Origin of the sequence: Ensifer oleiphilus (assembly GCF_013371465.1) — a bacterium.
GTDB lineage: Bacteria > Pseudomonadota > Alphaproteobacteria > Rhizobiales > Rhizobiaceae > Ensifer > Ensifer oleiphilus.
Genome location: NZ_JABWDU010000003.1, coordinates 574,708 through 632,378, shown reverse-complemented (window position 1 = coordinate 632,378; position 57,671 = coordinate 574,708). Strand labels below are relative to the sequence as shown.

Annotated in this window: 47 protein-coding genes and 3 riboswitches (1 of these 50 running past the window's edge); of the genes, 19 read left to right on the top strand and 28 right to left on the bottom strand. The window is 62.9% G+C overall.

Annotation, left to right across the window (positions count from 1 at the left end; translation table 11 throughout):
- Positions 1–64 precede the first annotated feature (64 nt).
- Positions 65–649: a recombination regulator RecX gene (gene recX, locus HT585_RS15470; protein WP_343213993.1), complete on the top strand. Its 585-nt coding sequence runs from the start codon at positions 65–67 to the stop codon at positions 647–649.
- Between the two features lie 216 nt (positions 650–865).
- Positions 866–1,600, top strand: a complete 735-nt coding sequence (locus HT585_RS15465; RefSeq protein ID WP_176353766.1) for a L,D-transpeptidase family protein — start codon at positions 866–868, stop codon at positions 1,598–1,600.
- A 54-nt stretch (positions 1,601–1,654) separates the two neighbouring features.
- Here the strand turns inward: HT585_RS15465 and HT585_RS15460 are convergent, their stop codons facing one another.
- The 10 genes from HT585_RS15460 to HT585_RS15415 form a co-directional block, all read right to left on the bottom strand.
- On the bottom strand, positions 1,655–2,452 hold the full coding sequence (locus tag HT585_RS15460) for a L,D-transpeptidase (RefSeq protein ID WP_176353765.1): 798 nt from the start codon (positions 2,450–2,452) through the stop codon (positions 1,655–1,657).
- Positions 2,453–2,530: 78 nt separating this feature from the next.
- The gene (locus HT585_RS15455; protein WP_425513760.1) at positions 2,531–3,538 is read right to left on the bottom strand and encodes a L,D-transpeptidase family protein; all 1,008 of its coding nucleotides are present in this window, start codon (positions 3,536–3,538) and stop codon (positions 2,531–2,533) included.
- Between the two features lie 265 nt (positions 3,539–3,803).
- Positions 3,804–4,451 (bottom strand): dihydroxyacetone kinase subunit DhaL, encoded by a 648-nt coding sequence (gene dhaL / locus HT585_RS15450; protein WP_176353764.1) that lies wholly within the window; start codon positions 4,449–4,451, stop codon positions 3,804–3,806.
- A gap of 57 nt (positions 4,452–4,508) precedes the next feature.
- Positions 4,509–6,596, bottom strand: coding sequence for a bifunctional sugar-binding transcriptional regulator/dihydroxyacetone kinase subunit DhaK (locus HT585_RS15445; protein ID WP_176353763.1), 2,088 nt, complete (start codon positions 6,594–6,596; stop codon positions 4,509–4,511).
- A gap of 283 nt (positions 6,597–6,879) precedes the next feature.
- Positions 6,880–7,521 carry a dihydroxyacetone kinase subunit DhaL gene (dhaL, locus tag HT585_RS15440; protein ID WP_176353762.1) on the bottom strand — a complete coding sequence of 214 codons (642 nt, stop codon included), beginning with the start codon at positions 7,519–7,521 and terminating at the stop codon, positions 6,880–6,882.
- Between the two features lie 15 nt (positions 7,522–7,536).
- Positions 7,537–8,529: a dihydroxyacetone kinase subunit DhaK gene (locus tag HT585_RS15435; RefSeq protein WP_176353761.1), complete on the bottom strand. Its 993-nt coding sequence runs from the start codon at positions 8,527–8,529 to the stop codon at positions 7,537–7,539.
- Positions 8,530–8,559: 30 nt separating this feature from the next.
- Positions 8,560–9,333: an SDR family oxidoreductase gene (locus HT585_RS15430; RefSeq protein ID WP_176353760.1), complete on the bottom strand. Its 774-nt coding sequence runs from the start codon at positions 9,331–9,333 to the stop codon at positions 8,560–8,562.
- Between the two features lie 60 nt (positions 9,334–9,393).
- The gene (locus HT585_RS15425) at positions 9,394–10,380 is read right to left on the bottom strand and encodes a substrate-binding domain-containing protein (RefSeq protein ID WP_025429352.1); all 987 of its coding nucleotides are present in this window, start codon (positions 10,378–10,380) and stop codon (positions 9,394–9,396) included.
- Between the two features lie 87 nt (positions 10,381–10,467).
- Positions 10,468–11,472 carry an ABC transporter permease subunit gene (locus HT585_RS15420; protein ID WP_176353759.1) on the bottom strand — a complete coding sequence of 335 codons (1,005 nt, stop codon included), beginning with the start codon at positions 11,470–11,472 and terminating at the stop codon, positions 10,468–10,470.
- A 58-nt stretch (positions 11,473–11,530) separates the two neighbouring features.
- Positions 11,531–13,009, bottom strand: coding sequence for a sugar ABC transporter ATP-binding protein (locus HT585_RS15415; RefSeq protein ID WP_176353758.1), 1,479 nt, complete (start codon positions 13,007–13,009; stop codon positions 11,531–11,533).
- 297 nt (positions 13,010–13,306) lie between these two features.
- On the opposite strand from HT585_RS15415, the gene HT585_RS15410 reads away from it, so the two are divergent.
- The 11 genes from HT585_RS15410 to HT585_RS15360 all read left to right on the top strand — a co-directional run bounded on the left by HT585_RS15410 (position 13,307) and on the right by HT585_RS15360 (position 28,230).
- Complete coding sequence (locus tag HT585_RS15410) at positions 13,307–14,377, top strand: HlyD family secretion protein (protein ID WP_176353757.1); 1,071 nt, start codon at positions 13,307–13,309, stop codon at positions 14,375–14,377.
- Entirely contained in the window at positions 14,377–17,163 is a 2,787-nt protein-coding gene (rbbA, locus tag HT585_RS15405; RefSeq protein WP_176353756.1) for a ribosome-associated ATPase/putative transporter RbbA, read from the top strand. Before HT585_RS15410 ends, rbbA begins: the two co-directional genes overlap by 1 nt.
- A 2-nt stretch (positions 17,164–17,165) precedes the next feature.
- A complete protein-coding gene (locus HT585_RS15400) occupies positions 17,166–18,278 on the top strand; it encodes an ABC transporter permease (RefSeq protein WP_176353755.1) in 1,113 nt (370 codons plus the stop codon).
- A gap of 66 nt (positions 18,279–18,344) precedes the next feature.
- Positions 18,345–18,554: a hypothetical protein gene (locus HT585_RS15395; RefSeq protein ID WP_176353754.1), complete on the top strand. Its 210-nt coding sequence runs from the start codon at positions 18,345–18,347 to the stop codon at positions 18,552–18,554.
- Between the two features lie 382 nt (positions 18,555–18,936).
- The gene (locus HT585_RS15390) at positions 18,937–21,336 is read left to right on the top strand and encodes a phosphoketolase family protein (protein WP_176353753.1); all 2,400 of its coding nucleotides are present in this window, start codon (positions 18,937–18,939) and stop codon (positions 21,334–21,336) included.
- Between the two features lie 113 nt (positions 21,337–21,449).
- Positions 21,450–21,658: riboswitch (cobalamin riboswitch) on the top strand.
- Positions 21,659–21,834: 176 nt separating this feature from the next.
- Entirely contained in the window at positions 21,835–23,748 is a 1,914-nt protein-coding gene (locus HT585_RS15385) for a TonB-dependent receptor plug domain-containing protein (protein ID WP_176353752.1), read from the top strand.
- Positions 23,749–23,786: 38 nt separating this feature from the next.
- The gene (locus HT585_RS15380) at positions 23,787–24,599 is read left to right on the top strand and encodes an ABC transporter substrate-binding protein (protein WP_343213989.1); all 813 of its coding nucleotides are present in this window, start codon (positions 23,787–23,789) and stop codon (positions 24,597–24,599) included.
- The gene (locus HT585_RS15375) at positions 24,599–25,600 is read left to right on the top strand and encodes a FecCD family ABC transporter permease (protein WP_176353750.1); all 1,002 of its coding nucleotides are present in this window, start codon (positions 24,599–24,601) and stop codon (positions 25,598–25,600) included. Before HT585_RS15380 ends, HT585_RS15375 begins: the two co-directional genes overlap by 1 nt.
- The gene (locus HT585_RS15370) at positions 25,597–26,409 is read left to right on the top strand and encodes an ABC transporter ATP-binding protein (RefSeq protein WP_176353749.1); all 813 of its coding nucleotides are present in this window, start codon (positions 25,597–25,599) and stop codon (positions 26,407–26,409) included. Before HT585_RS15375 ends, HT585_RS15370 begins: the two co-directional genes overlap by 4 nt.
- On the top strand, positions 26,406–27,440 hold the full coding sequence (locus HT585_RS15365; protein WP_176353748.1) for a DUF6925 family protein: 1,035 nt from the start codon (positions 26,406–26,408) through the stop codon (positions 27,438–27,440). The genes HT585_RS15370 and HT585_RS15365 overlap by 4 nt, the downstream gene beginning before the upstream one ends.
- Before the next feature lie 82 nt (positions 27,441–27,522).
- A complete protein-coding gene (locus tag HT585_RS15360) occupies positions 27,523–28,230 on the top strand; it encodes a pentapeptide repeat-containing protein (RefSeq protein ID WP_210270425.1) in 708 nt (235 codons plus the stop codon).
- 30 nt (positions 28,231–28,260) lie between these two features.
- Here the strand turns inward: HT585_RS15360 and HT585_RS31745 are convergent, their stop codons facing one another.
- Complete coding sequence (locus HT585_RS31745) at positions 28,261–28,515, bottom strand: hypothetical protein (protein ID WP_343214025.1); 255 nt, start codon at positions 28,513–28,515, stop codon at positions 28,261–28,263.
- A gap of 602 nt (positions 28,516–29,117) precedes the next feature.
- Here HT585_RS31745 and HT585_RS15355 point away from each other — a divergent pair.
- Positions 29,118–34,775, top strand: coding sequence for an alkaline phosphatase D family protein (locus HT585_RS15355; RefSeq protein ID WP_176353747.1), 5,658 nt, complete (start codon positions 29,118–29,120; stop codon positions 34,773–34,775).
- 36 nt (positions 34,776–34,811) lie between these two features.
- Here HT585_RS15355 and HT585_RS15350 read toward each other — a convergent pair whose 3' ends face one another.
- Complete coding sequence (locus tag HT585_RS15350) at positions 34,812–35,720, bottom strand: SDR family oxidoreductase (RefSeq protein ID WP_176353746.1); 909 nt, start codon at positions 35,718–35,720, stop codon at positions 34,812–34,814.
- Positions 35,721–35,809: 89 nt separating this feature from the next.
- On the opposite strand from HT585_RS15350, the gene HT585_RS15345 reads away from it, so the two are divergent.
- Entirely contained in the window at positions 35,810–36,394 is a 585-nt protein-coding gene (locus tag HT585_RS15345; RefSeq protein WP_176353745.1) for a TetR/AcrR family transcriptional regulator, read from the top strand.
- Between the two features lie 109 nt (positions 36,395–36,503).
- A complete protein-coding gene (locus HT585_RS15340; RefSeq protein WP_176353744.1) occupies positions 36,504–37,526 on the top strand; it encodes a serine hydrolase domain-containing protein in 1,023 nt (340 codons plus the stop codon).
- Positions 37,527–37,545: 19 nt separating this feature from the next.
- Here the strand turns inward: HT585_RS15340 and HT585_RS15335 are convergent, their stop codons facing one another.
- The 3 genes from HT585_RS15335 to HT585_RS15325 are packed head-to-tail and all read right to left on the bottom strand — an operon-like array spanning position 37,546 to position 39,065.
- Complete coding sequence (locus tag HT585_RS15335; RefSeq protein ID WP_210270424.1) at positions 37,546–37,950, bottom strand: cupin domain-containing protein; 405 nt, start codon at positions 37,948–37,950, stop codon at positions 37,546–37,548.
- A 58-nt stretch (positions 37,951–38,008) separates the two neighbouring features.
- Positions 38,009–38,680: an SDR family oxidoreductase gene (locus tag HT585_RS15330; RefSeq protein WP_176353743.1), complete on the bottom strand. Its 672-nt coding sequence runs from the start codon at positions 38,678–38,680 to the stop codon at positions 38,009–38,011.
- Positions 38,667–39,065 (bottom strand): VOC family protein, encoded by a 399-nt coding sequence (locus HT585_RS15325; protein WP_176353742.1) that lies wholly within the window; start codon positions 39,063–39,065, stop codon positions 38,667–38,669. Before HT585_RS15325 ends, HT585_RS15330 begins: the two co-directional genes overlap by 14 nt.
- A 91-nt stretch (positions 39,066–39,156) precedes the next feature.
- Between HT585_RS15325 and HT585_RS15320 the strand changes: the two genes are divergently transcribed.
- On the top strand, positions 39,157–40,068 hold the full coding sequence (locus HT585_RS15320; RefSeq protein ID WP_176353741.1) for a LysR family transcriptional regulator: 912 nt from the start codon (positions 39,157–39,159) through the stop codon (positions 40,066–40,068).
- Here the strand turns inward: HT585_RS15320 and HT585_RS15315 are convergent.
- The 6 genes from HT585_RS15315 to HT585_RS15290 all read right to left on the bottom strand — a co-directional run bounded on the left by HT585_RS15315 (position 40,065) and on the right by HT585_RS15290 (position 46,988).
- Entirely contained in the window at positions 40,065–41,081 is a 1,017-nt protein-coding gene (locus HT585_RS15315; RefSeq protein ID WP_176354191.1) for a LacI family DNA-binding transcriptional regulator, read from the bottom strand. The two genes, HT585_RS15320 and HT585_RS15315, sit on opposite strands and share 4 nt — an antisense overlap.
- A gap of 123 nt (positions 41,082–41,204) precedes the next feature.
- The gene (locus HT585_RS15310) at positions 41,205–42,485 is read right to left on the bottom strand and encodes a D-tagatose-bisphosphate aldolase, class II, non-catalytic subunit (protein ID WP_176353740.1); all 1,281 of its coding nucleotides are present in this window, start codon (positions 42,483–42,485) and stop codon (positions 41,205–41,207) included.
- Positions 42,486–42,490: 5 nt separating this feature from the next.
- Positions 42,491–43,432, bottom strand: a complete 942-nt coding sequence (locus HT585_RS15305) for a tagatose kinase (RefSeq protein WP_176353739.1) — start codon at positions 43,430–43,432, stop codon at positions 42,491–42,493.
- 19 nt (positions 43,433–43,451) lie between these two features.
- Entirely contained in the window at positions 43,452–44,414 is a 963-nt protein-coding gene (locus HT585_RS15300) for an ABC transporter permease (protein ID WP_176353738.1), read from the bottom strand.
- Positions 44,411–45,922 (bottom strand): sugar ABC transporter ATP-binding protein, encoded by a 1,512-nt coding sequence (locus HT585_RS15295; RefSeq protein ID WP_176353737.1) that lies wholly within the window; start codon positions 45,920–45,922, stop codon positions 44,411–44,413. The genes HT585_RS15300 and HT585_RS15295 overlap by 4 nt, the downstream gene beginning before the upstream one ends.
- A gap of 175 nt (positions 45,923–46,097) precedes the next feature.
- Positions 46,098–46,988 (bottom strand): substrate-binding domain-containing protein, encoded by an 891-nt coding sequence (locus tag HT585_RS15290; RefSeq protein WP_176353736.1) that lies wholly within the window; start codon positions 46,986–46,988, stop codon positions 46,098–46,100.
- A 255-nt stretch (positions 46,989–47,243) separates the two neighbouring features.
- Here HT585_RS15290 and HT585_RS15285 point away from each other — a divergent pair, with 255 nt between their 5' ends.
- Together HT585_RS15285 and HT585_RS15280 are read left to right on the top strand one after the other, a co-directional pair.
- The gene (locus HT585_RS15285; protein WP_246707693.1) at positions 47,244–47,453 is read left to right on the top strand and encodes a cupredoxin domain-containing protein; all 210 of its coding nucleotides are present in this window, start codon (positions 47,244–47,246) and stop codon (positions 47,451–47,453) included.
- A gap of 210 nt (positions 47,454–47,663) precedes the next feature.
- Positions 47,664–47,948, top strand: a complete 285-nt coding sequence (locus tag HT585_RS15280) for an acylphosphatase (RefSeq protein ID WP_176353734.1) — start codon at positions 47,664–47,666, stop codon at positions 47,946–47,948.
- A 268-nt stretch (positions 47,949–48,216) separates the two neighbouring features.
- Here the strand turns inward: HT585_RS15280 and HT585_RS15275 are convergent, their stop codons facing one another.
- The 7 genes from HT585_RS15275 to metE form a co-directional block, all read right to left on the bottom strand.
- Positions 48,217–49,659 carry an RtcB family protein gene (locus tag HT585_RS15275; RefSeq protein WP_176353733.1) on the bottom strand — a complete coding sequence of 481 codons (1,443 nt, stop codon included), beginning with the start codon at positions 49,657–49,659 and terminating at the stop codon, positions 48,217–48,219.
- 143 nt (positions 49,660–49,802) lie between these two features.
- Positions 49,803–50,792: a class 1b ribonucleoside-diphosphate reductase subunit beta gene (gene nrdF, locus HT585_RS15270; RefSeq protein ID WP_176353732.1), complete on the bottom strand. Its 990-nt coding sequence runs from the start codon at positions 50,790–50,792 to the stop codon at positions 49,803–49,805.
- Between the two features lie 16 nt (positions 50,793–50,808).
- Positions 50,809–52,962 carry a class 1b ribonucleoside-diphosphate reductase subunit alpha gene (nrdE, locus tag HT585_RS15265; RefSeq protein WP_281410683.1) on the bottom strand — a complete coding sequence of 718 codons (2,154 nt, stop codon included), beginning with the start codon at positions 52,960–52,962 and terminating at the stop codon, positions 50,809–50,811.
- Complete coding sequence (gene nrdI / locus HT585_RS15260) at positions 52,932–53,348, bottom strand: class Ib ribonucleoside-diphosphate reductase assembly flavoprotein NrdI (RefSeq protein ID WP_176353731.1); 417 nt, start codon at positions 53,346–53,348, stop codon at positions 52,932–52,934. The genes nrdE and nrdI overlap by 31 nt, the downstream gene beginning before the upstream one ends.
- 17 nt (positions 53,349–53,365) lie before the next feature.
- The gene (nrdH, locus tag HT585_RS15255) at positions 53,366–53,587 is read right to left on the bottom strand and encodes a glutaredoxin-like protein NrdH (protein ID WP_077501226.1); all 222 of its coding nucleotides are present in this window, start codon (positions 53,585–53,587) and stop codon (positions 53,366–53,368) included.
- Between the two features lie 302 nt (positions 53,588–53,889).
- A riboswitch (cobalamin riboswitch) is annotated at positions 53,890–54,114 on the bottom strand.
- Positions 54,115–54,270: 156 nt separating this feature from the next.
- On the bottom strand, positions 54,271–55,071 hold the full coding sequence (locus tag HT585_RS15250; protein ID WP_176353730.1) for an acyl-CoA thioesterase: 801 nt from the start codon (positions 55,069–55,071) through the stop codon (positions 54,271–54,273).
- Positions 55,068–57,422 carry a 5-methyltetrahydropteroyltriglutamate--homocysteine S-methyltransferase gene (gene metE / locus HT585_RS15245; RefSeq protein ID WP_176353729.1) on the bottom strand — a complete coding sequence of 785 codons (2,355 nt, stop codon included), beginning with the start codon at positions 57,420–57,422 and terminating at the stop codon, positions 55,068–55,070. Before metE ends, HT585_RS15250 begins: the two co-directional genes overlap by 4 nt.
- 98 nt (positions 57,423–57,520) lie before the next feature.
- Positions 57,521–57,671, bottom strand: a riboswitch (cobalamin riboswitch); it runs 68 nt beyond the window's last position.

The window sequence follows — 57,671 nt, the reverse complement described above, 5'->3', positions numbered from 1 at the left end:
AGCGGTTATGCCAACGCGCGACTCTTCAGCCAACAGGCGCATTGCAAACGAGCCCTCCTGCCCCGTGACATCAATCGACCCGCAAGACGACAATCCCTCTTCCGATACGCCGCCTTCTGACACGCCAACGGCGCGCATGCTGTCCTGGGCGCGCAACTCGGCGGTCTATCGCCTCGAGCGCCAGATGATGACCGAGAAGCAATTGTTCGACGCCATCACCCGGAAGGCGCGACAGAAGTTCGAGGATATCAGCCAGGAGCAGTTGAAGGCCGTGGCCGACTTCGCGGTTAAGTTCGCCTATGATCTGAACGCCCTGAACGATGCCGACTATGCGCAGGTCAGCACCCAATCGGCGGTGCGCAGTGGAAAATCCAAACGCGCGATTGCCCAGAAACTCTCGGTAAAAGGCATAGACCGGGAAACGGCAGCCGTCGCTCTCGAGGCGACCGACGATCTCTATGCGGCCGTCGTCTTTGCCCGCAAGCGCGGTTTCGGTCCTTTCCGTCGCGGCGTCCTCGACGACAAGCGAAAAGCCAAGGAGCAATCAGCGTTTGCCCGCAACGGCTTCAGTTTCGAGATCGGCAGAAAAGTGTTCGAGATGAGCTCGGGAGAAGCAGAAAGCGTGCTGCGGAAAGACGCAGCCACCTAACGCGCCTGTCTAACGCACCTTGCGATGGCTGCGCCCGCGCGGTCAGTAAGGTTGGCCGCACGCGCCCCGACCGAGTGAATTTTGCAACACTGCTGTGGCTGTGAACCACAGGCGAGGACCATCCACCAAAGAGATCGGATTTGACCACATTTCGGTCACGAATGGGACCAACAGCACACCTCTCTCCGCGCATGTCCCCAACCCCGGAATAAAACAGTGTCTTTTCAAATATCCCGCCGATCGCTGCTCGCAGTGGTCGCAAGCTCCATTTTGAGCGCCTGCACCCAGGTCCCGAAGCCCGGTCTCGAGGCAAATGCCGCCGACAAGGCCAACAAGAACGTCATCACCCCGCCGGAGAAGGCTCCGATCGAGCCTGAGCGCAAAGACGAACCTGCGCCGAAGCTCGACTACGCCAAGATCTACGGTCCGGTTAAGGACGAGAGCTATGATGTTCCGGCGGTTGAATACGGTGCGATCAAGCCGGAATTCCTGCGGCAGGAGGTTGCCTACGCGACCGACGAGCCGGCCTATTCGATCGTCGTCGACACGCAGAAGATGTTCCTCTACTGGGTGCTGCCCGGCGGCAAGGCGATCCGCTACGGCGTCGGCCTCGGCGCACAGGGACGCGCCTGGAAGGGCAGGGCGGTTGTGCACTGGAAGCGCAAGTGGCCGCGTTGGACGGTGCCGGACGATATGGTCGCGCGCCAGCCGCACCTGAAAAAATACGGCATCGAGGCCGGCGGCATGGATCCGGGCCTCAGCAATCCTCTGGGTGCGCGGGCGATGTATATCTTCCAGGACGGCCAGGATACGCTCTATCGCATCCACGGTTCGCCGCAGTGGCGCTCGATCGGCAAGAACGCGTCTGCCGGCTGCGTCCGCATGCTGCAGCAGGATGCGATCGATCTCTACAACCGCGTCCGCGGAAAGACGCCGCTGCTGGTCATCTGAAGTCAGTTCTCGACAGTGGGAGCGCGTACTGCTCCCACGTCGGCATGGGCCGCCTTAATAGATCGGCGCGGGTGCGCCGGGGATGCCGCCTTCGCCGGGCAGGAGATTGTTCTGCGGCAGCGGCTCCACCTGTTGCGCCGCCATGCCGCCGGCCGACAGATCCGTCACCACGATCGGCGTGCCGTTCGGCACGCGGTCATAGAGATCGACGACGTCCTGGTTGATCATCCGCACGCAGCCTGACGATACCGACTGGCCGATGGTCCACCATTCCGGAGAGCCGTGGATGCGGTAAAGCGTGTCCTCGCCATTCTGGAAGATGTACATGGCGCGGGCGCCGAGCGGATTTTTCAACCCCGGCTCCATGCCGCCGGCCTCGATGCTGTACTGTTGCAGCTCCGGCTGGCGGGCGACCATTTCGTTCGGCGGCTTCCAGCGCGGCCATGGCCGCTTGTACTGGATGACACCGCGACCGGCCCAGGCGAAGCCGGCCCGGCCCAAGCCGACGCCGTAGCGCATCGCCTGGCCGTTCTCGTAGACACGGTAAAGGAAATGGTTGCCGACATCGACGACAAGGGTGCCCGGCCGCTCGCCGGTCGGATCGGGAACCATCTGCCTGTAATAGCGAGGGTTGATCTTCTCGTAGGGGATCGCGGGAAGGGGATAGAGTTCCGCCGGCCGTTCGCCGTACATCTCGGCAAGAAACGTATTGGCGGCCGGCACCGGTTGCGGCTCGGGAGCGTATTGCTGCGAAACCCGCTCGCGCGTCGAGCCGCACCCCGCCAATCCGAGCGCCGCCATGCCGGCAGAAAGCTTGAGGAAGGATCGGCGACAGACGTCACTTTGGCGCATGGGAAACCTCAATTACCTGTGTTCGATGACCACCGGGCGAATGACGTATTGCTGTCGTTCATCTCCCGCCGCCACTGATCACAGGCCGGCATAGGGATCTGCCAGCGCCGCATCCGGTCGGCTGATAGGGTATTTAGTCGCCGAGATCTTCGTGGCCAGCTTCTCGGCGCCGTTTTTCTCGAGAAGCGCACGGAAGCTCGGGTGCATGCCGCCGTCGACATAGGCGTTCAGCGGGGCGGGCGTCTGATTGGCAACCAATCCTGCGATCTTGGCGTCTTCCGTCTGCAGCCTTGCCATTAGCCCGGCATCCGGCGTTGCGGTGGCCGCTGGGCAGGCGGCAAGCGGGTCGGTCGGTTCGCCATCGGCAAACTCGGTATTGAAAACGTAGCGGCCGCCGCAGACCGAAACCTTCGGCTGGCGTTTCGTCGCCTCGAAGATGTCGTAGCCCTGTTTGATGTTTTTCCAGAATGTGAAGTTCGGGTCGCTGCTGTGCTTGGCCATGTTCGCAGCCGTCATACGGAACGGGTAGGCCTGGACCTGGAACTGCCCCTGGCCGCCGGCCAACGCGCGCTGGACGACGGCGTAGATCTCGCCGACCCCCTGGTCCGTCAGCGCGTAGCAGCCGGATGAGGAGCAGGCGCCATGCACCATCAGCGCCTCGCCGGTATAGCCGAGCGCAGACTCGAGCCGGTTGGGGTAGCCGAGATTGAACGACAGGTAGAATTGCGACTTCGGGTTCAGCATGCGGGCGGACACATGGTAAAACCCTTCCGGCGCCTGGCGGTCGCCCGCCTTGGTCTTCGGTCCGAGCTTTCCCGACCAGCGGCACATCGGATAGGTCTTCAACAGCGCATACTGGCCGGACTTGTTCTGTTTCCAGATCTCTAGCTCGCTTTCCTGCTTGAAGATGCGAACGAGCACCGGGCTTTCCGGCTTGCTGCCGTTCTTGGCCATGGCGCCGATCAGCTTCGCCGGGATGGGCGGCGGCGCGCGAACGTCGTCAAAGGCCGACATGCAGCCGGAAAGGGCGATGGCGATCGTCGCGGCCATGGCAGCGCGCCGGGCGGGCTTCGTCTTGCCCAGCATATCGCCGGCGTTCACGGGCGAGAGGGAAAGAAGGCGTTTCGTTATGCGCCGCATGCGGGCTCCTTGAAATGGCGACCGGACCATAAAACCTCTAGCGGCTTTAGCTGCAAGCGCTTGCCGCTGGCTTTCGTCTCGCGGCGGTTCAAAAAAACTTGAACGCGCCTGCATCTCCGGTGCACACCAGCCTTGGCATGTGATGGTAAATTTTGTCCAAACAGCGGCATCACGTGCGCGTGACGCGGGTGGGCCTTGGTTCGACCGCTCGTCAGGCGGCTTTGTTGAGCGAGGATGCCATGGCGCGCAGGATCACCACGGACGAAGCCGCTCCCGGATCGACATGCCCAAGCGAGCGCTCGCGCACCCGTGCGGCGCGTCCCTTGGTGGCGATCATCGAGCGCGTCGCGTTGGCGCCGGCCTCCGCCGAGGCGACGACGTCGCGCCAGAATCCGTCCGCACCCTTGTTGTCGGCAAGCGCCGCTGCTGCGGCGTCGGCTGCCGGCAGCCAGGCGTCGAGCATCGTCTTGTCGCCGCGCTGCCCCTTGCCGCGCTCGCGCATTCCGGAACCCATGGCATCGATGATGGCAGCGCAAGTGGCAAGGTCGAGTTCAGCCTTGCCGGCAACGGCCTGCCCAGCACGGCGAAAGGCGGTGGCATAGAGCGGGCCGGTCGAAGCGCCGACGGCATTGAGAAAGGCGCCCGCCGCCGTCGCCATGACGTCGGATATCTGCGCCTGATCCAGGTCGAGTTTTGCCAGTTCAACCTTCACCGCCAGAAAGCCGAGCGACATGGTGGTGCCGTGATCGGCATCGCCGATGGCGCCATCAAGCTCCGACAGATGATCCTTCTCGGCTTCCACGGCATCGGAAATCGCCTGAAACATGCTGACCAAGCGGCGCGCCGCATTTTCCGACATCACTGTCCTCCCAGAACGCCCGGTCCCCATGCTTGATCATGGATCCCTGACGGAATGCTAATTGATACGCAGGAAAGCCGTTTCGCAAGGGTGGTGCAGCAGATCGGTCAGTTCCTGGTCGAGATGGAGGATCGAGATCGACGCGCCCACCATGTCGAGAGACGTGCAATAATGGCCGATCCAGTTGGCTTCAATCTCTATGTTCTTGGCGGCAAGACGTTGCGCCACGCGCCGGTAGAGGATGTAGAGCTCCATCAGCGGCGTCGCGCCGAACGAATTGACGAGCACGGCGACGCGGTCGCCCGCCGTTGGCTTCATCTCCTTGAAAATGTTGTCCATGATCGCATCGGTGATGTCGTCGGCCGGCTTGATGCGCTCGCGGGTCACGCCGGGCTCGCCGTGGATGCCCATGCCGATTTCCATATCGTCGGGGCCGATCTCGAAATTGTGCCGCCGCGTCTGCGGCATCGAGCAGGGCTCAAGCGCAACGCCGACGGTGTAGGTTCGCACGTTCGCTTTTCTGGTGACGGCCTCGCAGGCGTCAAGCGAAAGGCCCCGATCGCAGGCAGCACCGGCGATCTTGAAGATGAAGAAATTGCCGGCGACGCCGCGCCGTCCCTCGCGATCCTCGATCGGCGAGGAGGCGATATCGTCCGTGGTCAGCACCGTGCGGACCGCGATGCCCTTTTCCTCGGCGATCTCGGCCGCCATCTCGAAGTTCATCACGTCGCCGGCATAGTTGCCGTAGACGAAGAGCACGCCCTCGCCACCGGATGCGGCGACGGCGCACTGGACGATCGGGTCCGGCGGCGGTGACGAGAAGATGTTGCCGACGGCAACCGCGTCGGCGAGGCCCTTGCCGACATAGCCGAGGAAGCAGGGTTCGTGACCGGTGCCGCCACCGATGACCAGGCCGACCTTGCCCGGGCGTGGCCCCGATTTGGCGACAAGCGCGCGATGCGAACCGTTGATCGGTTCGATGTAGTCGCGGTGCGCCCTGACGACGCCGTCGAGCATTTCCTCGACCACTTCGTTGGGATTGTTGAGGAATTTCTTGACGTGGGCGCGGTAGGAGCTGGGCGTCTGGGCAAGCTTCGGCCGCTGCGAAATCCGGGTGTCGAGGCCGGTGACGCCATCGGCCCTGAGGATGCCGTGGCCGGTGGCGGCGTCGGTGATCAGCACATTGGCGTAGCCGCCGCGCAGTGCTGCAAGCAGCGCCGGCACCTTGTCGAAGCCGCCAGCAACCGCAATGCGCGTGCCGATCCGGCGCAGCATGTCGAGCGAAATGCCGACCGTCCTGTCGTCGAGCGGTCCCGCGACGGGGCGTCCACGCTCGTCGATGAAGCGCCCGGCAACGACGCCGACGGCACCGGCGGCAAGATAATCCTGCAAAGACACGGTGTCGAAGAAGCCGCTGGTATGGATGGTGGAGTTGGGGCGCAGAGACGATATGCCGAAAAGGATGCGGTTGGCCTGCGCAAGCGTGGCGAATTGTTCCTGCAGCAGCGGTTCGTCGAGCAGCATCTGCCGCAATTCGCCCGACTTGACGATCGCCGGTGCGGTTATGCCGACGCAGCGTGCGCCAATCGCGCGGGCGATCGAAGCGGCGCAGAGATCCGGTGTATAGGAGAACGCCGCCGTCGTGCCGCCGGTCGCCTGCACCACGGTTGCGTCCTGCAGCGCCTGCACATCCGCGTGCTCGCCCACCGACATCACGGTGCGCCCCCAGGAGACAGCCAGAGTGTCGCCGGATTTCATCAGCTTCTGCAACGCCATTGCACCGGCGACGCCGAGGCTGTCGATGAGCGGCCGGGCATTGTCGTCACTCGGAACGACGAGACAGTCGGCAAGGCCGAAATGGCGCTTCAGTTCCTGGGCGATCGTCAGTGACGCGAGTCGGGCCGGCTCAAGAGAGATGTTGACGATGCCCTTCTCGCGGGCATCGGCGAGGTAGCTGTTGACGGTCGCGCGGGAGACGCCCATGGCATCGGCGATCTCGCCCTGGGTCATTCCATCTTCGTAGTAGAGCCAGCAGGCCCAGACATAGGGATCGTCACCATAGCGCAAGGGGATGACGTCCGACGTATCGGTCGCGCCGCTCCTACTCGCACCGCCCTTGCGTGGTGAGGATGTCTTCGATGTCATCTGGTTGCGTTCGTTCCCTGTTTTGGCTGGTGAACATGGAAGCAACGTCGTGCTTTTGCAACCTTGCAGCACTTCGACTTTGGCCAGGCCGTCAGAAGTGCCGAGTTTATACAGGCGAATTGGTATGCGGCCCATTTTGAGAAGGGCGCCGACGGGTGCCGCCAGCTGAATATCCTGCTGTCGCCGTGCGCGATCCCGCCGTTTTCAGCGGGATCGCGCACGGCCTTGGGAGGCGAAATTTTTCGGCAAAGGCATGCTTCCGCGCCTACGCCGTTGTCATCGATTACGCCAGTCGCGCGCGGGCGCCGAGTGAAAGCTCCTTCAGGATGATCGCGCAGGACGTCGCACCCGCGTCAAGCACGCCGAGCGAGCGCTCGCCGAGCCGGCTGGCGCGGCCAATCTTGGCAACGAGATCGCGGGTCGAATCGCGCCCCGCCTCGGCTGCGACAACCAGAGCGTCGAGCGCCTCGTCGAACGATTTTCCGTTCGCCGTTGCGCCGTCAAAGGCTTCCACCGCCGGAACGAGCGTATCGATCAGCGTCTTGTCGCCGACCTTGGCCGAGCCGATCGACTGGATGCCCTCAAGACCGGCATGCAACATGGTGCTGTAGGTCGCCGCATCGATGGCAGGAACGCCGTCGAGCTTCTCGGCAAACTCGGTGAACATCACCCCGTAGAGTGGGCCCATGGAGCCGCCGATCTCGGTCATCAGCACGGTGCCGAGCGTGTCCAGCGCCTCGGACAGGGTGGTGTCCTTGTCCTTCAGCCGATCGGCCGCCATGCCAAAACCCTTGGCCATGTTGACGCCGTGGTCGCCGTCGCCGATCTTGCCGTCGATTTCGCTCAAGTATGCGCGGTTCTCGATGATGCGCTCTGCGAGCGACAGCACGATCGCGCCGGAACTGGCGTTGCTAAACGTCTGCATGATGCGCCTCTTTCGTCACAGGATGGTGGTGCAGCGAACCTCGACGTCGAGGAGCGCCTTGAGTTCGTCGTCGAGCGCCAGCACGGTCAGCGTCGCGCCGACCATTTCCAGCGAAGTGAAGTAGTTGCCGATATAGGTCCGGTAGATGCTGAGACCGCGGCCGGTGATTTCCTTCTCGATCGTGTCGTTCAGAATATAGAGTTCGTTGAGCGGCGTGGCGCCGAGGCCGGACACCAGCACTGCAACTTCGGTACCGGACGCGAGATTGTGATCGTCGAGCACGATCTGGCACATGTCCTTGGCGACTTCGTCGGCGGTCTTCAGCGCCTCGACGCGCACACCCGGTTCGCCGTGGTGACCGATGCCGACTTCCATCGTGCCGGGCTCGATCTGGAAATTCGGATGGCCGACGGCCGGAAGCGTGCAGGGTCCAAGGCCGACGCCGATCGAACGGCAATTGTCGATCGCCTTCTGTGCGGTCGCACGCACCTCTTCGAGGCTTGCGCCTTCGGCCGCCTTGGCGCCGCCGATCTTCCACATGAAGATCTCGCCGGCCACGCCGCGGCGCTTCTCGCGCTCCTCGGGCGGTGCCGAGCAGACGTCGTCATTGGCAACGACGGTCAGCACCTCAATGCCGTCCTTGGCCGCAAGTTTGATTGCCATCTTCACGTTCATGTTGTCGCCGGCATAGTTGCCATAGAGGCAGACGACACCCTTGCCGCCATTGGCTTCGCGGATCGCATCGTGGAAGCTCTTGGCGGTTGGCGACGAGAACAGCTCGCCCACGGCGACGGCGTCGAGCATGTTGCGGCCGGTGTAGCCGATGAAGGCCGGCTCGTGGCCGGAGCCGCCGCCGGTGACGACACCGACCTTGCCGGCGACCGGCGCGCCCTTGGCGACGACCACGCGCGGGTTGTCAGCCAGACGCACGATGTCCGAGTGAGCCTTGACGAAGCCCTTGACGGTATCCTCGACCACCTCGTCGGGATTGTTGATGAACCTTTGCATGGTAGCTCCTGTAGATGGGGTCGTGCTTCGTCAGAGAATGGTGTAGCCGCCGTCGATCAGCAGATCGGCGCCGTTGATCATGTCGGCTCCCGCCGACGACAAGAACACGGCGGCAGCCGCGATCTCTTCCGGATAGGCGAAACGGCCGGCCGGGATACGTTTCTTGGCAGCCTCGCCCTTTTCGCCGCTCCAGGCCTTCTTGCCGAGTTCGGTCAGGACGATGGTCGGTGAGATGGTGTTGACGGCGATGCCGTGTTTGCCCCACTCGGCCGCAAAGGTCTTCGACATGCCGATGACGCCGAATTTCGATGCGCAATAGGCAACATGGTCTTCGATCGCGACTGTGCCGGCCTGCGAGGCGAGGTTGATGATCTTGCCGCCCTTGCCGGCAGCGATCATCGCCCGGCCGACGGCCTGGGTGACGAGGAAGCTGCCCTTCAGGTTGATGGCGATGGTCTTGTCCCAATGGTCGAGCGACAGCTCTTCGGCAGGCGCCAGGAACACGACGCCGGCACTGTTGACGGCGATGTCGATACCGCCGAAAGCGGCGACCACGCCGGCGACCGCTGCATTGACCGAGGCCGCGTCCGAAACGTCGCAGACGAAGGGTTTCGCGTCACCGCCCAGAGCCTCGGCTTTGGCGCGCGCGATGTCCTCGTTGATGTCGAGCACGGCCACTTTCGCGCCTTTGGCGGCGAACGCGCTGGCAACCGCCGCGCCGATGCCGGAAGCGCCGCCGGTGACGAGGGCAACCTTGCCGGTCAGCGGGAAATTGAGGTCGATCTGGGGTGCGGTCTCGGTCATGTCGTTTTTCCCTCGGCGGTTGGAAAGCGGGGCGGACAGGCCGCCCCACTTGATTTGGCGTTACTTGCGGGCTTCGAGCAGCTTATCGACGTTCTCGGTCGTGACCGGGGTCCACGGAACGTTGTATTCCTTGTCCTTGCCGTCGTTGAACGGCATGTCGGGATACTGTGCCCAGATGTCCGACTGCGGCTTGTAGTCACCCTTCTTCGCCTGGAAGATCGCGAGGTCGAGCGCGCCCTGTGCCTGGGCACGGGCATCCTGCAGGATCGAGGTCATCGTGCCTTCCTTGACGGCCGTCAGAGCATCGGTCACGCCGTCGATGCCGGCAATGGCGAAATCGTCGACCTTGAGGCCGGCCGACTTGATCGCTTCGATCGCGCCGAGTGCCATCTCGTCGTTCTGGCCGATCACGCCGTTGATCTGGCCGGAATGAGCAGTCAGCCAGTTTTCCATCAGGGTCTGGGCCTCGGCACGCGACCAGTTGGCGGTCTGCTGCTCTAGAACCTTGACGTCAGGGCATTCGGCAAGCGCTTTCTTGTTGCCTTCCAGGCGCGAGATCTGCGCTGACTGGCCGATCGGGCCTTCGATGATGACGACATTGCCCTTGCAGCCGATCTTGTCGAGCACGGTCTTGGCTTCCATGTAGCCCGACACGGTGTCGTCGGAGCCGACATAGGCGGTCAACAGGTCGGAGTTGACGCGGGTGTTGGAGCCGACGACCGGGATGCCGGCGTCATGGGCAGCCTGCACGGCGGTCGCGCCAGCCTCGATGTCGATCGGCACGAAGATGATCGCATTGAACTTCTGCGTGATCATCGTGTTGAACTGCTCCTGCTGGACCAGTGCGTCGTAGCGGCCGTCGAATACGGTCAGTTCGACTTCGCCGCTCTTGACGGCGGGGTGCTCTTCAAGGGCCGCCGACCAGATCTGCATGAATTCTGCGTTGAGGCCGTAGGGCGCTGCACCGATCTTGAGCTTCTCCTGCGCGACGGCTGACGACGCGAAGAGGGCCGTGGCGGAAGCCAGGGCGATCACGAGTTTCTTCATGCTACTCCTCCTTATTGTGGTTTCCGCGACCTTCATGGCGCACGGATTGGTTCATGACCGCCGCTCTGCGGCCAATCTCTTGTGGGCTCAGAGGCCCTGATTGCGTTTCTGGTCGAGCATCACGGCGCCGACGATCAGCGCGCCTTTGAGGACCTGCTGGTAGTAGGATTGGATGCCCATCAGATCGAGGCCGTTGTTCATCACGCCGATGATGAGCGCGCCGATCAGCGTTCCCGTCACGCGGCCGACGCCGCCCGAAAGGCTGGTGCCGCCGATCACGACCGCGGCGATCGCGTCGAGTTCATAGGCGATGCCGGCCTGCGGCAGGGCGGAACCCGTTCTCGCCGAGAGCATCATGCCCGCAAGGCCCGACAGGCCGCCGGAGATGACATAGACGAGGAAGCGGATGCGAGTGACGTTGATGCCGGAGGTCTTGGCCGCATGCGGGTTGCCGCCGACGGCGTAGATGTAGCGGCCGAAGCGAGTGCGGGTCAGGATCCACCAGGAGGCGAGAAAGACGATCCCGAGCAGGATGACAGGCATCGGGATGCCGAGGATATTGCCGGTTCCGATCCAGCGGAATTCAGGCGTCAGGGCCGGCACCGGCTTGCCGCCGCCATAGATCAGCGTCATGCCGCGGGCGGCAGACAGCATGCCGAGCGTGGCGACGAAAGCAGGAACTGCGAAGCGCGAGACGATAAAGCCGACGATGATGCCGCAGGCGACGCCGACGAGAATGCCAATCGCAAGTGCGACGAAGAAGGGGTAGGGCGCGCCAGCGACCCCGGCCGTTGCCGAAGTGGTCGCGAAGCTGGCGCTGACCATGCCGGCAAGGGCGACCACCGAACCGACGGAAAGGTCGATGCCGCGCGTCAGGATGACGAAGGTCATGCCGATGGCGAGCACGCCGTTGATCGACGTCTGCAGGAGCACGTTGGAGATGTTGCCCGGCGTCAGGAAGTACTCGTTGGAGAACGACAGGATGACAGCCAGCAGCAGGAAGGCGAGAAAGATGCCGTATTCCTGGACCAACGTGCCGCGGTTTTCGGCGCTGAACCAGCTTCTGGAGGAATTGTTTTCGATGTTGGACACGGTTCTCAGGCCCCTTTGATGTCGGACAAGCGCTTTTGGCGTCGATCTCGCGGGTGGTTCAGGTCGATAGATGGACGAGCGACTGAGCGTCCGTCGCCCGGCGGTCGTGGATGCCGGCGGATTTTCCCTGGCGCATGACGAGGATGCGATCGGACATGCCCAGCACCTCGTCGATCTCGGAGGAAATCATGACGACGGTGCCGCCGGCCGCGGTGAAGTCGCAGATGATGCGGTAGATCTCGCGCTTGGCGCCGACGTCTACGCCGCGTGTCGGCTCGTCGAGCAGAAGCAACCTCGGCTGACGCAGGAACCATTTGCCGAGCACGACCTTCTGCTGGTTTCCGCCGGAAAGGCCCGAAACCGGCATCGTGTCGCGTGCGGCCTTGATGCCGAAGCGGGCAATCATTTCGGCGCTGGCCGCAGCCTCGTCCCGGCCCTTCATGACGAAGCGCGGGCTCATCTCGGGAAGGCTTGCAAGGCAGATGTTGCCGCGAACGCTGTCGGCCAGGTTGAGGCCGCTCACTTTCCTGTCTTCGGTGACGAAGGCGATGCCGTTTGCCATCGCGTCTGCGGGCTTCGCTACCGTGATCTGTTCGCCTTCAAGCCGGATGCTGCCGTGCGACGGGCGGTCGAGGCCGAACAGGCAGTTGAAGATTTCGGTGCGGCCGGAGCCCATCAGGCCGTAGATGCCGAAGATTTCGCCCTTGCGCACTGAAAACGAGATGTCCTCGATCTTGCCGGGCAGTGTCAGGCCCGAGACCTCCAGGCCGATCTCGTCGGTCGGGTCGTTGGTCTTGATGTATTCCTCGCCGAGTTCGCGTCCGACGATCATCTTGATCAGTCCGGGGCGATCGATGTCAGCGAGAAGGCCGCTGCCGACATAGCCGCCGTCGCGAAACACGGTATAGCTGTCAGCGATCTGGAAGATTTCCGACAGCCGGTGCGAGACATAGACGACGCCTTTTCCCTCGGCCTTGAGGCGTGCAACGGCAGCAAACAGGTGCTGCGCTTCCTTCTCGCCGATCGCCGATGTCGGTTCGTCCATGAAGATGACTTCGGCTTCGTGGCTGAAAGCCTTGGCGATTTCGACCAGCTGCATCTGCGCGACCGAAAGGGTCATCATCGTCTGGGTGGCGCGGATGCCGAATTCCAACCGATCGAGCAGCTGCTGGGCGTCGCGGTTCATCTTCTTGAAGTCGATGCCGCCGAAACGACCTGAAGGTTCGCGTCCGAGATAGATGTTTTCCGCCACCGTCATGTGCGGGACGGGGCTCAGTTCCTGCTCGATGATGGCGATGCCGGAGGCGAGCGCTTCGGCGGGGTTGCTGTAGTGGACTTGCCTCCCGCGCCGCCAGATCGTGCCGCCATCGCGCTGCTGGATGCCCATCAGGATGGAGAGAAACGTCGATTTCCCGGCGCCGTTGCCGCCGCAAAGCGCGTGAACGGAGCCGGCCTGAAGCTCGAGGCGGCCGTCGCGCAAGGCGGCGACGCCCCCAAATGATTTCTTCAGCCCTTCAACCTTCAAAAGCGGTTGCATGGTGTCCTCCCACGCTGCGATGGCGAATTCGCCGCTATCGTTTCGACAAAAATCACATGCCAATCGACATATGTCAATAACTGCATTTTACTTTTGATTTTTTTGCTCGTCTTTTGTCAAAATCTGTTCCGCCCGTCTCCCGAATTGACATGAGTCAATGCAGGGTCCCGATCCCTCGGGCTTCTCTTGGCGATCCGTTTACGCGCGGTGACGGTTTGCCACGCCGGCCTATTTCCGGTTGAGTTCGGGTCGTCGCGGGCTATTGTCGTGATGTGCATTGGAAGGTGAGACGCTGAAATGGAAAAAGCCCGGAAGAATTGGCTCGTGGTCGGCCTGATCGTTGTGGCCCTGGCCGGCGGCTACTACGCCTGGCAGAACCTCGATCGCAACGCGCTGCCCGCCGGGATTGCCAGCGGTAACGGACGCATCGAGGCCGTCGAAATCGATATCTCGACCAAAACGCCGGGCAGAATCAGAGAGATCATGGTGGACGAGGGGGACTTCGTCACCGCAGGGCAGGTGCTTGCCCAGATGGACACCGTGCAACTGGAAGCACATAAGCGCCAGGCCGAAGCGCAGCAGCAACGGGCCATCATCGGCGTCGAGGCGGCCAAGAATCTCGTGACCCAGCGCGAGGCGGAAAAGGCGGCAGCCGAGGCCGTGCTGGCACAACGCCGGGCACAACTGGACGCTGCCGAGCGGCGCCTCGCCCGCTCCGAACAACTGGTCAAGACGAGCACGGTTTCGCAGCAGGTGCTCGATGACGACCGGGCCACGGCCGAGGGTGCGAGAGCTGCAGCCAGCGCCGCCGAGGCCTCGCTTGCCGCCTCGGATGCCGCGATCAATTCGGCGAAATCCCAGGTTATCGATGCGCAAGCCTCGGTAGAGGCCGCCAAGGCATCGGTCGAAAGCATCGTCGCCGATATCAATGACAGCACGCTCGTCTCGCCTCGCGACGGCCGCATTCAGTATCGCGTCGTCCAGCCCGGCGAAGTGTTGGCCGCCGGCGGCCGGGTGCTCAACCTCGTCGATCTCGGCGATGTCTACATGACATTCTTCCTGCCGACGGATCAGGCCGGCCTGTTGTCGATCGGCAGCGAGGTCCGGCTGGTGCTGGACGCAGCACCTCAATACATCATTCCCGCCAAGGTCTCCTATGTCGCCGATGTCGCCCAGTTCACGCCGAAGACGGTCGAGACAGCCGAAGAGCGGCAGAAGCTGACGTTCCGCATCAAGGCGCAGATTCCGAAGGAACTGCTGAAGAAGTACATCCGCATGGTGAAGACGGGGCTTCCGGGCGTGGCCTACGTCAAGGTCGATCCGAATGCCGTGTGGCCCGCGAGCCAGACCGGCACGCTGGGGCAATGATGGCAGATCCCGACCGGACCGGCTTGCCACCGGGGGATCCCGTGGTTCGCCTGAACGCCGTGACGCTTTCCTACGGAAAGACCAAGGCCCTTGACGACGTAACGCTCGACATCCCCTCCGGCTGCATGGCCGGCCTGATCGGGCCGGACGGGGTGGGAAAATCGAGCCTGCTGTCTCTCGTTGCCGGCGCGCGCGCCGTGCAGGGCGGACGGGTCGAGGTGCTCGGCGGCGATATCGCCGATGCCGGCCACCGGCGCCGGACCTGCCCGCGCATTGCCTATATGCCGCAGGGCCTCGGCAAGAACCTTTATCCGACGCTCTCCGTGTTCGAGAATGTCGACTTTTTCGGCCGACTGTTCGGCCATGATCGCGAGGAGCGCGAACGGCGGATCGCCAGCCTGCTTCAAAGCACCGGCCTTGCTCCGTTCGCCGACCGTCCCGCGGGTAAGCTTTCCGGCGGTATGAAGCAGAAGCTCGGGCTCTGCTGCGCGCTGATCCACGATCCCGATCTCCTGATCCTCGACGAGCCGACAACCGGCGTCGATCCCTTGTCGCGCCGGCAGTTCTGGGAATTGATCGACGAGATCCGTACCGAGCGGCCAGGCATGAGCGTCGTCGTGGCCACCGCCTATATGGAAGAGGCTGCCCGCTTCGACTGGCTGGTGGCAATGGATGCCGGCCGGGTGCTGGCGACCGGCACGCCCGACGAACTGCTACAAAAGACCGGCGTCGACACGCTTGATGCTGCCTTCATCGCGCTTCTTCCCGAGGAACTGAGGCGCGAGCATCACGACGTCGTCATTCCGCCGCGCCCGGAAGGGGTGGGCGCCGTCATCGCCATCGAGGCCAACAATCTCACCATGCGCTTCGGCGATTTCGTCGCGGTCGACAATGTCAGTTTCCGCATTGGCCGGGGCGAGATCTTCGGCTTCCTCGGCTCCAACGGTTGCGGCAAGACAACCACGATGAAGATGCTGACGGGCCTGCTTGCCGCCAGCGAAGGCACGGCCAAACTCTTTGGGCGCGAGGTCGATCCGCGCGACATGGAAGTGCGCCACCGCGTCGGCTACATGTCGCAGGCCTTCTCGCTTTATACCGAGCTCACGGTCCTGCAGAACCTTAAACTGCACGCCAAGCTCTTCGGCATGGCGGCTGACACCATTCCTGGTCGTATCGAAGAGCTGGCAAGGCGCTTTGACCTCTCCGGCGTGATGGAGGCCCTGCCGGACGCCTTGCCGCTCGGGGTGCGCCAGCGGTTGTCGCTGGCCGTCGCCCTGATCCATTCGCCCGATATCCTGATCCTGGACGAGCCGACATCGGGCGTCGATCCCGTGGCGCGCGACAGTTTCTGGCAGATCCTTGTCGACCTCTCGCGCAACGAGCAGGTGACGATCTTCATCTCCACGCATTTCATGAACGAGGCCATGCGCTGCGATCGCATGTCATTGATGCATGCGGGCAAGGTGCTGGTCAGCGATACGCCCTTGGGCATCATGAAGAGCCGTTCGGCATCGACGCTGGAGGAAGCCTTCATTGCCTATCTCGAAGAGGCGATTGCCGGCGCGAAGCAGGCGGCGCCTGCAGTGGTCAGGACGCACGCTCCGTCGAAGCCGGCAATCGCGCCTGAGGTCGAAAGGAAGCCGTCGTCCACGTCAAGCTTTTTCGATATCGGCCGCATGTTCAGCTACACCCGGCGCGAGGCGCTGGAACTGGTTCGCGATCCCATCCGCGCGACGCTCGCCACCATCGGCACGGTCATCCTGATGTTCGTCATCGGCTATGGCATCAACATGGACGTCGAGGACCTGACCTTCGCGGTGCTCGACCATGACCAGACGACCACCAGCCGTGAATACATCCTCGAGATCGCCGGCTCGCGCTACTTCATCGAGAAGGATCCGATCACCGACTATGCCGATCTCGACCGGCGCATGCGCAACGGCGAGTTGAGCCTCGCGATCGAGATCCCGCCGGGTTTTGCCAGGCGCGCGGCGCGTGGCGACACGGTCGAAATTGCCGCCTGGATCGATGGCGCGATGGCCAGCCGCGCCGAAACGGTCAAGGGCTATGTGCAGGGATTGCACGCCCACTGGCTGACCGGCAAGATCCGCGAACGCTATGGCGATGCGGCAACGGCCGGCGCCTTCACGATCGAAACGCGCTTCCGCTACAATCCCGACGTCAAGAGCATCGTCGCCATGGTGCCGGCGGTGATCCCGCTATTGCTCATGTTGATCCCGGCGATGTTGTCGGCGCTCAGCGTCGTGCGTGAGAAGGAGCTGGGTTCGATCGTCAACCTTTACGTTTCGCCCGTGACGCGGCTGGAGTTCCTGGTCGGCAAGCAGATCCCCTATATCGCTTTGGCGATGCTCAATTTCGCGCTTTTGACTGCGTTCGCGATCTTCGTCTTCCGGGTGCCTTTTACCGGCAGTCTGCTCACCTGGACGGTCGCCGGACTGATCTATGTCTCGGCGGCAACGGCAATGGGGCTTGTCATCTCCACCTTCATGTCCAGCCAGATCGCCGCGATCTTCGGCACGGCGATCCTGACGCTCATACCGGCCATCCAGTATTCCGGCATGATCGATCCGGTCTCCTCGCTCGAAGGGGCAGGCGCCTTCATCGGCCAGATCTACCCGACGACGCATTTCATGACGATCGCCCGCGGCACCTTCTCCAAGGCGCTCGGTTTCGGCGATCTCGCGGGCGCTTTCGTGCCGATGCTGATCGGGGTGCCGGTGCTGTTGGCGATCGGTACCCTGTCCCTCAAGAAGCAGGCGAGGTGACGATGCGCCTGTCCCACATCTATCAACTCGGCATCAAGGAACTCTGGGGGCTCTGGCGCGATCCGATCCTGTTGATCCTCATCGTCTATTCCTTCACGCTGTCGGTCTATACCGGCTCGACGGCGATGCCGGAAACGCTCAACCGCGCCGCTGTCGCCATCGTCGACGAGGACCGTTCACCGGTGTCGACGCGGATCTCGACAGCCTTCTATCCGCCCTATTTCGTGCCACCACAGATGATCACGCCTGCGGAGATGGACCGGCGGATGGACCAGGGGCTCGACACGTTTGCGCTCGACATTCCTCCGAATTTCCAGACGGATCTTCTCGCCGGTCGGTCGCCGACGATCCAGCTCAATGTCGATGCGACGCGCATGAGCCAGGCCTTCTCCGGCAATGGCTACATCCAGCAGATCGTCACTGGAGAGGTCGCCGGCTTTCTCGATCGTCACCGAAGCGAGCAGAAACTTCCGGTCGATCTGGTCCTGCGCGCGCGGTTCAATGCCGAGCTCAACAAAGGCTGGTTCGGCGCGGTCATGAACGTCATCACCAACATCACCATCCTGTCGATCGTGCTCACGGGCGCGGCCCTGATCCGCGAGCGCGAGCATGGAACGGTGGAACACCTGCTGGTCATGCCGGTGACCCCGTTCGAGATCATGGTCAGCAAGGTCTGGTCCATGGGGCTGGTGGTGCTTTTGGCCTCGGCGGTGTCGCTCATCTTCGTCGTCAAGGGCGTGCTCGCCGTTCCCGTGCAGGGCTCGCTCGCGCTGTTTCTGCTGGCAACGGCCCTGCAACTCTTTGCCACCACCTCGATGGGCATCCTGCTTGCGACGATCGCCGGCTCCATGCCGCAGTTCGGCCTGCTGCTGATGCTCGTGCTTTTGCCGCTGCAGGCGCTCTCTGGTGGCATGACGCCGCGCGAAAGCATGCCCGAGATCATCCAGACCATCATGCTGGCGGCGCCGAACACCCACTTCGTCATTCTGGCGCAGGCGGTTCTGTTCCGCGATGCCGGACTGGACGTTGTCTGGCCGCAGCTTTTAGCCTTGCTGGTTATCGGCGCCATTCTCTTTGCCTTCGCCATGCGCCGCTTCCGGGCGTTCCTGAAATAGCCCATGCACCACGGCGGCGACCGTCGTGGTGCATGGCGCGACGCGTGATTGGACAGTGGGGCGGCCGTGACGACACCGGGACTGCTCGTCACCTTCAACGCCGGCCGTTCGACGGTGAAGGTCGGTCTGTTCGAAACCCGCGACGGCAAGCCAAGCCGCGTCGCCAGGGGCATGGTCGATTTCAGCCGACGGACGAGGAACAGATTATCGCCAGAAATGCGCTCGCCTTTCTTTTCCGCGATGCCGGACTGGACGTTGTCTGGCCGCAGCTTTTAGCCTTGCTGGTTATCGGCGCCATTCTCTTTGCCTTCGCCATGCGCCGCTTCCGGGCGTTCCTGAAATAGCCCATGCACCACGGCGGCGACCGTCGTGGTGCATGGCGCGACGCGTGATTGGACAGTGGGGCGGCCGTGACGACACCGGGACTGCTCGTCACCTTCAACGCCGGCCGTTCGACGGTGAAGGTCGGTCTGTTCGAAACCCGCGACGGCAAGCCAAGCCGCGTCGCCAGGGGCATGGTCGATTTCAGCCGACGGACGAGGAACAGATTATCGCCAGAAATGCGCTCGCCTTTCTTTCCAGCAATTGATCCAGCGCATGGCCGGCCCGACCGCGTGCACTAGTTTGAACGCCATTCGGCCGAAACGGGAGCAGACATATGGAAAAGACGAGTAAGAAGCCCGGCGCGCAGGCGCTTGCCGCCGGCGAACTCGCCCTCATAGACCGCTATTGGCGGGCCGCCAACTATCTCTCGGTCGGGCAGATCTACCTGCTCGATAATCCGCTTTTGCGCGAACCGCTGAAGGCCGAACATATCAAGCCTCGGCTGCTCGGCCACTGGGGTACGACCCCCGGCCTCAATTTCATCTATGCCCACCTCAACCGCATGATCCGCAAGTCCGATCTCGACATGATCTATGTTTGCGGACCGGGGCACGGCGGCCCCGGTATGGTCGCCAACACCTATCTGGAAGGCATCTACAGCGAGGTCTATCCCGATATTGCAGAGAATGAGGAGGGCATGCGAAAGCTGTTCCGACAGTTCTCCTTCCCCGGTGGCATTCCGAGCCATGTGGCGCCGGAAACGCCCGGTTCGATCCACGAGGGTGGCGAGCTCGGTTATGCCCTGGTACATGCCTATGGCGCCGCCTTCGACAATCCGGATCTTGTGGTCGCGTGCGTCGTCGGTGACGGCGAGGCAGAAACCGGCCCGATCGCCGCCAGCTGGCATTCCAACAAGTTCCTCAATCCGGCGCGCGACGGTGCGGTCCTGCCGATCCTTCATCTCAACGGCTACAAGATCGCCAATCCGACGATCATGGGGCGCGCCAGTGACGAGGATTTGCGGCAGCTGTTCTCCGGCTACGGCTACGAGCCGTTCTTCGTCGTCGGCCACGATCCGGCCGACATGCACCAGCAGATGGCGGCCACCTTCGATCAGGTTTTCGCGCGCATCCGCGCCATTCAGGATGCGGCCCGTCAGGGCCGCGCCGACCCCGACCGGTGCCCGCGCTGGCCGATGATCGTCCTTCGAAGCCCCAAGGGGTGGACGGGGCCGAAGGAAGTCGACGGCAAGAAGGTCGAGGGCTTCTGGCGCTCGCATCAGGTTCCGGTCTCCAATTGCCGCGGCGACGACGCGCATCGCAAGATCCTCGAAGACTGGATGCGCAGCTACGATCCCGAGGACCTTTTCGACCGGGACGGGCGATTGAAGGAGGAGTTGCGGGCTCTGGCGCCCGCGGGCAAGCGCCGGATGGGGGCAAACCCGCATGCCAATGGCGGTCTCCTGCGGCGAAAGCTTGCCGTGCCCGAGATCGCCAACCATGCGGTGGCGGTCGATCCCGCCGCCCGTGGCCAGTTGATGGTGCAATCGACCGAGATGCTCGGGCGGTATCTACGTGACGTGCTGACGCTCAACGCGGAAAACCGCAACTTCCGCATTTTCGGTCCCGACGAAACCGAATCGAACCGGCTCGGCAGCGTCTTTGAAGTTACCAACCGGGTCTGGATGGAGGAGATCGAGCCCTATGATGTGCACCTGTCGCGCGACGGACGGGTGATGGAGGTGCTGAGCGAACACCTGTGCCAAGGCTGGCTCGAGGGCTATCTGCTCACTGGCCGCCACGGCTTCTTTTCCTGCTACGAGGCCTTCATCCACATCGTCGACTCGATGTTCAACCAGCATGCAAAATGGCTGAAGGTGTCGCGCGAGCTTGAATGGCGAAAGCCGATCGCCTCCCTCAACTACCTCTTGACGTCGCATGTCTGGCGCCAGGACCACAACGGATTCAGTCATCAGGACCCGGGCTTCGTCGACCTCGTCGCCAACAAGAAGGCCGATGTGGTGCGCATCTATCTGCCGCCGGATGCCAACACGCTGCTCTGGACCGGCGACCATTGCCTGAAGACCTATAACCGCATCAATGTCATCGTGGCGGGCAAGCAGCCGGAGCCGCAATGGCTTACCATGGATGAGGCGGTCCGGCATTGCGAAGCCGGCATCGGTATCTGGGAGTGGGCCGGAAACGAAGAGGGCGCAGTGGCGCCAGACGTGGTGATGGCCTGCGCCGGTGATGTGCCGACCATGGAAACGCTGGCCGCCGTCGACATGCTTCGCCAAAAAATCCCGGCGCTCAAGGTCCGCGTCGTCAACGTTGTCGACCTGATGGCGCTGCAATCTGCCGAGCAGCATCCGCATGGTCTGTCGGACGATGCCTTCAATCGAATCTTCACGACGGACCGGCCGGTGATCTTCGCCTATCACGGTTATCCCTATCTGATTCATCGGTTGACCTACCGGCGCACCAACCACGGGAATTTCCACGTGCGCGGCTTCATCGAGGAGGGCACGACCACCACGCCCTTCGACATGACCGTACTCAATGAACTCGACCGTTTCCATCTTGCCTTGGAAGCGATCAGCCGGGTGCCGGGGCTGGCGGAAAAGGCGGCAGGCGTTGTTACCGAGCTGCGGAGCAAGCTTGAGGAACACCATCGTTATGTCCGGGAATTCGGCGAAGACATGCCGGAGATCCAGGGTTGGCGTTGGCCGGGCTGAGCCTTTCGAATGTCTTCTCCGGGAGCGGCGCGCTGAACCGCTTCCAATTCTGTTTGCGCACATTACCAGTGGAAAATGCGACCGGCGGTTGACCGGCGGCCGGCATCTGGTAGGTCTCATCATGCGAAACAGGTTCCGTCTGACGACGGATGAAAAGGGAACACGGTGAGGATTGCCCGCAAGGGGCCGAAACCGCGACTGCCCCCGCAACTGTAACCGCCGAGCGGAACCCCATGAAGCCACTGCGCGACATCTCGCGTGGGAAGGCGGGAGGAAGCGACGACGCGGAAGTCAGGAGACCTGCCTGTTTCGGTCACCCATGCCTGGACACGAGGGGTGTCGAGGCGCGGCCGTCCGTAGCGGTGACATTGGAGCAATGTTGCCGCGTGCCGCAGACGGCGCCGGGGTGGTCGCTTGTCGTCTTGCCTCTGCCACCCTCTGCCTGCGGTCGATCGCGCATGGGCCGGATCGTGCCCATCGCGCCGGAGTGGGTAAGATATGACGAAGCAATTGACTGGCGCAGCGGCGCTGGTTCTGATCCTCGTGGGCGGGGCACAGGCACAGGATCGAACCGCAAACGAACAACCGACCAAGCTTGAGAAGATCCTGGTCTCCGATGGCCTGACGCCGACGGAACAGCGCAAATCGGGACGCGCCTTCACGGTGATTACCGGAGATGAGATCGAGAAGAACCAGATCCGCTATGTCGCCGACGCCCTGCGCCTGGTGCCGGGTTTCTCCGTGTCGCGCACCGGCGCGTCCGGCGGTCTGACGCAGGTCCGGGTCCGTGGCGCCGAGGGCAACCAGGTGCTGGTCGTGATCGATGGCGTCGAGGCGAACGACGTTTCGCAAGGGGAGTTCGACTTCGGCGGCCTCGTTTCCGACGACATCGAGCGCATCGAAATCCTGCGCGGGCCGCAAAGCACCTTCTGGGGTGCCAATGCCATGGCCGGCGTCATCAACATCATCACCAGGAAGGGAAGCCGGGACAGCGCCAAGTCGAGCGCCCGCACCGAAGTTGGCAGCGACGGCACCTGGCTCGGCGGTGTCTCCACCCGAGGTGGCGGCGAGGGCTATGACTACGCGCTGTCCGGCGTCTTCCAGAGAACCGGCGGTTTCAACATTTCCGACACCGGGTCCGAGGACGACGGTGACCGCAACGGCACCGTTAACGGCAAGTTCAGCTTTGACCTCTCGCCCGATCTGCAACTGGACGCGACGTTGCGCGCCGTCAACCGCAAGACTGACCTCGACGCGCAGGACTACATGACTGCGCTGACCTACGACACGCTGGACTACACCCGGTCGCGCGAGCTTTCGGGTTCGCTCGGCCTCACCCATTCGGCGCTCGACGGCGATTTTACGCAAAAGGCGCGTGTTTCGAGCCTCGGCATGCATCGCGACAACATCAGCGGGTTCGGACGGTCCTGGAACGACGGCAACCGCTACAACGCCAGCTATCAGGCAAGTTACGGCTTCGATGGCGGCGACGGTATCCGCCACCAGATCACCAGTGGCTACGAATGGCAGCGCGAGACGTTTACGCCGTCGCACCTGCAACAGACCTTCAGCCGCAATGCGCACTCGCTCGTCGGCGAGTATCGCGGCGAGTTTGCCGACCAGTTCTTCGTCAATGCCGGCATCAGGCGCGATTTCAACGATCGCTTCGAGGATGCCACCACATGGAGCCTCAGCGGCTCCTGGGAAGTACCGGGCAGCGAAACCCGGCTGCACGCGTCCGTCGGTACCGGCGTGACCAACCCGACCTTTTACGAGCAGTTCGGCTATATCCCGGGAACTTTCATCGGCAACCCTTACCTGAAGCCGGAAGAAAGTCTCGGTTGGGACATCGGTGTCGAGCAGCGTTTCTTCGACGGCGGCCTGACCGTCGACGTGACCTATTTCGATCAGAATCTGGAGAATGAGATTGCTACGGTCTACGATCCCAGCTTCCGGTCGACGCCGGTCAATCGCTCGGGCGAAAGCCTGCGTCACGGGATCGAGGTGTCGGCGACCGTCGATTTCTTCAACGGGCTGACGACGACGGCGACCTATACCTACACCGCTTCGACCGAGCAGACGCTTGCCGGCGGACCCCGCCTGCAGGAAGTCCGCCGTCCGCGCCACGCGGCGTCGCTCGACGCGGCTTACGTCTTTTACGACGACCGTATCAGGGTCTTCGGTGAAGTCATCCTCAACGGCCGCATGCAGGATGTGGCCTATCGGCCAGGCCCGGAGCGGGTGCCGCTCGGTGCCTATACGCTGGTCAATGTCGGCGGCAGCTTCAAGGTCAACGACACTTTCGAGATCTTCGGCCGCGTCGACAACCTTTTCGATGAAGATTATGAGGAGATCTACGGCTACAACACGCAAGGTGTTGCCGCCTTTGCCGGCTTGAAGGCCTCGTTCTGATGACATCCGGTTGGTGCAGGCGATATCTGGTTGCGGGGGTGCTTTGGGCAGCCTTGCCCCATGGCGCGTCGGCGGACGGAACGCCGCGTCGCGTCGTCTCGATGAATGTCTGCACCGACCAGATGGCCATGCTGGTCGCCGGCAAGGGCCAGCTTTATTCGGTTTCCTATCTGGCCACCGACGGCTCGACCTCGGCGCTTGCCGCCGAGGCGACATCCTATGTCGTCAATCACGGGCTGGCCGAAGAGATCTTCCTGATGAAGCCGGACCTGGTGATTGCCGGCACCTATACGACGCGCACGACCGTTGACCTGTTGAAACGGCTCGGCTTTGCCGTCGAGGAACTTGCCCCTGAGGCCTCGATCGCCGAGGTTCGCGCCAACCTTCAGCGCATGGGCAAGCTTCTCGGCCGGCAGCAGCGCGCGGACGAACTGGTGGGGGCGATGGATGCCGAGATAGCGCGGTTGAATGAGATCAAGCTGCCGGAGCTCGATCTTGCGCTATATTATGCCAATGGCTTCACCTCCGGCAGCGGCACGCTGGTTGCCGATATCGTCGGCATCGCGGGGCTTGCCAATCTCGCAGGCAAGCTCGGCATCTCCGGCACCGGGCACTTGTCACTCGAAGCGTTGGTTCTCGCTCGGCCGGATCTGATCGCCATCGATTCCAGCAGCGAACGCGGTCCGGCGCTTGCCAAGCAGAATTTCGCCCACCCGGCCTTTCGCGCGGTCGCTCCGCCACAACGGACCGTCCAGCTCGATAGCCGCTACACCATCTGCGGCGGGCCATTCACGTTGATCGCCGCAAACATCCTGCAGCAGGCGGCCTTGAAACTCGATACGGGGAAATGATGACGGAAACCGCCCGCTACTGCCTGCTGATCGTCGTGCTTGCCATTGTCGTCGCAACCCTCTTCGTCCTTTCGCTGACGGTCGGACCTGCAGATGTCGGCCCCTGGCAGGGCCTTGCCGGTCTTTTCGCTGCAGACGATAGCCTGATCGGGTTGGTGATGCGGGAAATCCGCCTGCCGCGCGCGATCCTCGGGCTGATGATCGGCGCAACGCTTGGGCTCTCGGGTGCTGCACTCCAGGGCTATCTGCGCAATCCCCTGGCCGAACCCGGCCTGATCGGCGTCAGCGCCTCGGCATCGCTCGGCGCCGTGATCGCGATCTACACCGGACTGTCTGCCCTGATGCCGCTTGCGCTGCCGCTGATGGCGCTTGGCGGCGCACTCTGCGCGGTGCTCGTTGTCCGGCTGATGGCCGGGGCTGACGCCCGACCGCTCTCGGTGATCCTCGCTGGCGTCGCCGTTTCGACCTTTGCCGGGGCGATGACCTCGCTGGCGCTCAATCTCTCGCCCAATCCGTTCGCAGCACTTGAGATCATGTTCTGGATGCTGGGCTCGCTGGCGGACCGATCGATGACGCATGTCTGGCTCGCGGCGCCCTTCATGGTGTTCGGCTGGCTGATGCTGGCAAGTCTCGGTCGGGCGCTGGATGCCCTCACACTCGGCCACGAGACGGCGGCGAGCATGGGGGTCGACATGAAAAGGGTCCAGAGGCTTGCGGTCATCGGCACGGCCGCCTCGGTCGGTGCCGCAACCGCTGTTGCCGGAGCGATCGGTTTCGTCGGCCTCGTCGTTCCGCATCTGCTGCGCCCGCTCGTCGGCGCTCGGCCCTCCCGGTTGCTATTTGCCAGCGCGCTTGGCGGGGCGGCATTGCTGCTTGCCGCCGACATCCTCGTTCGGGTCGTTGCCCCCGGGCGCGATCTCAAGCTCGGTGTGCTGACGGCGGTCGTGGGCGCGCCGTTCTTTCTCGTCATCGTGATGCGTGCACGGAGGCAGATAGCATGAGCCGGCTTGCCGTTTCCAACCTCAGCGCCTCGCTTGGTGGCAACCCGGTGCTGAAGGACATCGCGATCAGTGTCAGCCCGGGTGAATTCGTCGGCCTTATCGGTCCGAACGGTGCCGGCAAATCGACGCTTCTGCGCGCCTGCCTTGGTCTCATCCCGTCAAGCGGCGAAATTCTCCTGGGCGGCACCGATCTGCGGCGCATGGCGCCGGCCGAGCTTGCGCTCCACATTGCCTATGTCGCGCAGGACCGGGATATCGCCTGGCCGATCACGGTCGAAGTGTTGGTCGATCTCGGCCGGCAGCCGCATCGTGGCGCATTTGCGCGGTCGGCGATCGCCGACCACGAAGCCGTCGAAGCGGCGCTCCAGCGCATGGACATCGGCAAGTTGCGATCGCGTCGGGCGACCGATCTTTCCGGCGGCGAAAAGGCGCGCGTGCTGATTGCAAGAGCCTTGGCGCAACAGGCTGACCTGCTTCTGGCCGACGAGCCGGTCGCGGGCCTCGATCCGGCGCATCAGATCGCGCTGATGCAGGTGTTCCGTGACCTGACACGGCAGGGTACTTCGGTCGTCGCCTCGATGCACGATCTCGGCCTGGCGGCGCGTTGGTGCGATCGGCTGGTGCTTCTCGAAAGCGGCCGCATCGTCGCCGACGGCGCGCCTGCAGAGCTGCTGACCGCAGACCTGCTGCGGCGCGTCTATGGCATCGAAGCCTATGTGGCGGATGTGGCGGGAGGACTGATCGTGCAGCCGACGCGCCTTGCGCAGACCGGTATCGAACAAGGGATTTCAAGGGACAGCACCGCATGACCGAGTTGGCCGACATGCTCAGTACGCATCTGAAAGACCCGGAAGCCGGGTGGAGCATGGGGACGTTTGGCGCCATCGCCGAGTTCCACCAGGATGCCGGCGAAGCGCTCGTTGTCGATGCGCCGGCTGTATTATGCCGGGCGACGGAGCGTGGCGGCGTGTGGATCGACCCTGCCCGTTTGACCGAGATCGTGCCGGTCGCCTACGAAGCGCTGAGCCCGAGAGCGCACCGCTGGAGCCATGCGGTCGCCCTGTGTCTGCCCGAAGGCGATGCGCGGCGGAAGGCGCGTGCGCACCTGACTGACCTTGGGCCTGACGAAGCGGCTATTCGCTCCGGCGATCGCGGCGCCATCCTCTTCGACATGGGGCTTTCGCTGCCGCAATGCGACTTCTGCATTCGCACCGAGGACGTCGAGCTGCTTGAGGTTTTGAGGCGGTGTGTCGGACGCTCGCTGTTCGAGCCCGACAATCCGGCAATGCCGGCCATCTTGAAGGCCCATCCCCATCGCGTTGCCGTCACCGCCATCGGCCGCGTCGAGGTTTTCCAGAAGATCGGCGGACCGGACACAGGAGGTGTGTCTCCATCCGGCCCGCACACGCACGTACTGCCGCAAGTCTTGCGCAGCGGCCGCACCCATTCCGCCAACACACCGATCCCCGCGGGCCTGATGCCGCTCGGCAGCCTGCATCCCGGCAATCCTGTCGTCGGCCCGATGGGCGAGGAGAGGGCTTTCGATGCGCATCTGCATGAGCGGTTCCAGGCACTGCTGCAGCGCTTCGGCAATGCCTCGACCGTGGCGATCAAGACCGATCTGCTCGCCGCACTAGCTTGCGACGCCCGGCTGCAGGATTTTGCCGGCCCGAATGACCGGTTTGCCCGCGCGACGGTGCGGGTGGCGCTGAGGCAACAGGAGCACCTCGCTCGTCTGAGTGGTGATGACAAACATCTTGCAAAGGTTCTCGCCTGGAGAGCGGTGCATGATCGCGCCGTTGATGCTGCGGACACCGACGACGAAGCGCCTGGGCACTGAAGGCAGGGCATTGAGGGCGGCGTGACTGGTGCGCAAAGCCCAAAGCGTGCCGGGCGAGCCTGCATGATGCATGGGAGCGGAAATGACCTTCCGAAACCTTGCGCGGCGCGCGCTTTCACGCCAGACACGTGATCCAGGCAGTGAGCGAATTGACGAAGGGCAGGCGAGGATGGCCGAACGCAAGCACGCAGAAGCAGCCGCCGCCACGGACGTGACCATCGCCGGCGCCGACTGGTACGGGCTCGATATCTCCGACCGCAATTACAGTCGTACGCTGTTTTCGGATCTGGATATGACCGAGGCCACCAGTGCCGGTGCCGTCTTCAAGGAGTGCACCTTCCGTCGCGCCAAGTTCAATTGCTCGCGCCATGAAGGCAGCGCCTTCATCAACTGTACCTTCGTCGGCTGCAATTTTTACGACGTCGATTTCAACGACTGCAAATTCGTCGGCAGCATGTTCGACAGCTGCAAATTCGACGCGACAAGGGTCAAGGGTGGGAACTGGTCCTTCGTCGGGTTATCGGGTGCGGACCTTCGCAGCGCCGTCTTCATCGACGCTGTCCTGCGCGAGGCCGACCTGACCGGCGCGCGTTGCGAGAGCGGCACGATGACCGGGCTCGACCTATCGGGCGCATGGCTTCAGAACGCCAATTTCAGCGGGTGTGACCTGCGCGGCAGCGATTTGAGTTCGATCGAGCCTGAAACGGTGACGTTGAAGCGCGCGGTCATTACAATCGAGCAGTCGGTGATGATCTGCGAGGCCATGGGCCTTGTGGTCCGGGCTTCCTAAATCGTCGAGCTGCAGGCAGCAGGAGCCTGCTCAGTTGCGCGGCTCTCCGCTCGGCGCGTAGACCGTCCTCTGCTTGAACGCGAAGATATTGCCGCAGCGGCACCGTATCATGTGTTTCGCGGGATCGCTCGACGGGCGCTCTGTCGAAAAGCCCACTGGCATCTGGTCGATGAGAAAGCCACGGGTCCTGCTCTTCGGATCGTCGTTCTCCGAGGCCTCTGCAAAGCCGGACGCACCGCATTTGGCACATTCCAGTTTTCTCGAATAACGATCTCTCGACACGATTGTCCCAATCCAAAATCAATGAGGACCCGCACTACAGGAGGCGAGGGGCTGGTTCAAGACCGTCCATCGAAACGGCGCTGGATCGCGGCGCTCTGGAGGTGGCCTTTTGCCGGTCAGTCGTTGTCCCGCCGAGAACAACGCCGCGGCTCGAAACGTGACGGCCGATGGGTCGTTGCCATCGGCGGCATGCATCCGGCCGAGAAGAGTACTACTTCTGGATTAGTGGCTCCCCTCTGACGTATTTGCGGACTTTCGCATATAATTCGCGCGGCGCTAAGAGGGGTCTCTCGGCTTCAGTGAAAATCAGGGTACGGGTCGGAAAGCCCGACGCTATGCTTTGCGCTTGAGCGCAACCTAAAGTTAATCTCGCATCTGTTGCCCTCGAGCCTGGAGACGGTGCGAGCATATCTTGCAGGCATGGAACGACCTGAGGGAAGGCGACCGCGATTGATGGCGGCGGCAAATCTGATGGAGAACACTGTGCAGACAGGCGACATCGGTAACGGCACATCGCAAGTTGTCAAACGAAATGGGTCGTCCGTCGATGATGCGAGGCGCTGTACCACCCTCGCGCATCGCGATGGTTCGGTGCGGGGGCTGGCATGAGCGACCTCGACACGGAATCCAAAACGGCCTGGATCTCGCAGGGTTTCGAGCGACTGGTCGATCGCGTCCGCAAAGCCCCAGCCTCCGTGCATTTCGATGTCCTGATCATCGGCAGCGGTTACGGCGGCGCCATTGCCGCTTCGACTTTTGCCGGGCGTACGCATGAGGGCAGGCCGATCTCGGTCGGCGTTCTGGAGCGCGGCCGCGAATATTTGCCGGGCTCCTTTCCGACAGGGCTCGGCGAATTGCCGCGCCATATTCGTGGTGACAACAACAAGGAGGGCCTGATCGATATCAGGAGAGGTGCTGAGGTCGTTGCGGTCGTCGCCAACGGGATCGGCGGGGGATCGCTGATCAATGCCGGGGTCATGGAAACGCCGCTGCCGAGCGTATTTCACAAGGGCTGGCCGGCCGCCCTCAACGATCTCTCGGTCTGGAAATCCTATTTCGATCGCGCCCGCGATCTGCTCGGCAGTACCATCATGGGCGCTCCAAACACAATTGCCAACCATGTCGATGGCGTGCCGCAAAAGTTTAGGTCGATGCGCGCCATCGCGCCGGACGGCACTTTCAGACCGGCTTCGATCACGGTCGCGATGAGCGACACCACCAACTCCGGCAATGTCCGCCTGAACAAGTGCCTGCGCTGTGGTGATTGCGCGACCGGCTGCAATGGCGGCGCAAAGAACTCCCTCGACGTCAATCTGCTGGTGAGCGCCAACGAGTACGGCGCCGAAATTTTCAGCGGCGCAACGGTCCTCAGCCTGGCCAGGGATGGAGATGCCGGGTGGCTCGTCAGGGGCGTCCACACCAATGCGAAGCTCCGCAAGCGCGACGCCGACCCGGTGGCGATAAGAGCCCGCAAGGTCGTGCTCGCCGCCGGTACACTCGGATCGAGCGAAATCCTCATGCGCTCTCGCGGCGCAGGCTTGCAGCTGGCGGACAGGAACCTCGGCCGGGGATGCTCGACCAATGGCGACATGCTGGTTGCCGACTATGCGACCGCAGCCGATGTCAACACCGTCGCCAACGAAACGATCAAACCGTCGGCCAGGGCCATCGGGCCGACGACGACCGGGGTGATCGACCTTCGTGCCTCGAAGGGGGTGATGATCGAGGAGATGTCGGTGCCGGCCGCTCTGCGCATTGCCTTCGCCGAGGTTTTTGCCACCCTCAATACGCTGCACGGCCTTGCCAGGCATGATGGCACGCGGCACCGGCCGGGGTTTCCGAATGACGATCCCTACGCAGTGCCGGCCGCGCGCATCGGTCGTTCGGCACTTTACGCCGTTATGGCCTATGACGGCGCAGCGGGCCGGATCGAGCTTGACGGCGACCCAAATGCGGTCGATCGGGATGGCATTGCGCGGATCCGCTGGGACAAGCTGCAAAGCCTGCCCATTTTCGACAGGCAGGTCGAGGCGCTCGCCGCGCTGACGAAAGACACCGGCGGCCGGCTCATTCCCAATCCGGTCTGGAAGCTGTTGCCGGCCGACCTGACCTGGTTGCTGAAAGATCAGCGTGGCCCGCTGGCGACTTTCCATCCGCTTGGCGGCTGTGCGATGGCCGACACCGGCGCAGACGGTGTGGTCGATCACCTTGGCCGCGTCTTCACATCGGCGGATTCCGACGCGGTGCATGACGATCTCGTCGTGCTCGACGGGTCGATCGTTCCGACCGCCCTTGCGACAAACCCGGCCCTGACGATTGCCGCGATTGCGCTGCGCGCGGCGGAAGCGCTGGCCGAGGAATGGAATTATGTCGCGGCCGAAGTCCGTTCCATCGGCGCCCCGCTGGTGCGGCCCGTCTTTCGCAACACCGACGCCGCCGCGCGGGCGCAGTCGAGCGAGGTGGAAATCATAGAAAGGCTTGTCGGCCCCATCAGCTTGACGCCGGTGGGCGGGGTCGAGGAAACCCGGATCGTCGAGCTGACCATGCGCTTTACGCCTACTTCGCTTTTGCAGTTGACGCAGGGCAATGGCGGTCACCCGATCATTCGTGTCGCAACCGAAGTGCCGGATCGCGCTACCCGAAGCCAGATCCGGATTTTTCCTCGGGACGTCTGGGAAACGCTGGAGACGACCTGGCTGCCCTTGCATGTGAAGGAGCGAAGGCTCGATGCCGCCGCCGAATTCAGCGCACCGATCTTCGGCAGCATGCGGATCCTCGAGCGACAGCAGAGCTCGATGCCTGGACGCGTGTGGCGCGCGGGCAGGGCCTGGTTGCTGAACCGGGGGCTTCGGGACGGCTACCAGGCACTTGCCGATGGAGATGACGGGCCCGGCCTCTGGTCGCGGCTCAAATCGGCTTTTGCGATCGCCAGCCACGCCGGCGAAATCAGAACCCTCGGCTATGATCTGACAATTGGACCGCAGGACGTCGGCGGCAAGATCGCGCTCGCGGGCAACCGTATCGTCGGCGTCAAGACCTTTACCTATGAGCGGCGCTGCAATCCCTGGCGCCAGCTTATGGAGATGACGCTCGACACGTTTCCGGGCTTGAGCCCCGGCAGCGGCGAGCGCGTGCTGAAACTCGACGTCGGCTATCTCGCGCGGATCGGCGTGCCGTTGTTCCGGGTCGTCAGTCAACGCGACGGCGTCAACACCATCGGTGAACTGCTGACGTTCCTCGGCTTCGCTACGCGGCTTCTGCTTGGTCTGCATCTCTGGAGCTTTCGTGCTCCCGATCGGGACAAGCGGCCGCGACAGGCGACCGTCAACCGCCTGCCGCCGACGACGCTGAAGCTCCCGGGCGGCGCGTCGATTACCGCTGAGCTGCATCGCATCGCGCTTGCGCCGGAACGGCCGGATGGCGGAGGCAGCGATGTGTCCGGCGAGGTGCGGCTGACGCGATACCGGCATCCCAACAGCAAGAAGCGCCCGCTCATCATGTTCCACGGCTATGGCGCCAGCGGCACGACCTTTGCGCATCACGCAGTCAATCCCAATTTCGCCAGCCATTTCTGGTGTACCGGTCGTGACATATGGATCGCCGATCTGAGAACCAGCGCCGGCCAACCGACGGCGACAGAGGCGTGGAGCTTCGACCAGATCGGCAATGTAGACGTACCTGCAGCACTGAAGGCCGTGGCGGCAACGTCGCCGGACGGGACGGTCGACGTTATCGCCCATTGCATGGGAGCCGTCGTCTTCAGCATTGCCGTTTTGAACGGCCATGCGACCGGGCTCGTCAACCGCGCCGCCTTCACGCAGGTCGGGCCGCTGGTGGTTTTTGCGCCGGCCAACATCTTTCGTGGCTATGTGGTGCGCTACCTCATCGATTTCCTGCCGGACACCTACAGTTTCGACCCGAGGGAGCCGACCCTTGTAGACGATCTGCTCGATCGTTTGCTTTCGTCGCTGCCTTATCCGGTCGAGGAGTTCGACGTCGAGAACCCGCTGTGGCCAGCGAAGCGCACACCCTGGACGCGCACACGGCATCGTATGGACGCGCTCTGCGGTCGCCATTTCGATGTGCGCAACATGGAGCCTGAAACGCTGCGCTATATCGACGAACATTTCGGTCCGTCGAGCCTGTCGACGGTGTCGTCTCGCCTGCATTTCGTGCGTTCCTCGACGATGACGGATTTTCGTGGGCGCAACGGTCTGGTCTCGCGCCAGACCCTGTCAAAGCACTGGTCGTTTCCGACCTTCAGCGTGCATGGGGGAGAAAACGGGCTGTCACATGTCTCGACCGTCGATCGCATGCGGGAGATTTTTGGCGACGCCGGCCGGCTCTATATGCCTCCCTTTGTCATTCCGGGTGCGGGCCATCAGGATGCGCTGGTCGGAACCACCCGGCACGCGACCTTGCAACGGATCCAGCAGTTTCTCGACGCAGACATACCGGCGGGCGCCGTCAAGGCCGACAGTGAAAAAGTGGTCTATCCGCCCTGGATCGGTCCGATCATTACCGAAGAGCGCCCGAAGACCCCGGCGCTGGTCATCCGCCTCGGTTCTGCGCCCTCGCACCGGGTGACCGAAGCCGCATTGCTCCTGCGGATCCGGGTGGTCGGTGATCGTATCTGTCGGCCGGATGATCCGACACAGCCTTGGGACACGGGCTATCTCCTGGAACATCTGGTGGCCTATGCCTCGAAGGCGCTTGAGGACGATGGGTGGGATGCGTTCGAAGTTCCTTTGCCGGCCCGCATGCCCGGCCATGGAACTGCCGATCGGGGCGATGCCCTTCTGGTTCTGCTGGCCTATGACGAGGATGCGGCCTTGGCCGCACCGGAGCTCGAGCACGAAGAGCCGCCGTCACCGCTCGAACGCGTCGTGCCTGGTCCTGCCGCCCTGGGGCCGGCCTATGGTTACTTCATTGCCGATACAGGGCAAAGACGGATGCGGCGGTTCGATCCGACTGGTGCCAGCAATGCCGCGAGCGCGCAGGCGGTCGCGTTCGCCTACAGTCGTTTTGAGAAAATGGCCGCGGCCGTGGAGCGCGCGCTCGCCTTGCCATCGCCGAGCGCGGGGCGCCAGGGCTTCATTCAGTCGGCGCGCTCGCCCGTTGTTGAACAGGATTTCGACCTGAGGGACGGCATCGTCCCCTATGTTCCACCGGCATTTCCGCCCCTGGAACCGACGCCGAACGGAACCAATTTCACGCTCTCCTCCTGCCAGTATCCGGTCGGTTTTCTCGATGAGGCGGTCGCCTACCGAGGTTATGGTCGTATTGCCGAACGGCTGGAAGCCCGTTCCGGCATCAAGCCGCGCTTTGCGCTTTTCGTCGGTGGCCAGATCCATGTCGATCCGACGGCAGGGCTCTATGATCCGACCACACGGGATGATCGTTACCGTCTGCCCTATGAAGCCTGGCTGACCCAGGGCAGCGTGCGCGACGTCTTGCGACAGATCCCGTCCTTCATGCTGCTCGACGACCAGGAGATCGACGACCATTGGGAGCCGGTCTCCGATCCGGATGACGATGACAATGCCGGCACTGCGATGCGCGGCATCGAAGCCTACCGGAGGTATCAACGCGGCAAACATTCCAAGCTCGATATGTTCGATTTCGACGGATTCCATTTCTTCATGCTCGACACGCGTACCCAGCGAACCCACCGAAAAGTGGGTGATGGTCTGAAGGTGGCCGCGATGTTCGCGCCGGCGATGATGGACAGCTTGAAGCAATGGCTGTTGCTGGCCCCCGGACCGAAGTTCGTCGTGTCTCCTGCGATGTTGCTGCCGCGGCATCGGCGCGCTACCCAGCGCGATCGAAGCCTTTCTTGGACGAACTTGTCCGCGTTGCATTCCGACGGATGGGACGGCTATCCCAACACGCTTGGCGAGGTGCTTGGTTATATCGCCGAGAACCGGATCGAGCATGTTGTGTTTCTCTCGGGAAACGAACGCCGGGCTTGCGTCGCGACGGTTGATCTTTTGGACGAGGATGGTTCCGTCACCCGTGTTCACTCGATCCATACGGCGGCGATGTTCGCGCCCTATCCGTTCGCCAATGGCCTCGACGAGGAAATCGTCGAAAGCGAAACGATCGAAGTCCGGTCGGGCGGCAGGACCTATCGCTGCGCCGTCAATGCAACGCGCCCCGCACCCGGGGACGGGGCGATGTTCCTGCGTGTCCGCCGGGGCGAAACCGGGTGGGAACTCGATTGCGAGTTCGGCGATGGCGCGGTGCAGACGTTGGCGATCTGATCGATTTGACCGCGGCTTGCCCGCGGGCGGGCCGTTTCAGCGATATCCTTCAGCATCAGCGGGTTTGTCCAATTCCATCACCTCGCGCATGTAGCGCCAGCAATCGGGGCGCGAGCCGTCGAGATCGGTGAAGCCGTATGCCTGGGCGAGGCTGCCGCTCGACAGCGATTGTCCGTTCCATCGGGCTCTCTGTGGGTCAGCGGCAAGTGCGGCTATGGCGCGGCCGACGAAGCGCGGACTTTCGGAAATGACGAAATGCGGCTGGAGCTTCGTTGCTTCCCGCCAGGTTTCTTCCGTTACCTGGAAATGCTCCAACATCATCTCCGATCGCATCCAGCCGGGCGTAATCGATATGGCCGTGGCGCCGTGCGGCGCCAAATCCTTCGCATGTGCCCAGGCCATGCGATTGGCCGCGACCTTGGCGAGATCGTAGAACGGCGAGAGCCGGTAGTGCTCGGCATTGTATTCGGCTGTCCCGTCCGTGACCTCGACCAGCAGCCCGCCGTTATGCTCTATCATCAGCGGCAGGGCGTGATGGGCGGTGATCAGATGCGTGTCGATTGCCAGGCGAAGCAGCTTCAAACCGTTGTCGAGGTCATGATCCCATACCGGCTTGTTCCATTCGAAAAGGTTTTCGCCGCCCCAGATATCGTTGACGAGAATATCGAGCCGGCCCTGTTCCCGGCGGATGCGGTCGATGAGTGCCTTCACCTCTCGAGATTGCAGGTGGTCGACCTGCACGGCAATACCTTCGCCGCCAAGCGCGCTGACGAGTTCCGCCGTCTCCTCGATCGTTTCGGGACGCTTGTAGTCCGATTGCTGGCTTCTCGTGGTGCGACCGGTGACATAGACCCTCGCGCCCGCCGCTCCGAGTTCGGCGGCGATGCCGCGTCCGCCGCCGCGGGTGGCACCTGCAACCAGCGCAATTTTGCCCCTAAGCGTCATATTCTTCTCCATCGGCTATCCGTGCCATCTGGTAGTGGCAGTGGGAATGAGATATATAAACGATTATTCGGTTATTAATGAGAGTCAAGATGCCACGCCCCAAAACCATGCCTGACGAAGATGTGCTGACCGCCGCGCTGTTGATCATGCATGCAAGCGGACCGGAGGGCCTGACTTTCGCGGCCCTTGCCGCGGGCACGGGGCTCTCCGCCTCCACCCTGGTCCAGCGGTTCGAAAACAAGCAGAACCTCGTCCAGCGTACACTTCTGCAGGCCTGGGATGGGCTCGACCGGTTGACCTCAGAGCTTTCGGCGACCCTGCCGATGACACCGGAAGGCGCCGTCGATTTGCTCGTCGGACTGTCGGGCGACTATGGTGGCATCGAAACCTATGCCGATGGGCTGCGGGTCCTGCGCGAGGATTTGCGCGACCCGGCGCTTCGCGCCCGCGGCGCGCGGTGGCGCGATGCACTTTCTGAGGCGCTGGACGAGCGGCTCGCCGGCCCGTCGGGGCCGGTGCCCGGTGTCGGTCTGCTGATGGCATCCCACTGGCAGGGGGCACTGCTTTGGTGGAGCTTCGATCCGCAGATCCCCGCTACGGATTTCGTCCGGCAGAGCCTGCACCGTTTTGTGGCGGTCCTTGCCGCAGGCGCTGCCGGCCCACTGACAGCGTGAAACGGGTGCACCAACGCGACAAGGCTGGGCTCTTCACCAAGCTTCAAATCAGCGTGACAATGCATATCGTGCGATGACGCGCCCGTGCTTTCACACTAGATCGGAATACATGATCAGGTTTGCCGCTGCATTGTTCTGGCTTCTGGCGATGTGCACCTTGGCCGTCGCGCAGGAGCGGCCGCCGCTGCCGGCGCTGTTGGAGAGCCTTGCCACGCGCGACGACCTGACGCCGTTGAAGGCGGTGATCGTCGCCCGATCCGGTTCCATCGTTGCCGAACGCGGCTACCGAGGCAACCGCCCCTCGGACAGCACCAACATCAAGTCGGCGTCCAAATCGATCGTATCTGCGCTCGTCGGCATCGCGATCGACAAGGGCCTGCTGCAGGGGCCGGAGCAGAAGATGGCGCCGATCCTCAAGGCGGACCTGCCAGCGTCCCCGGACCCGCGGATTCAGGACATCACCATCGGCCATCTGCTGTCGATGCAGGCCGGTCTTGGACGAATGTCCGGTCCCAACTACGGCCGCTGGGTGTCGAGCCGCAACTGGGTTCGCTTCGCCCTGGCGCAGCCGTTCGACGATGATCCCGGCGGGCAGATGCTCTATTCAACCGCCTCCACGCATCTGCTCTCGGCCATCCTGACCAGGGTCAGCGGCAAGTCGACGCTGGCTCTCGCCCGCGAATGGCTCGGTCCGATTAAGGGCTTTCGCATCGATGCCTGGGACCGCGATCCGCAAGGCATCTATCTCGGCGGCAACCAGATGGCGATGAGCGCGCGGTCCTTGCTTGCCTTCGGCGAGATCTACCGCAACGGCGGCAAGACGGCCGAAGGTCGACAGGTGGTGCCGGCTGCGTGGATCACGCTTTCCTGGCAACCGCGCACCAATTCGCGCTTCTCCGGCGACATCTACGGCTATGGCTGGTTTCAGCGCCAGGTCGCCGGCGAGACCGTGCATTTCGCCTGGGGCTACGGCGGCCAGATGCTCTACATCGTTCCGGCGCTGGACCTGACCGTGGTGATGACGTCTGAGGAGAGCGGTCCCTCGGCACGCACCGGTTACCGCGATGCGCTGCATCTGCTGCTCGGCAACATCATCGACACGGTCAAGGCAGCGCCGCGTCTCGGCGAATAGCGGCGTTTTCGCCATCCCGTCATTCGAACATCATCTGAACCGATGGCCGGCGCGGGTCGAACTCGACGGTGACGAAGACGAGCTCGGTTTCCCCGGTGTTGGTTAGGTCATGGACAAAGGCGCTCTCGGTTGTCAGGTCGCCGAAATGGCGGGTCTCGCCGGCGCGGTAGGCGATATCGACGATATCGCCGTTGCCGTATCGCGAGCGGGCACGGCCGTCGGTCAGCACGGTCCAGAAATAGGGCCGGTCGTGGCGATGGACGGCAAGCGCTTCTCCCGGCTTCAGCCGCAGGTGCCATACCCGCATCCCTTCGGTGTCGAGCACCAGTTGGGTGCCGATATGGTCGTTGGCCGTGGCCAGGTCATGCTCACCGAGCGTCATTGCACTTGGTTTCACGGGATCGACCGGTGTCGTTGGCATCATGAGTTCCTCTTGAAAATCAGGCGGGCGGCTGTGGACGCCGGCCTTGCGCCGTCTTTGGTCAGTTGATCAGCGCGCCGCCGTCGATGTCGATCACCGCGCCGGTCACAAAGGGATTGTCGATGGCAAAGAGGTAGCCGCGGGCGATGTCCTCGGGGCGTCCGACGCGACCGGCAGGCAGCGTCGATGACGCACGCGAAAACATCGCGTCGCGAGCGTCGAACGCCATTCCTGCGTAGGCTTCCGTCTCTGTCAGGCCGGGGCTGACCACGTTGACGCGAAGGGGCGCAAGCTCCTTGGCGAGGATTTTTGCGGTGGCTTCGAGCGCCGCATTCATTGCGGTCTTGACGAACGTGCCGGCAATGGTCCGGCGGGCGAGGAATCCGGAGGTCAGCGTGATCGTCCCGCCGGGGCGGATGATCCTGGCCGCCTCGCGTGCGACGATGATCGAGCCCCAGAACTTGATGTCGAATGCCGCCTTGGCGGCATCGATGCCAATGTCAGAAACCCGTCCGCCCGGAGCGGCAGAGCCCGCCGTCACGACGAGATGGTCGAGGGCCTCCAGCCGCTGGAAAAAGCGCGCGACGTCATCCGGATCGGAAATGTCGAGCCCGGTGGCGCGGCTTGCAATCTCGACGCGGCCAGGTCGATGCCTGAGCGCTTCGGCGATTGCGGCACCGATGCCGCTGGTGCCGCCGACGACAAGCGACAGCGTGTTGTCATTGAATGTCATTGTTGTTCTCCATGGGGACGGGTTCGGAAAAGACGGCCTCCAGCAGCGGCCCGCCGGGTGCGCGCAGGAATAGCCGCCGCTCGCCGATGTCGGCGAGATCCATCGTCGAATAGGCAATGCCGAGGCTGTCGAGCCTGGCGCGAAAGACCGTGTAGCCTTCAAGGCGCAATCCGACATGGTCGATCGCCTCGGCGGCGTGGTCGAGACCGCCCCCTTGACTGCCGATGATGTGAACGATCGGCCGGTCATCGGCATAGAGCCAATAGCCAGGGATCCGCTGGATCGCGATCGGGCGCTCACCAACGTCGAGCGCGAAAACCGTCTCGAAGAATGCCCGGGTTGCCTGGATATCGCGCGTGCGGATGGTGACGTGGTCGAGATGCATGGCGCTTGCTCCTTTCGAGAGCAATTTAGGGCTTGCGACCTCAGCAGATAATCGGCCACATTCCGAAATGATATTTCGGAGAAGACGAAAGATGCTATTGGACAATCTCGCGCTTTTCCTGTCGATCGTCGAAAAGGGTGGGCTCTCTGCGGCTGGCCGTGAACGCGGCCTATCGCCCGCGTCGGTCTCCGAGCGGCTGGCGGCGCTCGAGGCTCACTATGGCGCCACACTGCTCAAACGCACGACGCGGGCCATCAGTCTGACTGAGGAAGGACGCCTGCTGGTCGACGGTGCGCGCCGACTGCTGGCGGAAGCCGAAGAACTAGAGGCGGGTATCCGGCTTGGTACGCAGAAGGTCTCCGGCCCGATACGGCTGAGCGCGCCCGCGGATCTCGGCCGACGCTACGTCGTGCCGATCCTCGACCGGTTCCTTGCCGACCATCCAGAGGTTACCATCGATCTCAACCTCGCCGATGGTTATGTCGATCTCGTCGGCCAGGGCCTCGATTTCGCCATCCGTCACGGCCTTCTCGCCGACAGTTCGCTACGCTCGAAGCCGCTCGGGGAAAATCGACGTGTGGTTTGCGCGGCACCTGCCTATCTCGCAGCCAATGGCATGCCCGCTCATCCGGACGATCTGTCGGACCACGACTGCATCCTCATGCGTTTTGGGAACACCCTCGACCGTGAATGGTCCTTTGAGATTGATGGCAAGATCCGCAAGGTGATGGTGCGCGGTCGGCGCGTTGCCAATGACGGCGGGCTGGTGGCGCAATGGTGCCGCGAAGGCCACGGCATCGCGCTTAAATCGATCTGGGATGTCGGCGAGGATCTGGCATCGGGTGCGCTTGTCGAGCTGCTTGCCGGCTATTCCGTCGGCCAGACTGCGTTGCAGATTGTCTATCCCCCGACACGGGTGCAGCCGCGCCGGGTGCGGTTTCTGATCGAGCGCATTGCGGCCGACCTGCCTTATCCGTCGGCATCCGAACGCATTTCGCTCTAGGCCGAGCCGCGCAGCATGATCTCGGCGCTGAGCAAAATGCGCTCGTCCGCAGGGAAGGCCTGGTCGGCATTTTCCGTCTCGCCGAGCTTGTAGAGCAGAAGCTCGATCGCCAGCCTGCCGATCTCGTTATAGTTCTGCGCGACCGTCGTCAGCGGTGGACAGGTATAGCGCGACAACGGGTGGTCGTCGTGGCCGGCGACACGCAGGTCGCTGTCCGGTTCCCGACCGATCTTGACGCCGGACTGGAAGGCCGCCGCGATCACGCCGAAGGCGACGCGGTCGTTGGCGCACAGCACCGTCTTCGTCGGAAAACCGCCTCCAGCCAGAATGCGCAGCGTTTCGTCGTAGCCGAATTTTTCGAAATCCCACGAGGTATTCGGCACCGTCGGCACGATGGCAGGATCCATCTTCAGCTGCTGCATCGCCTCCTGATAGGCGTGCTGGCGGGCGAGCGCATTGTTGTTGACCGGCGGCATGCCGAAATAGCAGGGCGGTTCGCCGGACCGGCAGAGATAGTCGACCATCAGCTTGAAACTCTGCCGGTTATCCGTGCCGACGAAGGACGAACTGCCGTCGAGCGGCGAGTCGACATAGATGAGCGGTATGCTCTCGCCGAGCGAGATGAGCTTCTGGTGATGGGACTGGACGCCGAGCGGGGCGATGATGGCGCCGGCGACGTTCATCGACTTGAAGGTCTCGATGGCGCGCTCTTCCATCTCCGGCTTGCCGTCGGAGGATAGAACGAAAGCGAGAAAACCCGCCTGGTTGGCGATATGCTCGATCCGCCGCGTCAGCGCCATGTAGAATGGGTCGGTCGAATTGGGAACGATGACGCCAAGAATATTGGTTCGCCGCCTGTTGAGATTGACGGCGAAGATGTTGGGCCGGAAGCCCGATTGCTTGATCGCGGCCTCGATGGCGTCACGGGTCTTCTTGCGAACTGAAGTCGGGTCGTTGAAGTACTTGGAGACGGTGGGGCGCGACAAACCGACGAACTCCGAAAAATCCTCCATCGTCTTGATTTGTCTGTCCACGGTCGAAGCGCCCCCATTCTTCTTTTGGGTTTCGTTTATAGATTTATTTCCAAGGGATAGGCAGTGTCGACTGCGAAATATTCACGGATTGAACGGTCGGCTCTATCCTTTGCAGGCAGCGAAGTAATCCTCCAGAACCGTATCGACGGCGGCAATCGCTAGTGCCTTTGCTTGCGGCGCCACCCGGCCGTCTCGCACCCGCTCGTAACTGCCCGAGAGATACTGGCTGATCAACGTTTCGGGGATGGTGACGCCGTCGAGCAGCCGGAGAAGCTCTTCGACCGCAGTCGCGACCTTCGGATGCGGCCAGTAATAGCGGATGCGGTCGCTGTAGGAGAAATGGCGCTGAAGGCGCAGCGCTTCCGGTGAGCCGTGATAATACTTGCCCCAGTTCGCCGGCTCCTCGCGCATCACCGCTTCCGTGACTTCGGCAAGCGTGTTCGACCGTGCATCAGGAAACAGGAACGCGGCGATTTGGTCGAGCCCGTAAAGCGCTTCACGCAGGGCGAAGGTCAGGCCGGGGCCGACCTTGAGGATGGCAAAGCCATCGACCACCAGATCGCGAAGTGCGTCTTGGGTCTGGTAGTCGGTGGAGTGCGCCTCGAAGACGAGGCCATCGAGCTTCGTCAGGCTTTGGCTCAACTTGGCGGCCTTCGGTCTGTCATAGGGAATGACGTTCTCGTTGCCGAACTCGACACCGGGCTGGACGACGGCGCCTACCACGCGCGAAAAGGCTTCACCGGCACCGGCATGCTCGAACGCCTGGCGGTGAATGTCGACTGTCTCGACGGCTGCCTCCGGGGCGGTGACTTCCAGTGTGTCTAGTTCCTCCAGCGCACCGCCGGGGACCGGGACTTCGGTGCCGATGATGTAGACCGGCGCGATGCCGTCGCGCCCACGGATGGCATCTTCGGCGGCGGCGGCAAGCCTTGCTGCGCGTGACGCCGTCGTTTCATCGGGAAGGGCGACCGGCTCGCCGGCGCAGCCCATGCTGGTGTCGAGATGTAGTTTGGTGAAGCCCGCCTCGGCATAGGCGCGGATCATGGCTTCGGCCTTCGCCATCGCCTCATCTGCCGGCAGGTTCTTCCACGGGTTGGGACCGAGATGGTCGCCGCCGAGGATGATGTTGTCGATCGGAAAGCCGGTCTTTTCGGCGATATCCCCGACGAAGCGGGTGAAATCGGCCGGCGTCATGCCGGTGTAGCCGCCCTCCTGATTGACCTGGTTGCAGGTCGCCTCAATCAGGAGATGGGTGCCTTCCTTCAGCGCTCTGAGCATCGCGGCCTCGATCACCAGCGGATGCGCCGAGCAGATCGAGGGAATGCCGCGCAGACCGGGGCGATCACGCCACTGGGCAATGTCGATCAGATAGTTCGGTTTCATGGGTTTCAATCCTTTCGCGCGCTGATGAAGGCTTCGAGTTCGGCTCTCGTCGATGCGCCTTCCATCGGGCCGGAAATCATGACGGCGCGGGCGCCGGATGCGTTGGCAAGCTCGAGCGCTTCGCGGGGGCTTGCGCCATTCAGCCAGGAGGTGACGAAGGTGGCGCCGAAGCAGTCGCCCGCGCCCGTCGGATCGATCTCCTCGACGGCAAAGCCGGGCAGAGCGAGTGTCGTTTGCGCATCGAAATAGCTGGCGCCCTCGGCGCCGCGCTTGACGACGACAACCTTGATGCCGGAGGCGAGGAGCTCGGCGATGGCGTCCGCCTCGGTTTTCGCTTGCGTGAACAGGAAGAGTTCGGCACCGCTCGGCAGGAAGACGTCGGTCTTGGCAAGCACCGTCCTCAGCGCCTCGCGCATTCCAGGGCTTTCGAGGATTTCCGCGCGCAGGTTGGGGTCGAAGGACACAGTGCCGCCGGCAGCCTTGACTATGTCGATCGCCGCCAGAATGCTTTCGACCACGCTCGGCGCGTAGAGCGACGACCCCATGACATGCATGTGGCTGCAGCTTCGAACGAGCGCGGTCGATTTGTCATCGAGGCGAATGGTGCCGCAGGCGCTGTCGCGGATGTTGAAGACGAAGGCCCGGCTGCCGTCCTCGCGGTAGCGAACGAAGGCGCTGCCGGTGGTGGCGAGCGGATCGACGGCGATGCCGGAGATATCGACGCCGTCTGCCTCAAGCCGCGCGAGGTTGACATGACCGAAATCGTCGCCGCCAACGCGCGAGATGATCGCGCTCGCCTGGCCGAGCTTGCCGACCTGGTCGATGAAGATGGCAGGCGCGCCGGAAGGGAAGGGGCCGATCAGGGGCGTCGCCTGTCGGAAGCCGTCGCCCTTTTCGGTGGCGATGATCTCGACGAGTATTTCGCCGATCGTCAGTATCTTGTGCATGGGTGTCACTCGTGTCGGGTCAGCGTTTTGCCTGCTTGGCGCGAACGTCGAGCCAAACGGCGACAAGGATCACGAGGCCCTTGACGATGAGCTGGTAGAAATAGGGGACGGAAAGCATGTTCATGCCGTTGTTCATCACGCCGATGATCAAGGCGCCGATGAGCGTGCCGACCATGGTACCGACACCGCCGGCAAGCGAGGTGCCGCCGAGCACGGCCGCGGCGATCGCATCGAGCTCATAGCTCATGCCGGCATTGGTCTGGGCGGAGAAGAGCCGCGAGGAGAGCAGCACGCCGCTGATCGCCGCCATGACGCCGGAGATCATGAAGATGATGATCTTGAGGCGATCGACCTTGATGCCCGAATATATGGCCGCCTCGCGGTTGCCGCCGGTGAGGTAGGCGCGGCGCCCGAAGCTCGTCTTGCTGAGCACGATCTGGTTGATGACGAAGAGCACGGCCACGACCCAGATGATGATCGGCAGGCCGAGGAAGCTTTCCGTGCCGATGGCGGTCCATGTCGAATTGTCGATCATCGCCGGTGCGCCGTTGGTCGGCAGGCTGACGAGGCCGCGATAGATGCCCATGGTGGCAACGGTAACGATGAAGGATGGCAGCAGGAGCTTTGCCGTCAACACGCCGTTGAGCATACCCATCAGCGCGCCCGCCACGATCGTCACCGCGAGTGCCGGGCCGAAGCCGAGGCCGAAGGCGAAACATTGCGCTCCGACCATGCCGGCGACGGCGATAATCGAGCCGACAGAAAGGTCGATCTCGCCGAGCAGGATCACCCAGGTCATGCCAAAGGCGGCGATCGCAATCACGGCCACCTGCTGCAGGATGTTCATGAAGTTGACGACTGACATGAACCTGGGATTGAGAAAGGAAAAGATGATGCAGAGCATCACCAGCGAGAGGAAGATGCCGCCATATTGCTTCAATGCCCTGACGAGGGCGGCCTGGGCTGCAGTTTGCTGGGTCATGATTGGAAACCTGTCGCGTGCGCCATGATCGTTTCGGGAGTGAGGTCGGTGCCGGCAAGGGTCGCGCCGATGACGCCTTCATGCATGACGATGACGCGGTCGCTCATGCCAAGCACTTCCGGCAGCTCGGAGGAGATCAGAAGGATTGCCGTCCCTTCGGCTGCCAACTGGCGGATGATCTTGTAGATTTCGAATTTCGCGCCGACATCGACGCCGCGGGTCGGCTCGTCGAGGATCAGCACCTTCGGCCGTGTCAGCAGCCATTTGGCGAGCACGATCTTCTGCTGGTTGCCACCGCTTAAGGAGCCGGCCGGCGTGTCGAGTGAATGCGTCTTGATCGCGAGACGGCCGACTTCGGCGGCAGACGCCTTGCGCTCGGCGCCAGCACGGGTGAAGCCGAAGGGGCCGGTGAAATCTGGAAGGGCGGCCATGGAGATGTTCCACCCGACGCTGTGGCCGAGCACCAGGCCTTCTTCCTTGCGGTTCTCTGTCACGAAGCCGATGCCGCGGGCGATCGCTTCGGCCGGCGAGCGAAAGCGCACATCCTTGCCGTCGAGCCGCACGGTGCCGTCGGCATTCTTCATGCCGAACAACGCATTCATGACTTCGGAGCGGCCGGAGCCGACGAGGCCGAAGAAACCGAGGATCTCGCCTGTGCCGACCTCGAAGGAGATATCGGCGAAATCGCCGTCGCGCGTCAGATGTTCGACCGCGAGCACCGGTGCGTCCTGCGTCGGGCGATCATGCATCGGTGGCGGATAGATCTCCTCCATCCGGCGGCCGACCATCAGCGCAATCAGCGCCTCGATGGTGACGTCGTTGCGATCATGGGTGGAGACATATTCCCCATCGCGGATGACGGTGATGTCGTCGCTGAGCCGCATGATTTCTTCCATGCGGTGGGAAATGTAGATGACAGCGACGCCGCGGTTCTTCAGCCGGCCGATGATATCGAACAGGATTTCGGCTTCGCTGTCGCTGAGCGACGAGGTCGGCTCGTCGAGAATGACGACCTTGGCATCATGGCTCAGCCCCTTGGCGATCTCGACCAGTTGCCGCTGGGCGATCGAGAGGTTGCCGACCTTCTCGGTGACGTCGATTGGCAGCCCGAGCTCGGCGACAATCGCTTTCGCCCTCGCAACAAGCGCCTTGTCGTTGATGAAGCCGAATTTGCGCGGCTCGCGGGTCGCAAGAATGTTCTCCGCCACCGTCAGGTTGTTGCAGAGGCTCAGTTCCTGAAAGACGATCGCGAGCCCGAGCGCTGACGCCTGCTGCGGGTTGGCGGGGCGATAGGGCTGATCGTCAAGGGTAATCTCACCCGACGTCGCGCCGTGAACGCCGGCGAGGATCTTCATCAGTGTGGATTTGCCGGCGCCGTTTTCGCCGAGCAGCGTGTGCACACGGCCACGGCGGACTTCGAGCGACATGCTTTTCAGCGCGGCGACCTGCCCGAAGGATTTGGTGACATTGCTGATCTTGAGAACGGTGTCCGTGGTCGAACCATGCATGGCGGCCTCCTTGGATCGCGCCGAAAGGCATCTCCGGCGTTGCCGCGCCCTGGCGTCTCAAGAGACAGGCAAAGGCGCTGCGACACTCTGAATTGCCGCATGTTTCATGCAGCAGGCCGGAGACGTTCGCGTATGGGTGCCGCCGCCCCTGGGGCGGCGGCTGTCCTGGGAGGACTTATTTCGCGGTGTAGACGCCGGGCACGATCGGCTGTTCGGCCGGAACCTGTTCGCCGGCGGCAACCTTGACGGCAGTGTCGACGGCCTGCTTGCCCATCTGGTCCGGGAACTGCTGGATCACGCCGACCATGACCGGGTTGGTGTCGACGGCGTCGCGGGCTTCTTTCATGCCATCGAAGCCGATGACCTTGACCTGGGCTTCCAGGCCCGCCGCCTTGACGGCAACGGCTGCGGCGAGTGCTGCGTCATCGCCGAAACCGAAGATGCCGGTGATATCAGGGTTGGCCTGCAGCATGTTCTGCGCGGCGGCCAGCGCCTCGGCGCGGGTGATGCCGGTCTGGATTGCGACGATTTCCATCTCGGGATGCTTGGCGATCGCTTCCTTGAAGCCATTGACGCGGTTCACCACCGACTGCACCGTCGGGTAATCGATGACGGCGACCTTGCCCTTGTTGTCGAGGACCTTTGCCATCAGGTCGCCGGCCTTGACGCCGCCGGTGAAATTGTCGGTGCCGATATGCGAGGTGACCGTCGCGCCGTTGGCGGGCACGTCTACGGTGATCACCTTGATGCCGGCTTTTTCGGCCTTTTCGATCGCGGCGCGCACGCCCTGGCTATCGACCGGCGAGATGACGATGACGTCGACGCCCTTGACGATGAAGTCCTCGACGTCGGCGAGCTGCTTGTTGAGGTCCTGGTTGGCGATCGCAACTTCGAGCGCGACGTTCTTTTCCTTGGCTTCGGCTTTCATCGCGTCGGCAAGCTCGATGTAGAACGGGTGCTGCTGGGTCAGAAGCGAGGCGCCGATGCCTTCGGCCGATGCGGCCGTTGCAATCAGGGTCAGTGCCGTGCCGGCGACGAGCGCTTTCAGAATACGGGGCATGTTCATGGGTTTCCTCCCTGGAAACGACGTGGGCCTTTGGTGCTGGCGGCCAAGCAGGAGGGCCCTCCCATCACCGTCTTGGCGATGGCGTAAAAACCATAAAACTTTGCGCGCGTCAATTTTTAAAAATACGCGATGGAATTATTAACAGGGTAGCGAGAGAAATTGTTCCGCCTCCCGTCTGAGTGATCGACACCGAGTTCTATGCGATCCGGCATTTATCTCATCGTCATTGCCGGGCTCGTGCTAGGAAATGACGCCGTGGATGCAGAGCCGAGGACAATCCGCGTCACCAAAAAGATGGCGTTCGTTCCTGCAGAGATTGGGGCCCGGTTGGGCGACACGATCGAGTGGGTCAACAAGGACATCCTCTTCCATACCGCGACCGTGAAGGGAGGCTGGGACGTCTTGATCCCCGCGAACGGCACAGCAAGCCTCGCCGTGTCGGAGACAGGGCAGGTGGAATATTAAGGGCCGCCTGTCGGTGGCAGCGCCATAGGCAATGTCCAGCAACAGGGCGAAGTCCGCTTCCCTCCCGCAAACGCATCAGAGCACGCGACGGAGCGTTTCCGCAGCGCCTTCGATGGGGAAACGGTGTAGCGGTCGTGCGCATCGTGCCAGGTGGCTTGCCTTTGTCCGTCTTCGCTCCAGTTTCCTTTTGTGGCGAAGACGGATGCGATCATGGTCAGAGAGCGCAAGGCGATGTTGGTCCGTGTCAGCGGAAGGGTGCAGGGTGTCAGCTTCCGCATCTGGACCCGGCGCGAAGCCGAGCGCCTTGGCATCACCGGCTGGGTGCGCAACGAGCGTGACGGGTCGGTGGCAGCGATGATCGTCGGTTCCGACGCAGCCCTTGCAAACATGGTCGAGCGGCTCTGGATCGGGCCGGCTGCAGCCTCCGTCGTCAGTGTGGACACCGAGCCGGTCGCCCTGCACGACCCGGTTCAGGGGTTCCAGATCACGGGCTAGGGCATGGCGCCCGAGTTCCGGTAGAAGCGACGCAAGCGCGCACTTAGTCGCCACTTGTCCGGCAACAGCCGCAAACTCGTTGATAGCTGCTGGATCGCCAGACACGGTCGCCTTGCTCAAGGCTGCACCGCTTTGCTGCCGACGCAGGTCGCATCGGCCCAGTCGCGCCGTACCAGCGGAGTAGGGCGGAAAATCCTGGGAAATGCTCGCATGAAAACGCCGGGAAAGCTCGTTCTGCTTCCCCGGCGTTTCAGTTCTTGGGCAGACCTTATCCCTTGACGGTCAGGACGGGCCTGATGCGGGCGACCGGGGCGACCAGGCCGGTTGCCACCATCGGATCGACGACCTGATCGATCGGTCGGTAGGCGGCCGGTGCTTCCTCTTTCAGCCGACCCTGGAGCTCGGCGAGGATATCCGGCCGACCGCGCATAGCCGGGCTCGCGGTGTCGATCGGGCCGATGACGCGCAGTCCGCCAAGTGTCGTCTTCGCTCCGCGCGCCTCCTGGCGCGAGAGCCGCCGCCCGGCACCATGGGCGGAGGACTCCATGCCGTCAGTTGCCCCCAGCCCACGCAGCAACCAGGTGCCGTCGCCCATCGAGCCTGGCAGGATCACCGGTTCGCCCGTCCATTCGTAGGGCGAACCCTTGAGCGTGCCTGGGCCGCGCGCGGGGCAGGCGCCCTTGCGGTGGCGAACGGTACTGCCGGCCTGCCACACGGTGTTGTGCGGGGCGTCGTAAACCAGCCGGTGTGCCACCGTTCGACCGATGGTTCGCGTCAGCGCTTCCACCGCCGCCAGGCCAATCAGGAAGCGATTGACGAAGGCGGCATTGGCGGCATTGGCATGGCCGTTCATGTACCGCCGGTAGTGGTCGGCGTGGCCGGCCTCGGAAACGATGCGGTCGTCAAGCGCCGCCGCACTGTTTTGACGGGCCCGCTCCCTTGCCGCCGTCCCGATCCGCTGGCCGAAGTCGAGCGAGCCGGAATGCACGACGATGACCACGCTCTGCGGCTTCAGCCCAGCGATGCGGGCAAGACCGCCGTCGACGATGCGCTCGATCACGCCGAACTCGACGAAGTGATTGCCGCCGCCGATGGTGCCGAGGATGGCGTCATGCCGGTGCCGGTCATCGGGGGCCGCATAGTCGGCAAAGTCCCGGTCGATGGCATCCGAGCGGAAACAGCCATCGTCCGACGTGCGCGCGACATCTGCCCAGGCGGCTGCCAGATCGAGACGGGCGAGCAGGCCCTGCCGCTTGCCCGCCAGGCTTTCGAGCAGGCCCGGCACGCCGTCCCTGAGGGCTGCGTGACGATCCCAGCCGGTCAGGGCAATATCGCGTCCTCCCTGGAAGAACACGTGCCGCAGGTGTTTCTCCAGATCCGGTTCGAGATCGTCCTCGCGGATGTCGTCGAGCACGATCATGCGCATGCCGCAGCCGATATCGTTGCCGATCAGGTGCGGAATGACGGCATTCTCGATGTCGGCGACTAGTCCGACGGGAACCGGTTTTCCCGGGTGGAAGTCTGGGGTCGTGACGATGCGTCCGGCCACGGCACCATGGCTCGCCAGCGCTTCCGGGGACGGCAGGGCCGAGGCGAGGTCGCCGAGTGCGCGCGCACGTTGATGCTCAGGTTCGTCGATCGCGACGACGGACCTGATTGCATGCCCGGAAACGATATCGTTCCGGACGATGGGGTTATGTCGGGTGGACATTTTGATTTCTCCGTTGCCTTGGGTTCAGCAGCCGCGGCAATACGGATTGGCGCGCTCACTAGTTGAAAGCGGGCCGGTAGTCAATCGTGCTGCCGGCTCGGCGCCGGCAGCACATTCTTAGGACAGCAAAGCGATCGGCCGATCTAGAAATCCCAGTCTTCGTCTTCGGTCGCGACCGCCTTGCCGATGACATAGGAGGAGCCGGAGCCGGAGAAGAAGTCGTGGTTCTCGTCGGCGTTCGGCGACAGCGCCGAAAGGATCGCTGGATTGACCTTGCAGGCATCGGCCGGGAAAAGGGCTTCATAGCCGAGGTTCATCAGTGCCTTGTTGGCATTGTAGTGCAGGAATTTTTTCACATCCTCGGTGAGCCCGACGCTGTCGTAGAGCGACTCCGTGTACTTTGCCTCGTTGTCGTAGAGTTCGAGCAGCAGGTCGAAGGCGAAATCCTTGATTTCCTGCCGGCGCTCGTCGCTCAACCGCTCCAGCCCCTTCTGGAACTTGTAGCCGATGTAATAGCCGTGCACCGCTTCGTCGCGGATGATGAGGCGGATCATGTCGGCAGTATTGGTGAGCTTGGCGCGGCTCGACCAGTACATCGGCAGGTAGAAGCCGGAGTAGAACAGGAAGCTTTCGAGGAAGACGCTGGCGATCTTGCGTTTCAGCGGATCGGCGGTGCGATAGTGCTCGAGAATGAGCGCCGACTTCTTCTGAAGATGCTCGTTTTCTTCCGACCAGCGATAGGCATCATCGACATCGGGCGTCGAGCAAAGTGTCGAAAAGATCGAGGAATAGGAGCGGGCGTGCACCGCTTCCATGAACGAGATGTTGGAATAGACAGCTTCCTCGTGCGGCGTGATCGAATCCGCCATCAGGGTTGGCGCGCCGATACTCGTCTGGATGGTGTCGAGCAGGGTCAGGCCGGTGAAAACCCGGATCGTCAGTTGCTGCTCTTCCGGGCGAAGGGCTGCCCAGGACGGGATATCGTTTGAGAGCGGCACCTTTTCCGGCAGCCAAAAATTGCCGGTGAGCCGGTTCCAGACTTCGAGGTCCTTGTCGTCCTCGATACGGTTCCAGTTGATGGCGCGCAAGGCCTGCGGGCCCTTGGGCGCTTTGGTCTTCACTTGGATGTTCATCGTGTTCCCCAGGATATCAAAGAGCGCAGGAGACGCAGCCCTGCACTTCCGTGCCGGACAAGGCCATCTGACGAAGGCGGATGTAGTAGATCGTCTTGATGCCCTTCTTCCAGGCATGGATCTGCGCTCGGTTGATGTCGCGGGTCGTCGCCGTATCCTTAAAGAACAGGGTCAATGACAGGCCCTGGTCGACATGCTGGGTCGCGGCCGCATAGGTATCGATGATCTTTTCCGGGCCGATCTCGTAGGCGTCCTGGTAGTAGTCGAGATTGTCGTTGGTCATGAAGGCGGCTGGGTAGTAGACGCGGCCGATCTTGCCTTCCTTGCGGATCTCGATCTTCGAGACAATCGGGTGGATCGAGGACGTCGAGTGGTTGATGTAGGAGATCGAGCCGGTCGGCGGCACTGCCTGCAGATTCTGGTTATAGAGGCCCGACGTCATCACGGCCTTCTTGAGCGCCAGCCAGTCTGCCTGCGTCGGGATATCGATGCCTGCGGTTTCGAACAGCTCGCGCACCCGTTCCGTCGCCGGCGTCCATTCCTGCTCGGTGTATTTGTCGAAATACTCGCCCGAGGCGTATTTCGAGTTCTCGAAGCCCTTGAAGCTCGTTCCACGTTCGACAGCGATGCGGTTGGAGGCGCGGATGGCGTTGTAGGTCACCGTGTAGAAGTAGATGTTGGTGAAGTCGATGCCTTCATCCGAGCCGTAATAGACGCGTTCGCGGGCGAGATAGCCGTGCAGGTTCATCTGGCCGAGGCCGATTGCATGGCTGTCGTCGTTGCCTTTCTCGATGGAGGGAACCGAAGAGATGTGGCTCATGTCCGACACCGCCGTCAGCGCCCGGATCGAGGTCTCGATCGTCTTGCCGAAATCGGCGCTGTCCATCGCGGCGGCGATATTCAGCGAGCCGAGATTGCAGGAGATGTCCTTACCCATGTGCTTGTAGGACAGGTCGTCATTGTATTCGCTGGCTTCGCTGACCTGGAGGATTTCCGAGCACAGATTGCTCATGGTGATGCGGCCGGCGATCGGGTTGGCGCGGTTCACCGTGTCTTCGAACATGATGTAGGGGTAGCCGGATTCGAACTGGATTTCCGCCAGGACCTGGAAGAATTCGCGCGCCTTGATCTTCTTCTTGCGGATCCGGCTGTCGGCGACCATCTCCCGGTATTTTTCCGTGACCGAGATATCGGTGAAGGCCACGCCGTAGACGCGCTCCACGTCATAGGGCGAGAACAGGTACATGTCCTCGTTGTTCTTGGCGAGCTCGAAGGTGATGTCGGGCACGACGACGCCAAGCGACAGCGTCTTGATGCGGATCTTCTCGTCGGCGTTTTCGCGCTTTGTATCGAGGAAGCGCATGATGTCGGGATGGTGGGCGTTGAGGTAGACGGCGCCTGCGCCCTGGCGTGCGCCGAGCTGGTTGGCATAGGAGAACGAATCCTCCAAGAGCTTCATCACGGGAATGATGCCTGACGACTGGTTTTCGATCTGCTTGATCGGCGCGCCGGCCTCGCGGATGTTGGTGAGCGACAGGGCTACGCCGCCGCCACGTTTCGACAGCTGCAGCGCCGAGTTGATGCCGCGCGCGATGCTCTCCATATTGTCCTCGACCCTCAGCAGAAAGCAGGAGACGAGTTCTCCGCGCTGCTTCTTGCCGGCGTTGAGGAAAGTCGGGGTCGCCGGCTGGAAGCGGCCTGAAATGATCTCGTCGACCATGTCGCGCGCCAGCGCTTCGTCGCCGCGCGAAAGCGTCAGCGCCACCATGCAGACCCGGTCCTCGTAGCGCTCGAGGTAGCGCTTCCCGTCGAAGGTCTTCAGCGTGTAGCTGGTGTAGTATTTGAAGGCGCCGAGAAAGGTCGGGAAACGGAACTTCTTGTCATAGGCGTGGTCGAACAGGTCGCGCACGAAGTTGAACGAATACTGGTCGAGAACCTCCCGCTCGTAGTAGCCCTCGACCACGAGATAGTCGAGCTTTTCGCGCAGGTTATGGAAGAACACGGTGTTCTGGTTGACGTGCTGCAGGAAGTACTGCTTGGCCGCCAGCCGGTCCTTGTCGAGCTGTATCCGGCCGTCCTCGTCATAGAGGTTCAGCATCGCGTTCAGCGCGTGGTAATCGAGCGCCGCTTCCGTCGCCTTCAAAGGGCGTTCGAGTGTTGAGACGTCCAAAATCGTTCCATCCCGTTTTTGACATTGGCGACGTCCTCGTCGGTGCCCAGAAGCTCGAACCTGTAGAGATAGGGCACCTGGCACTTGGCCGAGATCACGTCGCCGGCGATCCCGTAGGTCGCGCCGAAATTGCTGTTGCCCGCGGCAATCACGCCGCGGATGTGGGAGCGGTTGTCCGCATCGTTCAGGAAGCGGATCACCTGTTTGGGCACAGCGCCGCGGCCATCGTCACCGCAATAGGTCGGCACGACGAGCACGTAGGGTTCCTTGATCTCAAGCGGCCCGTCGGCCGGGCTGACGGGAATGCGCCTGGCGCGCAGGCCGAGCTTGCCGACGAAGCGATGGGTGTTTTCCGAGCGGGTGGAAAAATAGACGATCAGGCCCATCGCCCGGCACCTCAGCTTTACGAGAGCGCGCTGATCTTGTCGGGGCGGAAGCCTGCCCAATGTTCTGGACCGGCGACGACGACCGGTAGCTGCATGTAGCCCAGACCCTTGACCGTCTGGAGCGCGTCCTCGTCGATCGAGATGTCGATCACCTCATAGTTGACGCCCTTGCGGTCGAGCGCGCGGTAGGTGGCAGTGCATTGGACGCAGGCGGGCTTGCTGTAGACGGTGACGTTCATTTCTTCCTCGTTGGGTCGGCTGGATCTGGACATGAAAAGGCATGCTGGTGCGCGAAAGCACTCCGGCGAAAGGGCAGGGCGGGCAAAATGACGGCTTGCTCTGATCGAAACGACCGAGCGCACGTCTTCGTCAGATGCGCGGGTTCCCGCGCCTCTTCATTGGCGAGTGATGGAAATTCGATGACGCGGACATGACTTCACCCCGAAGTTGAAGACGGCGCTTCCGGGGAGACGTCGAGACAATCAGGCAGAGTTCATCCTGCCTCAATTACACCTCTGACCTCTCCGGACACCCCGCCCGTGGACGTTTATCGATCGAGGCAGGTCTCCTGGCTCACGGGTCGGTGCTTCTGTCCGGACCTTCCCGAAGCCTCATGCTTCAGTGGCCGAATGCTGGACAGTCGCTCGCCGTTTACAGTTGCGGGGGCAGCCACGGCTTAGCCAAGCGAAATCGCCACGGCGCACCGTATTCCCATCTTCGCTCCCAATCCTTGCGAATCGGAAGAACCTCGAACACTAGATATAGTATATTGCCGGGAAGTTGCGTCAATAGGTTCGATGGCGCCTATGCCCGCCGGAGCGGACAATATTTTCCCGGGTGTGGATAACGGGGAGTAAATGCGTGGTTCCAGCAAGGCCTGTGGATGAAGAGCCGTCGTTGACGGCTCCCTTCGTCGTACGCGTCAGGCTGCGAAGGCCGGAACCGGTCGATGGTCGCGGTCGACCGCCACCATGATGAAGACGCCACGGGCGGTCAGCGTCCGTTTTGTGCCCAGAAGATCTTCCGACCAGAGTTCGACCTCGACCGTCGTCGAGCTCCGTCCGGTCCCAACAATCCTGGCGACAAGCTCTATGATCGAGCCAACGGTGATGCGGTGCTTGAAATCGATGCGCTGGCAGGAGGCAAGCACCGTCGTCTTGCGGCTCGCCCGTGTCGCCGCGACGAAAGCCGCCTTGGTCATCTGCGCCAGCGCGTCGCCGCCGAACATGGCGCCGAAGCTGTTGGCCTGATCGGGAAAGACGATATCGACCATGCACACGGCACCGTCTTTTGACTGCTCGGTCGCGGCGCTGTCGAGCGACGGCAACGACCAACCGGCGTCCTTGCCTTCGGGCATGGCCACCATCGTGAACTGGCCGCGGGTGCAGAGATCGCGGGTGCCGGCAATCAGGTCCTCGGCGACCATGTCGACTTCGATCACCATCGAGCGCCGTCCGACCCGGAGCGGACGGCCGGTAAAGCTGACGATATGGCCGATGCGGGCGGGCGCGCGGAAATCGACCCGGTCGCAAGAGGCGGTCACGAAGGGAACGCGGCCGTGGCGCGTGGCGACGATGAAGGCGATCCGATCCATCAGCGCGAGGCCCGCGCCGCCGAAGAGCGTACCATGATGGTTGGTATCGCCGGGAAAGACGATGTCGATCAGGGTGGCAGGCGCCGGGGTTTCCCCCGGCGCCATCTCGACATTGCTATCGCTCGTCATGCGTTTGCAGCCTCTCGCCGGCCGGAACCGAAGGATTGCCGCAGCGCCTGTGCCGCCTGCACCATGTTGACGAGTGCCGGGCGCACTTCCTCCCATCGCCTTGTTTTCAGGCCGCAGTCCGGGTTGACCCAGATTTGCGCCGGCGTCAGGCCGTCCGTCGCCTTCTCGATCAGATGGACCATCTCGTCGACCGAGGGAACGCGCGGCGAGTGGATGTCGTAGACGCCGGGGCCGATCTCGTTGGGATAGGCCTGATCGGTAAAGGCGCCGAGCAGTTCCATCTTCGAGCGCGAGGTTTCGATGGAGATGACATCGGCATCCATCGCCGCGATCGCCGCCATGATGTCGTTGAACTCCGAGTAGCACATGTGGGTGTGGATCTGGGTTTCGTCGCCGACGCCCGAGGCGCTGATGCGGAAGCACTCGACCGCCCAGTCGAGATAGGCGTTTCGATCGGCTTGCCTGAGCGGCAGCCCCTCGCGCAGTGCCGGTTCGTCGATCTGGATCACGGCGATACCGGCAGTCTCCAGGTCGGTGACTTCGTCGCGCAGCGCCAGCGCGATCTGCCGGCATACGATCGACCGGGGCAGGTCGTCGCGCACGAACGACCATTGCAGCATCGTCACCGGGCCGGTGAGCATGCCCTTCATCGGCTTGCCCGTCAGCGACTGTGCATAGGTTGCCCAGTCGACCGTCATCGGGTTCGGCCGCGAGACGTCGCCGAAAATGATCGGCGGGCGCACATAGCGCGAGCCGTAGCTCTGCACCCAGCCGCTCTGGGTGAAGGCGTAGCCGGAAAGCTGTTCGCCGAAATACTGCACCATGTCGTTGCGCTCGAACTCGCCGTGCACCAGCACCTCGATGCCGATCTCCTCCTGCCAGCGCACGGCCTTCTCCGTCTCCTGGCGCAGATAGGCGAGATAGTCGACATAGCTGAGCTCGCCCTTGGCATGCAGTGAACGCGCCTGGCGCACCTCCGGCGTTTGCGGGAAGGAGCCGATGGTCGTGGTCGGGAAGAGCGGCAGGGCCAGCCTGTCTTCCTGCAGCCGACGGCGCGTCGCAAAGCCCGATTGGCGGCGGCTGTCGGCTGCCGTCAGGTTCTTCAGGCGTCCGGCGACCAGCGGATCGTGCACCTTGAGCGAGGTGAGCCGCGCTTCGGCGGCGGCGATCGATCTTGCAAAGACCTGTTCGGGATTGGCAAGGCCGGGCTCGAAGGCGCGGGCAAGCAGGCTGAGTTCGTCCAGTTTCTGCAGGGCGAAGGCAAGCCAGGATGCGAGCTCCGGATCGAGCGCCCGTTCGAGATCGAGGTCGATTGGCACATGCAGCAGCGAGCACGACGGAGCAAGCTCGATGCGGTCGCGGCCATGCGCCTCGATCAGCGGCTGCAGCCGGCGGTAGAGGCCGGCAAGGTCCGTTCGCCACAGATTGCGGCCATCGACGACCCCAAGCGACAGCACGAGCTGCGCCGGTGCCGTCTGAAGCAGGACTTCCAATTGCTGCGGCGCCCGCACGAGGTCGAGATGCAGCCCGGCGATCGGCAGCGAAAGGGCTTTCGGCAGGTTGTCGCCGATCGCGCCAAAATAGGTCGCGAGCATGATCTTCAGCTGTGGAATTTCAGAAGCAAACGTCCTGTAGGTGAGCGCCAGCGCCCGGCGTTCCCGCTCGTCGAGATCGAGCACCAGGCAGGGCTCGTCGATCTGCACCCATTCGACGCCGGCGTTTGCCAGCTCCGTCAGAAGCTGCGCATAAGCAGGCAACAACCGCTCGATCAGATCGATCGTATCGAATGCGCCTGCGTGCGCTTTGCCGAGTTTCAGAAACGTGACGGGACCGAGGAGAACAGGGCGGGTGACATGCCCAAGCGCCTTGGCTTCAAGGAAGGCCTCAAGCGGCGCGTTGCGCGTCAACTCGAAGCGCTGGTCATCCGAAAACTCCGGAACCATGTAGTGGTAGTTCGTGTCGAACCACTTGGTCATCTCCTGCGCCGGGTTGCCGCCGTCGGGTCCACTATGGGTGCAGCCGGAAGCGCAGGTGGATGCCGTCGAGCCGCGCGCCATGGCGAAGTAGGTGTCGAGATCGACCGGGCCGCCCTTCCAGCCATAGGCCGGCGGCACCGCGCCCACGAGCACGGATGTGTCGAGAACCTGATCGTAGAGCGAGAAGTCGTTGGATGGGATGATCTGGATTCCGCGCGCCTTTTGAGCGGCCCAGTTTTCTGCCCGCAGCCTGGCGGCGACATCGAGCAGGTCCTGTCTTTCGATCTTGCCGGCCCAGTAGCGCTCCAGTGCGAACTTCAGTTCACGATGGCTGCCAATACGTGGAAAGCCGAGATTGGCTGTCTTGATGGTCATTTCCTTACCCCGAAGGTTGTGGGCAAGGCTTTGAACGCGACGCATCCACGACCGAGGCGGGCTCGATCGTCAAGGCGGCACATCGGACACCCCGCCCGTGGACGTTATCGATCGCGGCAGGTCTCCTGGCTTGCGGGTCAATACGAACCGTCCCGTCTTCCCGAGGCGTCTCCTCAGTGACATCATTGGACGGCCGCTCGCCGCTTACAGTTGCGGGGGCAGCTCCGGCATGAGCGCCTTGCGGCGCCG

Bases quoted from the DNA above. Each gene is read 5' to 3' on its own strand.
- HT585_RS15460 (WP_176353765.1), bottom strand. From the start codon at position 2,452: ATGCGCCAAAGTGACGTCTGTCGCCGATCCTTCCTCAAGCTTTCTGCC.
- HT585_RS15455 (WP_425513760.1), bottom strand. From the start codon at position 3,538: ATGCTGGGCAAGACGAAGCCCGCCCGGCGCGCTGCCATGGCCGCGACG.
- dhaL (WP_176353764.1), bottom strand. From the start codon at position 4,451: ATGTCGGAAAATGCGGCGCGCCGCTTGGTCAGCATGTTTCAGGCGATT.
- HT585_RS15445 (WP_176353763.1), bottom strand. From the start codon at position 6,596: ATGACATCGAAGACATCCTCACCACGCAAGGGCGGTGCGAGTAGGAGC.
- dhaL (WP_176353762.1), bottom strand. From the start codon at position 7,521: ATGCAGACGTTTAGCAACGCCAGTTCCGGCGCGATCGTGCTGTCGCTC.
- HT585_RS15435 (WP_176353761.1), bottom strand. From the start codon at position 8,529: ATGCAAAGGTTCATCAACAATCCCGACGAGGTGGTCGAGGATACCGTC.
- HT585_RS15430 (WP_176353760.1), bottom strand. From the start codon at position 9,333: ATGACCGAGACCGCACCCCAGATCGACCTCAATTTCCCGCTGACCGGC.
- HT585_RS15425 (WP_025429352.1), bottom strand. From the start codon at position 10,380: ATGAAGAAACTCGTGATCGCCCTGGCTTCCGCCACGGCCCTCTTCGCG.
- HT585_RS15415 (WP_176353758.1), bottom strand. From the start codon at position 13,009: ATGCAACCGCTTTTGAAGGTTGAAGGGCTGAAGAAATCATTTGGGGGC.
- HT585_RS15410 (WP_176353757.1), top strand. From the start codon at position 13,307: ATGGAAAAAGCCCGGAAGAATTGGCTCGTGGTCGGCCTGATCGTTGTG.
- rbbA (WP_176353756.1), top strand. From the start codon at position 14,377: ATGGCAGATCCCGACCGGACCGGCTTGCCACCGGGGGATCCCGTGGTT.
- HT585_RS15400 (WP_176353755.1), top strand. From the start codon at position 17,166: ATGCGCCTGTCCCACATCTATCAACTCGGCATCAAGGAACTCTGGGGG.
- HT585_RS15390 (WP_176353753.1), top strand. From the start codon at position 18,937: ATGGAAAAGACGAGTAAGAAGCCCGGCGCGCAGGCGCTTGCCGCCGGC.
- HT585_RS15385 (WP_176353752.1), top strand. From the start codon at position 21,835: ATGACGAAGCAATTGACTGGCGCAGCGGCGCTGGTTCTGATCCTCGTG.
- HT585_RS15375 (WP_176353750.1), top strand. From the start codon at position 24,599: ATGACGGAAACCGCCCGCTACTGCCTGCTGATCGTCGTGCTTGCCATT.
- HT585_RS15370 (WP_176353749.1), top strand. From the start codon at position 25,597: ATGAGCCGGCTTGCCGTTTCCAACCTCAGCGCCTCGCTTGGTGGCAAC.
- HT585_RS15365 (WP_176353748.1), top strand. From the start codon at position 26,406: ATGACCGAGTTGGCCGACATGCTCAGTACGCATCTGAAAGACCCGGAA.
- HT585_RS15360 (WP_210270425.1), top strand. From the start codon at position 27,523: ATGACCTTCCGAAACCTTGCGCGGCGCGCGCTTTCACGCCAGACACGT.
- HT585_RS15355 (WP_176353747.1), top strand. From the start codon at position 29,118: ATGAGCGACCTCGACACGGAATCCAAAACGGCCTGGATCTCGCAGGGT.
- HT585_RS15350 (WP_176353746.1), bottom strand. From the start codon at position 35,720: ATGACGCTTAGGGGCAAAATTGCGCTGGTTGCAGGTGCCACCCGCGGC.
- HT585_RS15345 (WP_176353745.1), top strand. From the start codon at position 35,810: ATGCCACGCCCCAAAACCATGCCTGACGAAGATGTGCTGACCGCCGCG.
- HT585_RS15340 (WP_176353744.1), top strand. From the start codon at position 36,504: ATGATCAGGTTTGCCGCTGCATTGTTCTGGCTTCTGGCGATGTGCACC.
- HT585_RS15335 (WP_210270424.1), bottom strand. From the start codon at position 37,950: ATGATGCCAACGACACCGGTCGATCCCGTGAAACCAAGTGCAATGACG.
- HT585_RS15330 (WP_176353743.1), bottom strand. From the start codon at position 38,680: ATGACATTCAATGACAACACGCTGTCGCTTGTCGTCGGCGGCACCAGC.
- HT585_RS15325 (WP_176353742.1), bottom strand. From the start codon at position 39,065: ATGCATCTCGACCACGTCACCATCCGCACGCGCGATATCCAGGCAACC.
- HT585_RS15320 (WP_176353741.1), top strand. From the start codon at position 39,157: ATGCTATTGGACAATCTCGCGCTTTTCCTGTCGATCGTCGAAAAGGGT.
- HT585_RS15315 (WP_176354191.1), bottom strand. From the start codon at position 41,081: ATGGAGGATTTTTCGGAGTTCGTCGGTTTGTCGCGCCCCACCGTCTCC.
- HT585_RS15310 (WP_176353740.1), bottom strand. From the start codon at position 42,485: ATGAAACCGAACTATCTGATCGACATTGCCCAGTGGCGTGATCGCCCC.
- HT585_RS15305 (WP_176353739.1), bottom strand. From the start codon at position 43,432: ATGCACAAGATACTGACGATCGGCGAAATACTCGTCGAGATCATCGCC.
- HT585_RS15300 (WP_176353738.1), bottom strand. From the start codon at position 44,414: ATGACCCAGCAAACTGCAGCCCAGGCCGCCCTCGTCAGGGCATTGAAG.
- HT585_RS15295 (WP_176353737.1), bottom strand. From the start codon at position 45,922: ATGCATGGTTCGACCACGGACACCGTTCTCAAGATCAGCAATGTCACC.
- HT585_RS15290 (WP_176353736.1), bottom strand. From the start codon at position 46,988: ATGAACATGCCCCGTATTCTGAAAGCGCTCGTCGCCGGCACGGCACTG.
- HT585_RS15280 (WP_176353734.1), top strand. From the start codon at position 47,664: ATGGTCAGAGAGCGCAAGGCGATGTTGGTCCGTGTCAGCGGAAGGGTG.
- HT585_RS15275 (WP_176353733.1), bottom strand. From the start codon at position 49,659: ATGTCCACCCGACATAACCCCATCGTCCGGAACGATATCGTTTCCGGG.
- nrdF (WP_176353732.1), bottom strand. From the start codon at position 50,792: ATGAACATCCAAGTGAAGACCAAAGCGCCCAAGGGCCCGCAGGCCTTG.
- nrdI (WP_176353731.1), bottom strand. From the start codon at position 53,348: ATGGGCCTGATCGTCTATTTTTCCACCCGCTCGGAAAACACCCATCGC.
- nrdH (WP_077501226.1), bottom strand. From the start codon at position 53,587: ATGAACGTCACCGTCTACAGCAAGCCCGCCTGCGTCCAATGCACTGCC.
- HT585_RS15250 (WP_176353730.1), bottom strand. From the start codon at position 55,071: ATGACGAGCGATAGCAATGTCGAGATGGCGCCGGGGGAAACCCCGGCG.
- metE (WP_176353729.1), bottom strand. From the start codon at position 57,422: ATGACCATCAAGACAGCCAATCTCGGCTTTCCACGTATTGGCAGCCAT.